50 protein-coding genes and 1 pseudogene (1 of these 51 running past the window's edge) are annotated in these 55,658 nt (G+C 75.0%); 28 read left to right on the top strand and 23 right to left on the bottom strand.

Translation table 11 applies throughout. From position 1 onward, the window contains the following. Window positions 1–1,167 carry the 3' portion of an alkaline phosphatase family protein gene (locus tag ACH4SE_RS34510; protein ID WP_398547524.1) on the top strand. Its footprint begins 345 nt before the window's first position, so 1,167 of the gene's 1,512 nt are visible here — the last part of the coding sequence; its start codon lies beyond the left edge, outside the window; the stop codon is at window positions 1,165–1,167. 57 nt (window positions 1,168–1,224) lie between these two features. Here ACH4SE_RS34510 and ACH4SE_RS34505 read toward each other — a convergent pair whose 3' ends face one another. Further along, on the bottom strand, window positions 1,225–1,926 hold the full coding sequence (locus tag ACH4SE_RS34505; protein WP_398547542.1) for a ScbR family autoregulator-binding transcription factor: 702 nt from the start codon (window positions 1,924–1,926) through the stop codon (window positions 1,225–1,227). 144 nt (window positions 1,927–2,070) lie between these two features. On the opposite strand from ACH4SE_RS34505, the gene ACH4SE_RS34500 reads away from it, so the two are divergent. Both ACH4SE_RS34500 and ACH4SE_RS34495 read left to right on the top strand, forming a co-directional pair. After that, the gene (locus tag ACH4SE_RS34500) at window positions 2,071–2,988 is read left to right on the top strand and encodes a ScbA/BarX family gamma-butyrolactone biosynthesis protein (RefSeq protein ID WP_398547523.1); all 918 of its coding nucleotides are present in this window, start codon (window positions 2,071–2,073) and stop codon (window positions 2,986–2,988) included. 274 nt (window positions 2,989–3,262) lie between these two features. Next, window positions 3,263–4,123, top strand: a complete 861-nt coding sequence (locus ACH4SE_RS34495) for an HAD-IA family hydrolase (protein ID WP_398547522.1) — start codon at window positions 3,263–3,265, stop codon at window positions 4,121–4,123. An 84-nt stretch (window positions 4,124–4,207) separates the two neighbouring features. On the opposite strand, the gene dhaL is transcribed toward ACH4SE_RS34495, so the two are convergent. Next, window positions 4,208–4,903, bottom strand: coding sequence for a dihydroxyacetone kinase subunit DhaL (gene dhaL, locus ACH4SE_RS34490; protein ID WP_398547521.1), 696 nt, complete (start codon window positions 4,901–4,903; stop codon window positions 4,208–4,210). Next, on the bottom strand, window positions 4,900–5,958 hold the full coding sequence (locus tag ACH4SE_RS34485; RefSeq protein WP_398547520.1) for a dihydroxyacetone kinase subunit DhaK: 1,059 nt from the start codon (window positions 5,956–5,958) through the stop codon (window positions 4,900–4,902). Before ACH4SE_RS34485 ends, dhaL begins: the two co-directional genes overlap by 4 nt. A 498-nt stretch (window positions 5,959–6,456) precedes the next feature. On the opposite strand from ACH4SE_RS34485, the pseudogene ACH4SE_RS34480 reads away from it, so the two are divergent. Continuing rightward, window positions 6,457–7,425 (top strand): annotated as a pseudogene (locus ACH4SE_RS34480) (MFS transporter); the annotation flags it as partial. Window positions 7,426–7,556: 131 nt separating this feature from the next. On the opposite strand, the gene ACH4SE_RS34475 reads toward ACH4SE_RS34480, so the two are convergent. Further along, on the bottom strand, window positions 7,557–8,609 hold the full coding sequence (locus ACH4SE_RS34475; RefSeq protein WP_398547519.1) for a helix-turn-helix transcriptional regulator: 1,053 nt from the start codon (window positions 8,607–8,609) through the stop codon (window positions 7,557–7,559). 72 nt (window positions 8,610–8,681) lie between these two features. Beyond that, on the bottom strand, window positions 8,682–9,536 hold the full coding sequence (locus ACH4SE_RS34470) for an NmrA family NAD(P)-binding protein (protein WP_398547518.1): 855 nt from the start codon (window positions 9,534–9,536) through the stop codon (window positions 8,682–8,684). A gap of 242 nt (window positions 9,537–9,778) precedes the next feature. Between ACH4SE_RS34470 and ACH4SE_RS34465 the strand changes: the two genes are divergently transcribed. The 5 genes from ACH4SE_RS34465 (at window position 9,779) to ACH4SE_RS34445 (ending at window position 13,685) form a co-directional block, all read left to right on the top strand. Beyond that, window positions 9,779–10,705: an ABC transporter substrate-binding protein gene (locus ACH4SE_RS34465; protein ID WP_398547517.1), complete on the top strand. Its 927-nt coding sequence runs from the start codon at window positions 9,779–9,781 to the stop codon at window positions 10,703–10,705. Between the two features lie 71 nt (window positions 10,706–10,776). Then, on the top strand, window positions 10,777–11,664 hold the full coding sequence (locus tag ACH4SE_RS34460; protein WP_398547516.1) for an amino acid ABC transporter permease: 888 nt from the start codon (window positions 10,777–10,779) through the stop codon (window positions 11,662–11,664). Then, window positions 11,661–12,455: an amino acid ABC transporter ATP-binding protein gene (locus tag ACH4SE_RS34455; protein WP_398547515.1), complete on the top strand. Its 795-nt coding sequence runs from the start codon at window positions 11,661–11,663 to the stop codon at window positions 12,453–12,455. The genes ACH4SE_RS34460 and ACH4SE_RS34455 overlap by 4 nt, the downstream gene beginning before the upstream one ends. A gap of 238 nt (window positions 12,456–12,693) precedes the next feature. Further along, on the top strand, window positions 12,694–13,239 hold the full coding sequence (locus tag ACH4SE_RS34450) for an RNA polymerase sigma factor (protein ID WP_398547514.1): 546 nt from the start codon (window positions 12,694–12,696) through the stop codon (window positions 13,237–13,239). Beyond that, window positions 13,236–13,685 carry a hypothetical protein gene (locus ACH4SE_RS34445; protein ID WP_398547513.1) on the top strand — a complete coding sequence of 150 codons (450 nt, stop codon included), beginning with the start codon at window positions 13,236–13,238 and terminating at the stop codon, window positions 13,683–13,685. The genes ACH4SE_RS34450 and ACH4SE_RS34445 overlap by 4 nt, the downstream gene beginning before the upstream one ends. Here ACH4SE_RS34445 and ACH4SE_RS34440 read toward each other — a convergent pair. After that, window positions 13,682–14,599 (bottom strand): alpha/beta fold hydrolase, encoded by a 918-nt coding sequence (locus tag ACH4SE_RS34440; RefSeq protein ID WP_398547512.1) that lies wholly within the window; start codon window positions 14,597–14,599, stop codon window positions 13,682–13,684. The two genes, ACH4SE_RS34445 and ACH4SE_RS34440, sit on opposite strands and share 4 nt — an antisense overlap. Before the next feature lie 246 nt (window positions 14,600–14,845). After that, window positions 14,846–15,649, bottom strand: a complete 804-nt coding sequence (locus ACH4SE_RS34435) for an IclR family transcriptional regulator (RefSeq protein WP_398547511.1) — start codon at window positions 15,647–15,649, stop codon at window positions 14,846–14,848. A gap of 396 nt (window positions 15,650–16,045) precedes the next feature. Here ACH4SE_RS34435 and ACH4SE_RS34430 point away from each other — a divergent pair, with 396 nt between their 5' ends. The 7 genes from ACH4SE_RS34430 to ACH4SE_RS34400 are packed head-to-tail and all read left to right on the top strand — an operon-like array spanning window position 16,046 to window position 23,038. Beyond that, entirely contained in the window at window positions 16,046–17,071 is a 1,026-nt protein-coding gene (locus ACH4SE_RS34430) for an ABC transporter substrate-binding protein (protein WP_398547510.1), read from the top strand. Between the two features lie 41 nt (window positions 17,072–17,112). Continuing rightward, window positions 17,113–18,141 (top strand): NrtA/SsuA/CpmA family ABC transporter substrate-binding protein, encoded by a 1,029-nt coding sequence (locus tag ACH4SE_RS34425; RefSeq protein WP_398547509.1) that lies wholly within the window; start codon window positions 17,113–17,115, stop codon window positions 18,139–18,141. Further along, a complete protein-coding gene (locus tag ACH4SE_RS34420) occupies window positions 18,138–19,004 on the top strand; it encodes an ABC transporter permease (RefSeq protein WP_398547508.1) in 867 nt (288 codons plus the stop codon). Before ACH4SE_RS34425 ends, ACH4SE_RS34420 begins: the two co-directional genes overlap by 4 nt. Next, complete coding sequence (locus ACH4SE_RS34415; protein WP_398547507.1) at window positions 19,001–19,885, top strand: ABC transporter ATP-binding protein; 885 nt, start codon at window positions 19,001–19,003, stop codon at window positions 19,883–19,885. Before ACH4SE_RS34420 ends, ACH4SE_RS34415 begins: the two co-directional genes overlap by 4 nt. Then, window positions 19,882–20,790 carry an ABC transporter substrate-binding protein gene (locus tag ACH4SE_RS34410; protein ID WP_398547506.1) on the top strand — a complete coding sequence of 303 codons (909 nt, stop codon included), beginning with the start codon at window positions 19,882–19,884 and terminating at the stop codon, window positions 20,788–20,790. The genes ACH4SE_RS34415 and ACH4SE_RS34410 overlap by 4 nt, the downstream gene beginning before the upstream one ends. 2 nt (window positions 20,791–20,792) lie before the next feature. Further along, on the top strand, window positions 20,793–21,878 hold the full coding sequence (locus ACH4SE_RS34405) for an LLM class flavin-dependent oxidoreductase (RefSeq protein WP_398547505.1): 1,086 nt from the start codon (window positions 20,793–20,795) through the stop codon (window positions 21,876–21,878). Next, window positions 21,875–23,038: a M20 family metallopeptidase gene (locus tag ACH4SE_RS34400; protein ID WP_398547504.1), complete on the top strand. Its 1,164-nt coding sequence runs from the start codon at window positions 21,875–21,877 to the stop codon at window positions 23,036–23,038. Before ACH4SE_RS34405 ends, ACH4SE_RS34400 begins: the two co-directional genes overlap by 4 nt. A gap of 255 nt (window positions 23,039–23,293) precedes the next feature. Here the strand turns inward: ACH4SE_RS34400 and ACH4SE_RS34395 are convergent, their stop codons facing one another. Beyond that, a complete protein-coding gene (locus ACH4SE_RS34395; RefSeq protein ID WP_398547503.1) occupies window positions 23,294–23,758 on the bottom strand; it encodes an STAS domain-containing protein in 465 nt (154 codons plus the stop codon). Window positions 23,759–23,968: 210 nt separating this feature from the next. Between ACH4SE_RS34395 and ACH4SE_RS34390 the strand changes: the two genes are divergently transcribed. Beyond that, window positions 23,969–24,304 (top strand): helix-turn-helix transcriptional regulator, encoded by a 336-nt coding sequence (locus ACH4SE_RS34390; RefSeq protein ID WP_398547502.1) that lies wholly within the window; start codon window positions 23,969–23,971, stop codon window positions 24,302–24,304. 115 nt (window positions 24,305–24,419) lie between these two features. Here the strand turns inward: ACH4SE_RS34390 and ACH4SE_RS34385 are convergent, their stop codons facing one another. Further along, a complete protein-coding gene (locus tag ACH4SE_RS34385) occupies window positions 24,420–25,172 on the bottom strand; it encodes a type 1 glutamine amidotransferase (RefSeq protein WP_398547501.1) in 753 nt (250 codons plus the stop codon). Window positions 25,173–25,524: 352 nt separating this feature from the next. Between ACH4SE_RS34385 and ACH4SE_RS34380 the strand changes: the two genes are divergently transcribed. Both ACH4SE_RS34380 and ACH4SE_RS34375 read left to right on the top strand, forming a co-directional pair. Continuing rightward, window positions 25,525–26,676, top strand: coding sequence for a sensor histidine kinase (locus tag ACH4SE_RS34380; protein ID WP_398547500.1), 1,152 nt, complete (start codon window positions 25,525–25,527; stop codon window positions 26,674–26,676). Beyond that, a complete protein-coding gene (locus ACH4SE_RS34375; protein WP_398547499.1) occupies window positions 26,673–27,329 on the top strand; it encodes a response regulator in 657 nt (218 codons plus the stop codon). Before ACH4SE_RS34380 ends, ACH4SE_RS34375 begins: the two co-directional genes overlap by 4 nt. A 189-nt stretch (window positions 27,330–27,518) precedes the next feature. On the opposite strand, the gene ACH4SE_RS34370 is transcribed toward ACH4SE_RS34375, so the two are convergent. Beyond that, window positions 27,519–28,115, bottom strand: a complete 597-nt coding sequence (locus ACH4SE_RS34370; protein ID WP_398547498.1) for a ferredoxin — start codon at window positions 28,113–28,115, stop codon at window positions 27,519–27,521. 338 nt (window positions 28,116–28,453) lie between these two features. On the opposite strand from ACH4SE_RS34370, the gene ACH4SE_RS34365 reads away from it, so the two are divergent. Both ACH4SE_RS34365 and ACH4SE_RS34360 read left to right on the top strand, forming a co-directional pair. Then, window positions 28,454–29,362 (top strand): fructosamine kinase family protein, encoded by a 909-nt coding sequence (locus ACH4SE_RS34365; RefSeq protein WP_398547497.1) that lies wholly within the window; start codon window positions 28,454–28,456, stop codon window positions 29,360–29,362. A 32-nt stretch (window positions 29,363–29,394) separates the two neighbouring features. Then, window positions 29,395–30,018, top strand: coding sequence for a hypothetical protein (locus ACH4SE_RS34360; protein ID WP_398547496.1), 624 nt, complete (start codon window positions 29,395–29,397; stop codon window positions 30,016–30,018). A 25-nt stretch (window positions 30,019–30,043) separates the two neighbouring features. Here ACH4SE_RS34360 and htpX read toward each other — a convergent pair whose 3' ends face one another. Next, complete coding sequence (gene htpX, locus ACH4SE_RS34355; RefSeq protein WP_398547495.1) at window positions 30,044–30,946, bottom strand: zinc metalloprotease HtpX; 903 nt, start codon at window positions 30,944–30,946, stop codon at window positions 30,044–30,046. 469 nt (window positions 30,947–31,415) lie between these two features. On the opposite strand from htpX, the gene ACH4SE_RS34350 reads away from it, so the two are divergent. After that, window positions 31,416–32,627 carry an MFS transporter gene (locus ACH4SE_RS34350; RefSeq protein WP_398547494.1) on the top strand — a complete coding sequence of 404 codons (1,212 nt, stop codon included), beginning with the start codon at window positions 31,416–31,418 and terminating at the stop codon, window positions 32,625–32,627. Between the two features lie 85 nt (window positions 32,628–32,712). Here ACH4SE_RS34350 and proP read toward each other — a convergent pair whose 3' ends face one another. Both proP and ACH4SE_RS34340 read right to left on the bottom strand, forming a co-directional pair. Continuing rightward, window positions 32,713–34,221 carry a glycine betaine/L-proline transporter ProP gene (gene proP, locus ACH4SE_RS34345; RefSeq protein ID WP_398547541.1) on the bottom strand — a complete coding sequence of 503 codons (1,509 nt, stop codon included), beginning with the start codon at window positions 34,219–34,221 and terminating at the stop codon, window positions 32,713–32,715. 167 nt (window positions 34,222–34,388) lie between these two features. Then, window positions 34,389–34,763: an SH3 domain-containing protein gene (locus ACH4SE_RS34340; RefSeq protein ID WP_398547493.1), complete on the bottom strand. Its 375-nt coding sequence runs from the start codon at window positions 34,761–34,763 to the stop codon at window positions 34,389–34,391. Window positions 34,764–34,988: 225 nt separating this feature from the next. Between ACH4SE_RS34340 and ACH4SE_RS34335 the strand changes: the two genes are divergently transcribed. The 6 genes from ACH4SE_RS34335 (at window position 34,989) to ACH4SE_RS34310 (ending at window position 40,516) form a co-directional block, all read left to right on the top strand. Further along, complete coding sequence (locus ACH4SE_RS34335) at window positions 34,989–35,513, top strand: PadR family transcriptional regulator (protein ID WP_398547492.1); 525 nt, start codon at window positions 34,989–34,991, stop codon at window positions 35,511–35,513. Beyond that, window positions 35,510–36,199 (top strand): ABC transporter ATP-binding protein, encoded by a 690-nt coding sequence (locus ACH4SE_RS34330; protein WP_398547491.1) that lies wholly within the window; start codon window positions 35,510–35,512, stop codon window positions 36,197–36,199. Before ACH4SE_RS34335 ends, ACH4SE_RS34330 begins: the two co-directional genes overlap by 4 nt. Then, on the top strand, window positions 36,196–38,436 hold the full coding sequence (locus ACH4SE_RS34325) for an FtsX-like permease family protein (RefSeq protein WP_398547490.1): 2,241 nt from the start codon (window positions 36,196–36,198) through the stop codon (window positions 38,434–38,436). Before ACH4SE_RS34330 ends, ACH4SE_RS34325 begins: the two co-directional genes overlap by 4 nt. Window positions 38,437–38,948: 512 nt before the next feature. Then, complete coding sequence (locus ACH4SE_RS34320) at window positions 38,949–39,662, top strand: hypothetical protein (protein ID WP_398547489.1); 714 nt, start codon at window positions 38,949–38,951, stop codon at window positions 39,660–39,662. Window positions 39,663–39,777: 115 nt separating this feature from the next. Then, the gene (locus tag ACH4SE_RS34315) at window positions 39,778–40,248 is read left to right on the top strand and encodes a hypothetical protein (RefSeq protein ID WP_398547488.1); all 471 of its coding nucleotides are present in this window, start codon (window positions 39,778–39,780) and stop codon (window positions 40,246–40,248) included. Between the two features lie 58 nt (window positions 40,249–40,306). Continuing rightward, window positions 40,307–40,516: a hypothetical protein gene (locus ACH4SE_RS34310; protein WP_398547487.1), complete on the top strand. Its 210-nt coding sequence runs from the start codon at window positions 40,307–40,309 to the stop codon at window positions 40,514–40,516. Between the two features lie 5 nt (window positions 40,517–40,521). Here ACH4SE_RS34310 and ACH4SE_RS34305 read toward each other — a convergent pair whose 3' ends face one another. The 10 genes from ACH4SE_RS34305 to ACH4SE_RS34260 form a co-directional block, all read right to left on the bottom strand. Further along, window positions 40,522–40,929 (bottom strand): hypothetical protein, encoded by a 408-nt coding sequence (locus ACH4SE_RS34305; RefSeq protein WP_398547486.1) that lies wholly within the window; start codon window positions 40,927–40,929, stop codon window positions 40,522–40,524. 104 nt (window positions 40,930–41,033) lie between these two features. Continuing rightward, window positions 41,034–43,787, bottom strand: a complete 2,754-nt coding sequence (locus tag ACH4SE_RS34300) for an alkaline phosphatase family protein (protein ID WP_398547485.1) — start codon at window positions 43,785–43,787, stop codon at window positions 41,034–41,036. An 11-nt stretch (window positions 43,788–43,798) separates the two neighbouring features. Continuing rightward, the gene (locus ACH4SE_RS34295; RefSeq protein ID WP_398547484.1) at window positions 43,799–45,160 is read right to left on the bottom strand and encodes an ABC transporter permease; all 1,362 of its coding nucleotides are present in this window, start codon (window positions 45,158–45,160) and stop codon (window positions 43,799–43,801) included. Continuing rightward, window positions 45,157–46,131 (bottom strand): ABC transporter ATP-binding protein, encoded by a 975-nt coding sequence (locus tag ACH4SE_RS34290; RefSeq protein WP_398547483.1) that lies wholly within the window; start codon window positions 46,129–46,131, stop codon window positions 45,157–45,159. Before ACH4SE_RS34290 ends, ACH4SE_RS34295 begins: the two co-directional genes overlap by 4 nt. Before the next feature lie 349 nt (window positions 46,132–46,480). Continuing rightward, a complete protein-coding gene (locus tag ACH4SE_RS34285) occupies window positions 46,481–47,206 on the bottom strand; it encodes an LPXTG cell wall anchor domain-containing protein (RefSeq protein ID WP_398547482.1) in 726 nt (241 codons plus the stop codon). Window positions 47,207–47,342: 136 nt separating this feature from the next. Further along, a complete protein-coding gene (locus ACH4SE_RS34280; RefSeq protein ID WP_398547481.1) occupies window positions 47,343–48,608 on the bottom strand; it encodes a cytochrome P450 in 1,266 nt (421 codons plus the stop codon). Window positions 48,609–48,895: 287 nt separating this feature from the next. After that, on the bottom strand, window positions 48,896–50,476 hold the full coding sequence (locus ACH4SE_RS34275; protein WP_398547480.1) for an alpha-L-arabinofuranosidase B: 1,581 nt from the start codon (window positions 50,474–50,476) through the stop codon (window positions 48,896–48,898). A gap of 183 nt (window positions 50,477–50,659) precedes the next feature. Further along, window positions 50,660–51,733 (bottom strand): ABC transporter permease, encoded by a 1,074-nt coding sequence (locus ACH4SE_RS34270; protein ID WP_398547479.1) that lies wholly within the window; start codon window positions 51,731–51,733, stop codon window positions 50,660–50,662. Continuing rightward, on the bottom strand, window positions 51,730–53,337 hold the full coding sequence (locus ACH4SE_RS34265) for a sugar ABC transporter ATP-binding protein (protein WP_398547478.1): 1,608 nt from the start codon (window positions 53,335–53,337) through the stop codon (window positions 51,730–51,732). Before ACH4SE_RS34265 ends, ACH4SE_RS34270 begins: the two co-directional genes overlap by 4 nt. Next, window positions 53,337–54,515: a substrate-binding domain-containing protein gene (locus tag ACH4SE_RS34260; RefSeq protein ID WP_398547477.1), complete on the bottom strand. Its 1,179-nt coding sequence runs from the start codon at window positions 54,513–54,515 to the stop codon at window positions 53,337–53,339. Before ACH4SE_RS34260 ends, ACH4SE_RS34265 begins: the two co-directional genes overlap by 1 nt. Window positions 54,516–55,658: the final 1,143 nt, after the last annotated feature.

Genomic DNA, 55,658 nt, shown 5'->3' with positions numbered 1-55,658 from the left:
CACATGGACTCCCGGACCACGGCGGCGCTGGCCGTGCCGTCGCTCAGCCACGCCTGGCAGGCGCAGCACAACGCCTGGAACGGCGGCGCGATGGACAGCTGGCTGCCCGCGCACCGCGCCGCGGACGGCAACGCCAAGGGCCCGTACACGATGGGCTACCTGACGCGCGACGACATCCCCTTCCACTACGCGCTGGCCGACGCCTTCACCGTGTGCGACGCCTACCACTCCTCGGTCATGGGCCCGACGCACCCCAACCGCTACATGCACATGACCGGGACGATCGACCCGGACGGCCTGGCGGGCGGTCCCGCGCTGGACAACAACGCGGCGAAGGGCACGTACTCCTGGACCACCTACCCGGAGCGGCTGGAGGCGGCCGGGGTGAGCTGGCGGATCTACCACGAGCCGTCCTCCGGCCCCGGCGGCGGCCCCACCGGGCTCGCGCCGATCGCCAACATGGCGCAGTACCAGGCGGCGAAGCCCGGCGACCCGCTCTACGACAAGGCGATCGCCGAGAGCGCCTTCGGGCAGTTCGAGTACGACGCGATGAACGGCACGCTGCCCACGGTGAGCTGGCTGCTGCCGCCGTCGCTCTACGACGAGCACCCCGCCCGTACCCCCGCGGCGGGCGCGAACTGGCTGGCCGGCAAGATCGACGCGATCGCGGCCAACCCGGAGACCTGGGCCAGGACCGTCTTCATCCTCAACTACGACGAGAACGACGGGCTGTTCGACCACGTCGTGCCGCCGACCCCGCCGGCCGGCACCGCGGGCGAGTTCGTCGCCGGGACCTCGCCGACCGGGGTGCACGGCAACAACCTGCCGGTCGGGCTCGGCTTCCGGGTGCCGTGCGTCATCGTCTCCCCCTGGACGGTGGGCGGCTGGGTCGCCACCGAGACCTTCGACCACACCTCGGTGCTGCGCTTCCTGGAGCGGCTGACGGGGGTGACCGAGCCCAACATCAGCCAGTGGCGGCGCCGCGTCACCGGCGACCTGACCTCGGCGCTGCGCATGGACGGGCCGCGCCGCCCGGCTCCCGCCCTGCCGCAGACGGGAGCCCGCTACAGCCTCGCCCAGTACGAGACGGCCAAGCTGCCCCTGCCGTCCGTACCGGCCCAGCAGAGGGCGCCGCGCCAGGAGCGCGGCCACCGTCCCCGCACCTGACCGGCCGTCACCGGCCCGGCACGCGCCGGGCCGGCGCCCATGGGGCCGTGGGCGGTGTCAGACCGGCTCGGGGACGGGCTCCGGGGATGGCGGCCCGGCGGCTCCGGCGAACTCCGCGGATCCGCCGGGCCCGGCGGGCTCGGCCGCGCGCACACGGGCGAGCAGCGCGGCGGGCGCGGGTTCGGCCTGGAGTGCCGGGAGGAGCACCTCCCACATGCCCTGCAGCCGCTCCTCGATGCGGGCCCGCCCGTCGACGGCCTCGGAGACGGTGTGCAGGCCGAAGAAGGCGTACACCACGGTCAGTGCGGCGGTGTCCGGCGCGATGCCGGGCGCCAGTTCGCCCGACTCCCGCGCCTCGCGCAGCAGCCCGGTGACGGTCTCGGTCCAGGCGGCGAAGGGGCCGGGGACGGGCGCCTCGATGGCCCGGCGCTCCATCCACAGCCGGGACCCGGCCCGTACGACGACGTCGTCACGGAAGGCGCGGGCGACGGCGAAGCTCAGCGACACCAGTTTGTCCAGGGCCGGCGCGGGCGAGGCGCGGACCTCGGCGATCATCGCGGGCCAGGTGTCGAGCGTCGCGGTGACGACCGCGAGGGCGAGTTTCTCCTTGTTGCTGAAGTGGAAGTAGATGGCGCCGCTGGTGCGGCCGGACTGCGCGCTGATGTCGCTGATGCTCGTGCCGGCGTATCCGCGTTCCTCGAAAAGCCGCGCCGCGGCTTCCACCAGGTACCTGCGCGTCGCCTCGGCCCGTTCCTGCACGTCCACTCCGCAATTTCCGCCCGCCGCGCGGTGGCGGCGTGTCGCCAATGGATGGCAGCAATCTAGCGCGTGATCGACTTCTTCCCGACACATGCGCGAAGCAATGCGGGTGCGAATTCTTCGGGCGCGGGTTTTTCTTGTCATATGAAGAATCTGGCCGGTCCTTCGTCCCGTTCGGACCGCGCCCCGGATCTGACCTGGTCCCGCCCCGTTCCCCGGGAGCTGGTGCACCGCAGGGCAGTCGCCGAGGTGCTGCTGACGGATGTCAGGGAGGGTCCGGCCGGCGGCTTCCGCGCCGCGGCCTGCTGGCCGTATCCCCACACCACCTTCCCCGCCGACGGCACCGGCCGGCACAGTCCGCTGCTCGTCGTCGAGACGCTGCGCCAGCTGGGCATCTACCTGCCGCTGCGGTGGTTCGGCGTGCCACCCGCCACCCGCATGATCATCGACGACCTGCGCTTCGCGCTGGACCCCGAGCACGAGCCGGCCGCACTCGCCGGGCACACCGAGATCAGCTGCGCGATACGCGTGACCGACCCCCGGCAGCGCCGGGACGGCTCGCTCGCCGCGCTGCGGCTCGCGGTCGCCTTCCGGGCCGGCGGGCGGGTGTTCGCACGGGCCGGCGGCGGTGCGCGGTTCCTGCCCGAGGAGAAGTACGCGGCCGTGCGCGGCGACCGGCTCGGCGCCCCGCAGCCGCCACCGGGGGCCGGCACGCGGCCGGCCCCGGCGCTCCTCGGCGTGGCGCGCCCGGCCGACGTGGTGGTGGCACGCGGGGCCGGCGGGCTCACGGTGGACCCGGCGGATCCGGCCCATCCCTTCTTCTTCGACCACCCCAGCGACCACGTGCCCGGCATGGTGCTGCTGGAGGCGGCGCGGCAGAGCGCCGCGGAGGCGACCGGCGGCCGGATGCTGCGGCCCGTCAGCGCGGTCATGGCCGCGGTGCGCTTCACCGAATACGCCCCGGCGCCGCGGATCGACGCCGTCGCCCACCACCGCACGTGCGCTTTCAGGATCCGGCAGGGCGGCGCGGTGACGGCATACGGAGTTCTCGGTTTCCGGTGATATGAACTGCACGCAAGGGGGCGCGCGGCGTGTGCGACACGATTCTTCACACCGGAGAATTGCTTGACCACCCCAGGTGACCGTCCATAACGTAACGATCGTTATGTTCCTGGTGACGCCCGGTGGCGCGGGCGATCACCGGGTATCCCGTCGCGCGCCTTTTCCGCATCTCGCTGACGCGTTGTGCGCGGGGCCGCACCTCCCCGCCCGGGCAGGCGGGCCGAATCCCCTTCCTGCCCGTGTGCCCGGGCATTCCCGAACGGAATTCTCGCCAATGAACGACCACCGCATTTCCGTTTCCCCGCCGTCCGCGCCGGAGTCCGCCGCCACGTCGACGGCACCGGCGCCCGTCCCGTCGCCCGCCAAGGACGCGACACCGGCCGCGCGCACCGCGCCGACCACCCACACGGCCGTGCCCGACCTGCCCCCGCCCGCGCGTTCCGCGGCCCGTGCCGCCCTGCTGGCCTGGACGCCGGACGCGGTCGTCTTCGACTGCGACGGCACGCTCATGGACACCGAGCGCAACTGGCAGGACGCCCGCGAACTGACCCTGGCCGACCACGGGCTGCGGGCCGCACCGGGCTTCGCCGAGCGCGCCAAGGGCGTGCACTACACCGAGTGCGGCCAGCTCATGGCCGAGGAGGCCGGCCGGCCGGAGCTGGCCGACGAACTGACCGGCGCACTGCTGGACCACTTCCGCGCGCTGGTCGCCACGAACGCCGCGACCATGCCGGGTGCGGCGGAACTGGTCCGCCGCATGGCGGCGTTCGCACCGCTCGCCGTCGCGAGCAACTGCCCGGCCGACGTCGTCGAGACCTGCCTGTCCGCCGCCGGGCTGCTGTCGTTCTTCGACCATCTGGTGGTGCCCGGCAGCGCGGTGCGCCCCAAACCCGCGCCGGACGTCTACCTCACGGCCGCCCGGCTGTGCGGGGCGGCACCGGAACGCTGCCTGGCCGTCGAGGACTCCGCGTGCGGGATCGAGGCGGCGCGCAGCGCCGGGCTGCGCGTGCTCGGCGTGGGCCCCAGGCCGGGCAACCGGGTCGCCGCGGACGTCGACCTGTGGGTCGACCGGCTCGACGACCGGGACATCAACGGGTGGGCGGAGCGCCGGGCGGCGCGGACGCATCCGCACTGAGCCGCACGGCGGGCGCGTCCGCACCGGGCCGGACCGCGGGCGCGCCCGTTCCGTGCCGGACCTCACCGCCGTCCCGGCCGCGGCTCAGGGAAGCAGCGGCGCGAGGACGGTGACCGGGCCGGCGGCCGCGGTGAACAGCAGGGCGACACCGACCGCCCCAGGGTCGGGCACGCCGGCCGCGCGGTCACCGAGGTAGCTCGCGCGGCCGCGCCGGGCCGTCATCCGGGCGGTGCCGTGCACCCCGCGCCACGCCGCGCCCGCGGCCTCGCCGAGGGCCTTTGCCGGTTCGGTGCCGGCGGCCGCGGCGAGTGCCGCGGCGGCCGGGGCGAGGGCGTCGACCAGCGTCTTGTCGCCGACCTCCGCCTCGCCCACCCGCTGGATCGCGGCGAGCCCGTCGCGCACCCCGGCCGCGAGCGCGGCGGTGGGTGCGACGGCTGCCCCGTCCCGTACGGCCGCGGCCATCTCCTGGAAGAGCAGCCCGAACAGCGGGCCGCTCGTGCCGCCGACCTCGTCCAGGAAGGCGCTCGCCGCGGCCCCGAGTGGCGGCACGGGACCGGATCCCGGCGCCTGCCGGGCGTCCAGCAGGCGTACGGCGGCCTGCAGGCCCGCAACCAGGTTGGTGCCGAAGTCGCCGTCGCCGACCTGCTGGTCGAGGGCGGTCAGCTCGTCCTCGGTCGCCGCGGCCGTCGCCGCGAAGGCGCGTACCCACCGCTCGGTGAAGGCGGCGAAGGCGACGGGGCCGGGGCCGGTGTGCTCGGGTCGCATGGTCGTGTCGCTCATGGTGCCTCTCCCGTGGTCTGCGGCACCTCGCCCAGCCGGTCGGGGGGCGGCGCCGGGGTGGCGGGCCAGGCCGGCGCGGCGGCCGGCGCGTCGTAGAGCCGCAGCAGCTCGTCGTTGGCGTCCAGGAGCGTGACGGAGAAGCCGCGCATGTCCAGCGCCGTGACAAAGTCGCCGACGAGGACCCTCACGGTGTCCGCACCGCGCTTGTCCAGCAGGCGCGCGACCTCGCGCAGCACCGCGTACAGCTCCAGTCTGGTGACGCCGCCGAGGCCGTTGACCAGCACGATCAGCCGCGACCTGCCGCCCAGTCCGAGCGCGTCGGCGAGCGAGGCGACCATCTCCTCGGCCAGGTCGCGCAGCGAGCGGGCGGGGAGCGTGCGGGCGGCGCGCTCGCCGTGGATGCCGACGCCGTACTCCAGCGTCCCCGGCCGCAGCTCGAAGGCGGGCGCACCGGTCACCGGCGAGGTGTGCGGCGCCGACGCGACGGCGAGGCTCCGGCAGCGGGCCACGACCTCGGCGCCGAGGGCTTCGAGATCGGCCAGTCCGCAGCCGGTGTCCGCGGCGGCGCCGAGGATCTTCTCCACCAGCACGGCGGCGCCGGTGCCGCGCCGCCCGGTGGCGGAGTCCGCGGACTGCGAGGCGACGTCGTCGTCGATCAGCACCCGGCCGCAGCGGATGCCCTCGTGGGCGAGCCGCTCGGCGGCGATGCCGAAGTTGATCCGGTCACCGGTGTAGTTCTTGACCAGCAGCAGCACCCCGTCCTCGCGGGCGACCGAGCGGGCCGCTGCGAAGACCTGGCGGTTGTGCGGCGAGGCGAAGACCCGTCCCGGGCAGGCGGCGTCCAGCATTCCGGCGCCGACGTATCCGGTGTGCAGTGGCTCGTGCCCGGAGCCGCCCCCGGAGACCAGTCCGACGCGGCGTGCCGGGGCGGTCCGCAGCGCACACAGATAGCCGTCCCGCTCGTCCCAGCGGACGGTGTCCGCGTGGGCGAGGGCGAAACCGGCCAGCGCGTCGTCCACCATGTCGGGGAGGGCATTGGCGAAGTACAGGCTCATGGCGCGACCTCCTGTCCCCACCTCATCGTCAGGGCTGACCCGGCGACCGGCAACCGGGTGCCGTCTCCCCCGGCCCGCCCCGGGGCCCCCGGCCCGCCCGGCGCCCGCCCGGGGCGCGGGCGCCTCACCCGGACGGCGTAAGGGCGCGCGACCCGGCGCGCAGGCCCCGGGAACGCGTACGGAGGGCCGGGCCGGCTCCCCCGGGTCGTCCGGGTGGCGCAGCGCGGGCCGGGGTGCCGCCCGCGGGCCGGACGCGGAACGTGGCCGGGTGGCTGCGTACGGCGTCCACCGGCCGGCCGGCCGCGCAGTCCGCGGGCGGCCGCCGGCCCCGCACCTGCCGGGGGCCGGGCGACGGGCCGGCGCGAACGCCCCGCGGGCGGACGGCGTTTCCGCGCGGCGGCCCCTTGCCGGCCGGGTCCCGGGGGCGACGGGCCCGCGGTCCGCACGACGTCGACTCCACTGACAGAAGGTGTCAGCGAACCTCCGGACAGTGGTGCCATGCTCCTCGCTCACCACTCCCGCCGGGCCGAACGGCTGCTCGTGCCCGCCGCCTTCGCCACCGCCCTCGGCAACAACGTCCAGCTGATCGTCGGAGCCCTGCTCATGATCCGCGAGCAGCGGACCATGATGGCCGTGGGCTGGCTCTTCATCGCCGTCGCCGGGCCGCAGGCGCTGCTGTCGCCCTCCTTCGGACGGCTCGCCGACCGTTTCGACCGCCGCGTCCTGTGGATCGGCTGCGACGCCGCCGGCGCGGCGCTGGCCCTCGCGCTGCCGCTGTGGCTGGTGTGCGGCGGCTCCCCCGGGCCCGGCATCTACGGTGCCAACCTGGCACTCGCCGTCGTCGGCGCCCTCTTCCTCCCCGCCAGCTCCGCGCTGATCAAGGAGCGGATCCCGGCGGACCGGCTGCGGCGGTTCAACGCCCGCTACGAGATGGGCACCCAGGCGGGGATGCTGCTGTCGGCGACGCTGGGCGGGCTGTCGGTCCAGGCCTTCGGCGCCGTGCCGCTGCTGGTGTTCAACGCCGCGACCTTCGCCGTCTCCGCGCTCTGCGTCGCCGCGGTGGGGCGCCGCCCGGACCCGGTTCCGGTGCCCGCCACCACGGTGGGTCCCGCACCGGCGGCCCCGCGCGGACCGCTGCGGATGCGCCGCTTCATCCTGCTCTACGCCCAGGGGAGCGTGGTCGTCACGGTCTTCAACGCCCTGATGCCCACCGCCCTCATCGGTGAACTCCACCGCGGCGCGGGCACGTTCGGCGCCGTGGACGCCCTCGGATCGCTGGGCTTCCTGGCAGCTGCCGGCGCCTACCGGATGGTCAGCAGACGCAGTCCCGACCTGCGCATCGCCGTCGTGGGCTTCCTGGTCTGCGACGCCGGCCTGGTACTGCAGAGCCAGTTCGGGCTCACCGGCTACCTGGTGGCGGTGCCGCTGGGCGCGTTCTTCTTCGGGCAGGCCCGGATCGCCTCCCGGACCATGCTGATGGCCTCGGCCGACGACGCCACGGTGGGCAGGGTCTTCGGGCTGGCGAACGGGGGCGGGCTGGCGGCCACGGTCGCCGTGATGCTCCTGGTCGCCTCGGTCACCGACCGCACCGACACGCGCTACGGCTTCGCGGTGCTCGCCGCCCTCGGGCTGCTGGCGACGCTGTCCGCCGGGCTGCTGCTGCGGTCGCCGGCCGCCGGGACGTACCGGCCGAGCACGGCCGCGGCCGCCTCCGCGACCGCGCGGCGCAGCTCCCCGGGGGCCAGCACCTCGACGTCCGGCCCGAGGGACAGCAGTACCGGCACCGCCGACCCGACCGATTCCAGGGGAATCGTCGCCGTCACCCAGCCGTCGCCCGGGTCCGGCGGCCCCGCCGAGGCCTCGACGGCGCGGACGAGGGCCGCGTCCAGGCGGTCCGGCAGGGCCGACAGCAGGGCGGGGCTGATGCGGACGCGGGCCTGAAGCCGGAGCCTTCGGGCGTCGTAGGAGCTGAGGTACTCCTGCCAGTGGGCGGCGAGGTCGAAGCCGGCGGGGCGTTCGAAGCCCTCGTCCGTGACGTCCAGGCGGAGGACCGACGACACCCGGTAGGTGCGTACGGTGCCGTCCACCGCCGCGACGAGGTACCAGACGCCCGCCTTGAGGACGAGCCCGTAGGGGTCGAGCACGCGCTCGACCTCCTGCGGCTCCGCCCAGCGGCGGTACCGCACACGGATCCGCCGCTGGTTCCACACGGCGCCCGCGAGCACCGCGAGTTCGGGCGGCGAGTCCTGCTCCCGGTACCAGCCGAGGGCGTCGAGGTGGAAGCGCTCGCGGATCCGTCCGGCCCGGTCCCGCACCGGGACGGGCAGCGCCGCGCTCAGCTTCAGCTGCGCCGCCGCGAGCACCTCGCCCAGCCCCAGGTCGTCGGCGGCGCCCGGCATTCCGGCGAAAAACAGCGAGCCGGCCTCGTCGGCGTGCAGCCCCGTCAGCCGGGTGCGGTAGCCGCCCAGCAGCTCGTAGCCGCCGTGGTGGCCGGCATCGCCGTAGACCGGGATGCCCGCGCCGCTCAGCGACTCGATGTCCCGGTAGACGGTCCGCACCGAGACGTCCAGCTCGGCGGCCAGCTCACCCGCGGTCAGCCGCCCGCGGTTCTGCAGCAGGAGGACGAGGGACAGGAGCCGGGCCGCACGCATGGACCGATCATCCCAGGCCCGACGGCGGGCCCGGTCCGCGCCGTGGTCGCCGGGCCCTGCGGGGCGCGGCGGTCACCGCCCCGCGCGCAGCCACGCCTCGAAGGTCAGCAGCTCCGGCCACCGCCGGCGCAGGCCGCCGAGGTCCGCCCGGTAGCCGGCGCCGTTCAGCCAGGTGTAGAAGTCCACGAGGTAGGGGGCCGCCGCCCGCAGCTCCTCCACCGGGGTGCGGGCGACACGGGCGGGGACGCCGTCGACGGCGGTGAACGCCTCGCCGACCTGGCGGACCGTCAGCTCGTCCCCGGCGATCTCCAGCGTCGCGCCGGCGAACTCGTCGGGGCTGCGGAAGCAGTCGGCGGCGATCCGGGCGATGTCCGCGACGGCGATCATCTGGAGCGGCCTGTCCGCGTCCAGCGCGACCGCGCCGGCGCGCTCACCGCCCTGAACCTCCCCCATCAGGTACGACCAGTTCTCCATGAAGAACACCGGGCGCAGGACGGTGGCGGGGACGCCGCTCGCGCCGATGTACGCCTCGACCTCGGCCATCGCTTCGAAGTGCGGGACGCCCGACCCGCGGCCGACCGGAGCGGCCGAGCTGTACACCAGATGGGCGACGCCCGCGGCCGCCGCCGCGTCCACGACGGCGCGGCCCCGGCGCAGGTTGACGTCGGCCCGCGGGTCGGGGAGGTCCCCGGGCTGCGGGGCGAACACGCCGTGCACGCCCCGCGCGGCCGCGGCGAGCGACCCCGGGTCGTCCAGGTCGCCCACGGCCAGCTCGGCGCCGAGCGCCCCGAGCGCCTTCGCCGCGGGCCGGTCGGCGTCCCGGACGAACGCGCGTACGGCGCGGCCGGTTGCGAGCAGCCGGCGGACCACCGCGCCGCCCTGCTTTCCGGTCGCGCCGGTGACCAGAACCGTGTTCCTGGCGGGCATGCCGAGACCTCCGAAGCCGTCCTGAGAAGAGGTGGCCAGTCTCGTCCGGCGGTGATCGATGAGTCCAACACATGCTCGTCATCCCATCGATCACCGTCGTCGATCGATCCGCGGTGCCCGGCGGTCGCGCCGGCGACCCCGCCCGGCGACGCGGCGAAACACCGCGGACACAATCGTCCGCCATGCGGACAACGGGCGGAATCGCGTGGACAGCCGAGCCGTCGTGGTGCCAGGGTCCGGCCATGAGTCCCGTGAAACCGCCGCCCCCGAGCCGTCCGGCCCTCGCCGCCGCGGTCCTGCTCCTGAGCACGGCCCTGACCGCGGCCGTCGCCGGCTGCTCCCCGCAGGACGACTCCTCCGCCTCCGGCGCGCCGTCCCCCGCGAGCGGCACGTCCGCCACGAGCGCGGCAACGGCCTCCTGCACCGCCGCGACGCTGCCGACCCGCACCGCGGGCAGGATCACGGTGGGCACCGACAACCCGGCGTACGAGCCGTGGTTCTCCGACGACAAGCCCGCCAACGGCAAGGGCTACGAGTCGGCGGTCGCCTACGCCGTCGCCCGGCAGCTCGGGTTCGGCCCCGGCCAGGTGGTGTGGCAGACGGTGCCGTTCAACTCCGCCTTCTCCCCCGGCGTGAAGAACTTCGACTTCGACATCAACCAGGTGTCCATCAGCGACGAGCGGAAGAAGACGGTGGACTTCTCCCCCGGCTACTACGACGTCCGGCAGGCCGTCGTCGCCCGCAAGGGCTCCCCGATCGCGGGCGCCACCACCCTGGCGGACCTCAGGCAGGCCAAGCTCGGCGCCCAGGTGGGGACGACCAGCCTCGACACCATCACCGGGGTCGTGAAGCCGGCCAGGCAGCCGGCGGTCTTCCAGCGCAACGACCTCGCCGTGGCCGCACTGAAGAACGGCCAGGTGGACGGGATCGTGGTGGACCTTCCGACCGCCTTCTACATCACCGGCGCGCAGGTGCAGGACGCGAAGGTCGTCGGGCAGTTCGGCTCGTCCGGGGGCCCCGCGGAGCAGTTCGGGCTGGTCCTGGACAAGGGCAGCAGGCTCACGCCGTGCGTGTCGGCGGCCGTGACACAGCTGCGCGCGGACGGCACGCTCGCGGCGCTGGAGAAGCAGTGGCTGTCCGACGCCGTCGACGCGCCGGTGCTGAAGTGACGGCGCCGGAGCCGCTGACGTGAAGGCGCTGACGTGACGGACCGCAGGGGACGGTGCTTGGCGGTGACGCGATGACGGTGCGGGACGAGGCCGCGCCCCCGGCGCCGGACGGCGCGTACCGGCCCTCCGCGCGGCGGCTCGCCCGCGAGCGGTACAGGCGGGCAGCCACCCGCCGGGCCTTCGCGGTGGCCGCGGTCAGCTCGCTGGCGACCGCGGCCGTCCTGGGCGTGCTCGTCGTGGAGTCGCCGGGCTGGCAGCGCACCCGGCAGACGTTCTTCGACGCCCGCCACGCCCGGGCCGCGCTGCCCGAGGTGCTGGACGGGCTGTGGCTGAACCTGCGGCTGCTGGCGGTGTGCGGCGCCGTCGTGCTGGTCGCGGGGCTGCTGATCGCGGTGCTCCGCACACTGCGCGGCCCGGTCTACTTCCCCGTGCGCGCGCTCGCCACCGCGTACGTGGACTTCTTCCGCGGGTTGCCGCTGATCATCTGCATCCTGATGTGCGTCTTCGGCATCCCCGCGCTGCGGCTGACCGGTGTCACCAACGACCCGGTGCTGCTCGGCGGATTCGCCCTGTGCCTGACGTACACCGCGTACGTGGCCGAGGTGTTCCGGGCGGGCATCGAGTCCGTCCATCCCAGCCAGCGCGCCGCCGCCCGCTCGCTCGGCCTGAGCCGTGCGCAGACGATGCGGTACGTGGTGCTGCCGCAGGCCGTGCGCCGGGTGGTGCCGCCGCTGCTCAACGACCTGGTCTCGCTGCAGAAGGACACCGGCCTGGTGTCGATCGGCGGTGCGGTGGACGCCGTGTACGCCGCGCAGATCATGGCCAGCCGGGACTTCAACTACACCCCGTACGTCATCGCCGGGCTGGTCTTCGTGGCGGTCACCGTCCCCATGACGCGGTTCACGGACTGGGTGGCGGCCCGGATGAACGGGCGCCAGGCGCAGGGAGGGAGCGCATGACCGCCGGAGCGCTGACCAAGGACGCCGCCGGGCCGCCGCCGACGGGCGAGCCGGTGCTGCGGCTCGAAGCGGTCCGCAAGACGTACGGCCCCGCGGTCGTCCTGCGCGACGTCACGCTGGAGGTGCCCGCGCACAGCGTCACCGCGCTGATCGGCGCCTCCGGCTCGGGCAAGTCGACCCTGCTGCGCTGCGCGAACCTGCTGGAGGAGGTGGACGACGGGGCGGTCTTCCTGGACGGCGAGGAGATCACCGACCCCCGCACCGACCAGGACGCGGTACGCCGCCGGATCGGGGTCGTCTTCCAGGCCTACAACCTTTTCCCGCACATGACGGTGCTCGACAACATCACGCTCGCGCCGCGCCGGGTGCACGGGGTGCCGCGCCACCGGGCGGAGGCCGAGGCGCGCGACCTGCTCGAACGGCTCGGGCTCGCCGCCCGCGCGGGCGAGTACCCCGACCGGCTCAGCGGCGGCCAGCAGCAGCGCGTGGCGATCGCCCGCGCGGTCGCCACCAGACCGCGCCTGCTGCTGCTCGACGAGATCACCGCGGCGCTCGACCCCGAACTCGTGGGCGAGGTCCTCGCCGTCATCAGGGACCTCAAGGACGAGGGCATGACGATGGTCATCGCCACCCACGAGATGGCGTTCGCCCGCGACGTCGCCGACCAGGTGTGTTTCCTGGACGCCGGGGTGGTCCTGGAGCACGGCCCCCCTGAGCAGGTGTTCGGCGCACCGGCCGAGCAGCGCACACGCGACTTCCTGCGCCGGCTGACGGAGGCGGGGCGCCTGTGACCGCGCCGCCTGCGATCCCCGCGGGAGGGGCTCCGCCCCGCCCGTGAGGAGCCGGGCCCCCGGGTGCGGCCGTGGCCGCCGCCCGGAGCACCCGGGAGCCGTCTCCGTCAACCTCCCCGGTCGGTTCGCACCGCGCCCGGAGGGATCGAGCCGTCCGGTGAGCACCGCGGGGATCCGCCGGACGGCTCCCCGCCCCCGTCCGGGTGCCCCCGGTCCGCCGGCGGTAGGGTACGCGGTGATGGACGGCTCAGCAGCGCAGGACCGGCCGCCGTGGGAGGCCCTGGCCCCGCTGGTGCGGGCGGCGCGGTCGGGTGACGCCCTCGCGATGGACTCGCTGCTGACAGCCGTGACGCCGTACGTGACCCGGCTGTGCCGGCCGATCGCGCTGTCGCAGTGGGAGGACGCCGTCCAGGAGGCGCTCACGGCGGTCTTCGTCGGGTTGCGGGGAGTGCGTGATCCGCAGGCGTTCTACGGATGGGTGCGCACCGTCACCGTGCGCGAGGCGGTGCGGGTCGCCCGGCGCGCCGGGCGGGAGCGCCCCTTCGACCCCGCCGACGCCGCGCGCCTGACCGGGCTCGCCGGCACCGGGGACGGCGAACTCCCGGCGCAGGTACGGGACGTGCTGGCGCGGCTGCCCGTGCACCACCGCGCGGTGCTCGTGCTGCGCGAGCTGGAGGGCTTCGACGAGCGGACGGCGGCCGGGTTGCTCGGCGTCGCGCCGGGCACGGCCAAGTCCCGGCTGCACCGGGCCCGTTCCGCTTTCCGGAAGGCGTGGCAGCAATGAGCGTTGACGCGGTGACCCGGCTGCGGCTGCTGGCCGCGGGCCTGCACACCACCTTCTACGCGGAGGAGTACCTCGACCTGCCGTTCGAGACGGTGTGGGCGGTCGCCTCGGATCTCGCGGGCGAGCTGCCGCACCTCGTGCCCCTGCTGCGCGACTTCCGCGTCGAGCCCGGGGACGCCGGGCGCAAGCCGGCCGTCGCGGTGGGACCGCTGGGGCTGCGCAGCGCCTTCGAGGTGCGGCTGGCCCCCGGCTGGTGCCTGATGCAGTCGCGCCTCGTGGTGGGGGGCATGGCCGCCGTACCGGAAGGCGGCGGTACGCGCTTCGCCGTGCTCGGCGCGGCGCGTCCCGCCGCCCTGAGGCCGCTCCAGCGGGCGTACGCCCTCGTGGCCGGCCGCGGACGTCCCTTCATCCGGAAGGCCGCGCTGCGGGCGGCCGCGCGCGCCTAGACCTCGGCGCCCGGTCCGAACAGCTCCCTCATCGCCGCGGCGACCGCTCCCGGGGCCTCCTGGGGCAGGAAGTGGCCGGCGCCCGGCACGATGCGCACGGTGAGGTCGTCCGCACGGCTCCCGCCGCCGGTCAGCATCGACGGCGGGAACACGTTGTCCCGTTCGCCGCCGAGCAGCACGGTCGGGACGGTCAGCGGCCGCCGGCGCCACGTGCCGCGCAGCAGGGCCGGGATCTCGCGCAGCACGTACTGCCAGAACATCGCCTGCCCGGCATGGGCGGCGGCCTGGGCCGCGGCGGCGTACTCCGCGAGCTCGCCGGCCTGCCAGACGGCCGGGTCGGCGACCTGGTGACGCAGCAGGAAGCGGGCGAACGCCGGCCGGCGGCGCAGCACGGCCCGGCCGAGCACCGGGTACTCGACGACGGCGGTGTACCACTGGCGCCACACGTTCGGCAGGACGGCCCGCTGCCCGGTCCACGGATGCGGCACGTTGAGCGCCAGGTACCCGCTGACCCGCCCGGGTGCCCGCTGGCACAGCCGGAAGCCCACGTGGGCGCCCCAGTCGTGCCCGACCAGGCCCACCCGGCCGAGGCCCAGCGCGTCCAGCAGCGCGAGCATGTCGCCGCACAGGCCGTCGATGTCGTAGCCGCGCGCGGTCTGCTGCGACCAGCCGAAGCCCCGCAGGTCAGGGCAGATCAGCCGCAGTCCGGGGGCCGGCAGGGCGGCGACCCGGTGCCAGGCGAACCAGTGCTGCGGGAAGCCGTGCAGCAGCAGGACCGGCGCACCGGATCCGTACTCCGCGACGTGCAGCCGGCTGCCGCGCACCTGGAGCCAGCTGTGCCTGGCGCCCTCGGCCTCCGGCAGCGGCCTGCCGGCGACGGCCGGGGCCGCGCTCGTGTGGGTGCTCGGTGTCATGGGAAAGCCTCTCGCCTCCGGCGGGTCCCCGCGGGCCCGCTCCGGCATGCCAGGAGGCGGGGCCGGGCGGAAACGTTCCCCGGGCCGCGGAAACCGGGAGGGGGACGGCAGCGCCCTGTGCCCGGCCGTCATCCGCCGGAGAGCATCCGGCCTCTCTTCGGGCATGCCGGCCTCCCCGGCGCACCCGGTGCCTCCCGGCGCGGCCCGCCTCACCCGGTGAGCGGTGCGCGGTGCGTGGTCGCAGAACTATCCGGCGTCCGGGCCCTGGTGGCGCTGCGACGGGGGAAGCAACAGGACCTCCAGGGCGCGGGCGCAGGCGGCGGCGCGCGCCACGAACCAGGCGAGCCGGTCGTCGGTGATGACGTCGGGGGTGGAGCGTACGGCGAGGGCCGCGTGGGCGTGGCCGGACGCGTCGAGGACCGGCACCGCGGCGGTCCGCACCCCGTCGGCCGACTCGCCGTCGTTCAGGGCGTATCCGGCGGCGCGGACGCGGTCCAGTTCGGCGCGCAGGTCGGCGGGGGCGGTGATGGTGCGGTCGGTGTGCGCGTGCAGCGGCAGCAGCGTGTCGAGCGCCGGGTCGCCCGGACGGGCCCACGCCAGCAGCACCTTGCCGAGCGCCGTGGAGTGCAGCGGGCGGCGCAGGCCGAGTCCGGCGGCGGCGTGCACGGAGCCGCCGGCGAGGATCACCGCGTGGGCGCCGCTGCGGATGGCGAGGTCGGCGGTGGTGCCGGTGGCCCGTGCCAGCGCGTCCAGTTCGGGACCGGCCCGGTGCATGCCCCGCTGGTGCAGCGAGAGCCGGCCCAGCTCGGCGACGGACGGGCCGAGCCGGTAGCGCGCGCTGTGCTCGTCCTGCTCCAGGAAGCCGGCCGCCACCAGGGTGCGGGCCAGCCGGTGCGCGGTGGACACCGACAGCTCCATGCGCCGGGCGAGCTGAGAGGCGCTCAGCTCGCCGGCGTTGTCGCGGAAGCAGTGCAGGAGGCGCAGCGCGCGGGTCACCGACTGGGCTCCCGGCGGCGCGCCGGCGACGTGGGTGCGCGCGTCCGTCGTCATGCGCCAAGCATGCGCAGCCTGCCACGATCTGGCAAATGTTGCCGGAAGATTGCGCCGTGTTCCGCCGTGTGAACACTGCCCGGCAAACCCCATGCCACATGGTGGGAAAGATTGCTTCGGGCCGAACGGATGTGCCAGCCTCCGTTGCAGACCGCACGCCGCACACCGCACCGGAGGGGAGAGCACCCGTGACGACGACGCCGGGCCTGCTCAGCCCGTTCCGCCCGCTGCTGGCCGCGCGGCTGTACCTGGACCTCGGCAGGTCCCGCGGCACCGCCTGTCGCTGACGGCCCGCCGCACACCGCCCTCGTACGCCTTCTCGTGTGGTGGTGAACCGTGCGCCCGTGCGCCGGATCCGCCCACGCCCCCACCTCAGCCATGCCGCTTGGAGCACCCATGTCCGTTCCGGACGAGATCTGGTTCACCCGCTGCCCCGTCCCGACCGCCACCGGCGTCGCGGCCGACCGCGGCACCCTGGCCGCGGAGTTCGCTCCCGACGGCATCGCGGTGCGCTCGCTCGCCGACGCCCCGCGCGACGCGGGCCCGGACGGGCTGCCGCTCAGTCACTTCACCCACGAGCTGACCGCGCTCTTCCGTGAGGGCGGCAACGTCCCCGCACTGTGGGCCCGTTCGCGCGGCGAGGCCACCCGGCTGATCGCGCTGACGTGGATCGAGGAGCGGCAGTCGATCCTCGTCCGGCACGGCAGCGGGCTGCGGTCGCCGGAGCAGCTGCGCGGCAGGCGGCTCGCCGTCCCGCGGCACGACATCGCCATCGACTTCTGGCGCGCCATGGCGCTGCACGGCCACGCCGGCGCGCTCGGCCTGGCGGGCCTCACCCTGGACGACGCCGAGATCGTCGAGGTCCCCGGCGTCCGGCAGGGCCAGTGGGAGGGCGAGCTGACCGCGCTGCGGGACGGGCGGGTCGACGCGGTCTACGTCAAGGGCGCGGTCGCCGTCGAGACCGCCCGCCGGTACGGGGCCGAGGTCGCGATCGACCTGGACGCCGAACCGGACCGCAGGTCCCGGGTCAACAACGGGACCCCCCGCCCCATCACCGTCCACCAGCGGCTGCTGGACGAGCACCCCGACCTGGTGGTGCGCTTCCTCGCCGTGCTGCTCGACGCGGCCGACTGGGCCGCGGACCACCCCGCGGACGTGGCCCGCATCCTCGGCGCCGAGACGGGGGCGGGCCCCGAGGGCGTCGCCGCCGCCTACCGCGGCGGCACCGCCGCCGGCCTGCACCTCGACCTGAGCCCCGAGCGGCTGGCGCTGCTCGCCCGGCAGGAGCGCTTCCTGCACGGGCACGGCTTCCTGCCCGCCCCGGTGGACGTCGCCGCCTGGGCGGACCACGAGCCCCTGCGGCTGGCCCGCGAGCTGCGGGCCGCCCGCGCCGCGGCCCCCTCCCCCGCTCCCACCCCCTGAACCCCGCGCCGAACCCGGCCGGACACCCCCTGGAGACCCACGTGAACGCCCGTCAGCTGACCCTCGCCACCACGTCCCTGCTCGCCGCCCTGAGCCTTGCCGCCTGCTCCTCCTCGTCCGGGGACGCCGCGCGGGCCGACACCGCCGGCTCCGGCGGCGGCACGACCGTCACCGTCCGCATCCCCGACGGCGGAAACTCCGGGGTGCTCGCGCTGGCCCGCAAGGACGGCTCGCTCGACAAGGCGCTGGCCAAGGTGCACGCCAAGGTGGCGTGGACCGGGACGGCCGGGGCGTTCGCCCCCGCCGCGCAGGAACTCGACGCCGGCGCGCTGGACGTCGCCGAGGGCTCGATCACCTCCGCGATCGCCGCCCTGGCCCAGTCGCCCGGCTTCAGGCTCTTCGCCGCCGTGGACCCCGACCAGCTGGGCGAGGGCATCCTGGTGAAGAAGGACTCCGGCATCAACAGCGTCAGCGACCTCGTCGGCCGGAAGGTCGCGGTGTGGCACGGCGGCACCAGCGAGTACCTGCTGCTCAAGGCGCTGGAGCAGCAGCACGTACCGGTGGACGAGGTCGAGCGGGTCTACCTCCAGCCCAACCAGATCGGCCCCGTCTTCAACTCCGGCCAGGTGGACGCCTGGTCCACCTGGGCCACGTACTCGGTTCCCGCCATCGCCAACTCCGGCGCCCGCTTCCTGACCACCGGCGGCCAGGTCGGCTCGGAGAACTACGCGGTCTGGGCCGTCCGCAACGGCTTCGCGAAGGACCACCCCGAGGTCGTCAAGGCGCTCTACGGCTACCTGCACGACGCCGGTCTCAAGCAGCAGCAGGACCCGGAGGCGTACCTCAACGTCAAGACGGACTCCGGCCCGGAGGCGGTCAGCCCCGCGCAGAAGGCCGTCGAGCTGCCCGTCGACAAGGCGCTCGGCACCGCGCAGCCCATCGGTCCCACGCAGCTCGCGCACTTCGCGACCGTGGCGCGGTTCTTCGCCGAGCAGAAGATCACCAAGGGGGTCCTCGACGTCACGCCGTACGTCATCGACATCACCGCGCCCGCGGCGGCGGCGAAATGAGCGCCGTCCCCGCCGCCGGCGACCTGCCGCTCGGCACCTCCGCCGACCCGGCGGCGCCCGGGCTCGTCGCCCCGCGCCCGCGCACACCCCGCCCGCGGCCGCGCGCGCTGAGCGCGGGGCTGCGGCTCCTCGGCCCGCTGGCCCTGCTGCTGGCCTGGTACACCACGTCCGCGACCGGGACCCTCAGCTCCTCGCTGCTCGCCTCGCCGGGCCAGGTGCTGTCGGCCCTCCGGGAGCTGTGGACCAGCGGGCAGCTCGGCGACGCGCTGTCGGTGTCCCTCACCAGGGCCGGGCTCGGCCTCGCCTTCGGCGCGTCGGCCGGGCTGCTGCTCGGCGTGGTCACCGGCTTCTCCCGGCTGGGCGAGGAACTCCTCGACTCCTCCCTCCAGCTGCTGCGCACGATCCCCTTCCTGTCCCTGGTGCCGCTGTTCATGGTCTGGTTCGGCATCGGCGAGACCGCCCGCGTCGTGCTCATCGCGGTGGCGACCAGCTTCCCGATGTACGTCTCCGCGGCGGGCGGGGTCCGCAACACCGACCGCAAGCTGGTGGAGGCGATGCGCAGCTTCGGCATGGGGCGGGCGGCCCTGGTCCGCGAGGTGGTGCTGCCCGGCGCGCTGCCCGCACTGCTGTCGGGCCTGCGGCTGTCGATGACGCTCAGCGTCATCGCGCTGATCGCCGCGGAGGAGATCAACTCGACCGCGGGCATCGGCTACCTGATGTCCACCGCCCAGGAGTACTCGCGCACCGACATCCTCACCGTCTGCATCCTCGTGTACGCCCTCATCGGGCTGCTCGCCGACGGTGTCGCCCGCGTCCTGGAGCGGCTGCTGATGCCGTGGCGCACCCAGGGGGCGGCCCGATGAGCGGAACCCTCGCCGGCCGCACCACCGTCCACCACCGGCAGCAGCGGCCGGACGGCGGCCGCGCCGCCGTCCGCGTCCGCGGGCTGCGCCGCACCTTCGGCGACCGGAGCGTGCTCGACGGGCTCGATCTCGACATCGCCCAGGGGGAGTTCCTGGCGCTGCTGGGCGCCAGCGGAACGGGCAAGACCACCCTGCTGCGCATCCTGGGCGCGCTGGACCGGCACGACGCCGGCACCGTGCTCGTCCCGCAGTCCCGCACCGTGGTCTTCCAGGAGCCGCGCCTGGTCCCGTCCAAGAGGGTGCTCGCCAACGTCACCGTCGCGCTGCCGCGCGGCCCGCACACCCGGGAGACCGGGCGGCGCGCCCTGGCCGAGGTGGGCCTGGAGCGGCACGCCGACGCCTGGCCCGGCACCCTGTCCGGCGGCGAGGCGCAGCGCGTGGCGCTCGCCCGCGCCCTCATCCGGGAGCCCGAACTGCTGCTGCTCGACGAGCCGTTCGCGGCCCTCGACGCCCTGACCCGGCTGAAGATGCACGACCTGGTCGGCGAGCTGTGCCGCCGCCACCGGCCCGCCGTGCTGCTCGTCACCCACGACGTCGACGAGGCGATCCGGCTCGCCGACCGGGTGGCCGTCCTGCGGGACGGACGGCTCGCCGTCGACGAGCGGATCGGCATCGGCCACCCGCGCGACAGCGCCGACCCGGCCTTCGCCGGGCTGCGCACCCGGCTGCTCACCGAACTCGGCGTCCGCAGGAGCCCGGAGGAGACCGCGGGCGCCGTGCCCGCACCGGCCGACCCGCACTCCACGACCGTCCCCGCCACGACCCCCGCCACCCCGGCCACCCCGGCCACCCCGGCCACCAGCAAGGAGCCCCGCGCATGACCGTCAACATCGGCGTCCACCCCGCGAACCCGTCGCTCTACCACCTGTCCCGGCTCGGCCTGCTCGAAGAGCTGCTCGCCGCGCACGGTGAGACCGCCGCCTGGCACAGGATCGGCGGTCTGGACACCGCCGCGGCCCTCGCCGGCGGCACCATCGACTTCGGCGGCACCGGCTCCACGCCGCCGCTGTCCGCGCAGGCCGCCGGGCACGACCTGGTGTACGCGGCCGTCTCGGCGCCGCGGCCCGGCCACGGTGCGCTGCTGGTCCGCGCCGACGGCGGCATCGGCTCGCTCGCCGACCTCAGGGGACGCACCGTCCACCTGGCCGTCGGCTCCTGGCAGACCCATTTCGTGGCCAAGGCCCTCGCCGGGCAGGGTCTGTCGTACGGCGCCGACATCACCGCCGAACGCTCGGCGCCGGACTCCTACCAGGCGCTCCTGGACGGCCGAATCGACGCCTGGGTCGGGCAGGGCGCGGAGCTGGCCGCCGCGCGCCGCGAGGGCCGGGTCCGCACCCTGGCCGAGGCCGGCGACCTGATCGCCGACCGCTCCGTCTTCTTCACCCGCCGCGACGTCGCCGACAGCCGGCCCGAGCTGGTCGGGCTGGTCGTCCGCGCGCTCCAGGCGGCCGACGCCTGGGCCGCGGGACACCTGGACGAGGCCGCCGCGATCGCCGCGGAGGACCAGGGCGGCACCGCGGCCGACTGGCGCGAGGCGCTGTCCGCGCTGCCGTGGCGGCTCGAACCGGTCTCCGACGCGTTCGTCGCCGAGCAGCAGGAGGCGGCCGACATCCTCGCCGCGGCCGGCTTCCTGCCCCGCCCGATCACCGTCGCCGACGCCCGGCACGCAGGCCTCGACGCCACTGCCGCGCAGGCCCTCCTGACCGCCGCCTCCCCGGAGAAGTGACCATGCCCGGCCCCGAGATCCTCTGGTACATCATCCCGCGCGAGGGCGCCTACCCCTGGGAGCCCGAAGGGCGCCGCAGCGTGGACCTCGCCTACCTCCAGCAGCTCGGCGTCGCCGTCGACCGGCTCGGCTACGACGGGGCGCTGTTCGCCACCGACCTGTACGACGTGTGGCCGCTGGCCTCGGCGGTCGCCGCGGTGACACGGCCGGGCTTCAGGCCGCTGCTCGCCGTGCACCCCGGGCTGATCTCCCCCACCGTGCTGGCCAAGACGGCGCTGACCTTCAGCCACCTCTTCGGCCCCGACCGGCTGCGCTTCAACGTCGTCAACGGCTCCACCGAGGCGCTGCGCCAGGCCGGGCTGCACCTGGAGCACGACGAGCGCTACGAGCTCAGCGGAGAGTACTGGGACATCGTCAAGCGGCTCACCGCCGGCGAGGTCTTCGACCACAAGGGCCGCTTCTACGAGCTGGCCCGGGCGGGCGCGGGCCTGCGCGAGCTGGCCCCGATCCAGGGCGGCACGCACACCCCGCTGTGGTTCGGCGGCTCGTCCCCGGCCGGCATCGAGATGGCCGCGCGGCACGTCGACGTCTACCTCACCTGGGGCGAGCCGCCGCACCTGCTGGAGGAGAAGCTGAAGCGCGTACGCGAGCGCGCCGCCCACCACGGCCGGGAGCTGCGCCTGGGGCTGCGGCTGCACCTCATCGTCCGGGACACCGAGGACGAGGCGTGGGCCGCGGCGGACCGGCTGCTCGACGTCACCAGCCAGGCCACCTACGCCCGGATGCTGGGCGACCCGGAGGGCAAGGACGGCGAGGGCTGGGCACGGCAGTTCCGCCAGCACGGCGGGCGGGTGCCCGCACGCGCGCGGGAGCTGGAGGAGCATCCCAACCTGTGGCCGGGCATGAGCCTGTTCCGGCCCGGCCCCGGCACCGCCGTCGTCGGGAGCACCGCGCAGGTGGTGGCCCGGCTGCGGGAGTTCCAGGACCTCGGGGTGGACACGTTCATCCTCTCCGGCAACCCGCTGCTGGAGGAGTCCTACCGGGTCGCGGAGACCGTGCTGCCGGCGCTGCGCGGCACCGCACGGTGACGACCCTGACGGCGCACGCCCGTTCGCTGGGCCTGCACCGCCTGCGGCGCGCGCTGCACGAGCACCCGGAGACCGGCCTGCACCTTCCGCGTACCCAGCGGGCGGTGCTCGCCGCGCTCGGCGGCCTCGGACTGGAGCTGCACACCGGCACGGCGCTCACCTCCGTGGTGGGCGTCGTGTCCGGGACGCGCCCCGGCCCCACGGTGCTGCTGCGCGCCGACCTGGACGCGCTGGACTTCCCGGACGGCCCGCGGCACGCCTGCGGCCACGACCAGCACGCCGCGATGCTGGTCGGCGCCGCGCAGTTGCTCGCCGCCCGGCGGGACCGGTTCGCCGGCGACGTGCTGCTGATGTTCCAGCCCGGCGAGGAGGGCCACGACGGGGCCCGGCTGATGCTGGCCGAGGGGCTGCTGGAGACCACGGGCAGCCGCCCCGTCGCGGCGTACGCCCTGCACTGCGCCGCCGACGTGCCCGCCGGCCGGTTCGGCAGCACCGCGGGGCCCGCCCTCGCCGCGAGCGGCACACTTGCCGTGACCCTGCACGGCGCCGGCGGGCACGGTGCCTGGCCGCACCGCACGCGGGACCCGATCCCGGCGCTCGCCGAACTCGTCACCGCGCTCGGCGCGCTGCCGGCCCGCAGGTTCGACCCCTTCGACCCGGTGGTGCTCACGGTCGGCACCGTGCACGCCGGCACCCGTCCCGCGATCGTCCCGGACCGGGGCCGGCTGGAGGCGACGCTGCGCGCGCTGTCCGACGCCACCCTGGACCGGCTCGCCGCCGCCGCGCAGCACACGGCGCGTGCGGTGGCCGGCGCCCACGGTCTGGAGGCCCGGGTCGACTACACCCCGGGCTACCCCGCGACGGTCAACGACCCCGCCGAGTGCGCACGCGTCCGGGCGGCCGTCGACGGGCTGTTCGGTCCCGGACGGTTCGTGCCCGGCACCCACCCCGCGCTCGTCTCGGACGACATCGGACGGATCCTCGCCGAGGTGCCCGGCGTGATGACGAGCCTCGGCGCCTGCCCGCCGGACCGCGACCCGGCCACCGCCCCGGGCAACCACGCCCCGGACGCGGTGTTCGACGACGCGGTGCTGCCGGACGGGGCCGCGCTGCTCGCCGCGCTCGCGCTGCGCAGACTCGCGCCGGAGGGCCCGCCCTGACGGCACGCGGCAGGGCCGGGCACGCGTCGCGCGTTCCCGGGCCCTGCCGCGAGGTGCCGCCGACGCCCGGCGGCGGGCCCGTCGCCGCCGGGGACGAGCGTGCGGCGGCGCGAGGGGAGTCGGGGGGACGGCGGCGTCAGGCTCGTAGAGAGAGGCATGGAGCATGTGCCGGAACGCCGGGGGGTGACGGGGGCCGCGGGACCGTCCGCACCGCGCCGGCCCCCGCCCGGCCGGCGGCCGGTGGTGTGCGGGGCGTCAGGCCGGCCGGGAGGCGGGCCAGGGAGCGGCGGCCGGTGCGCACGCCGGGGGCGCCCCGCGGGGGAAGGCGTCGCGGCAGTGCGTGAGGTCGAGGACCCTGGCGACCACGGGGGACGTCGCGGCCACGGTCAGCTCGGCGCCGGTGGCCTGGGCCAAGGCGCGCACCCTCAGCAGGACGTTCAGACCGGCGCAGTCGAAGAAGCCGACTCCGGACAGGTCGACGTCGACGCCCTGCGGGGTCGCCGCCACGCACTCGACGAGCGCCTGGTGGAGGGTCTCCGCGCAGTCGAGGTCGATCTCGCCGCAGACCGTCACCCGGGTGCGGCCGAGGACTTCGGCCATCCGGACCGTCAGACCGGACCGCAGATGCCTGACCACCCGTGGAAGCGGCGAGGCCGGTCGTCCCGGACCGGACTTGCCGTGCTGCGCGTCGTCGCGCCGGTGCTGCCCCGCGCCTGCCATCGGGCATGACCTCCGCTGGTCTGCGTTGTCCCCGTCTCCATGTGCCTGCGTCCCGCCCGCCGCTGACGGCGGCCGGCGGTGCTCCGCGAATCCTCAGGGCCGCGTCCCGGCGACACCAGACTGTGCCGCGACAGCTATCCCTGTCAAGTAATGCGCGAAATGTGGTTCGTGTTTTACCTGACCTGAATCCGATGTCGTATGATGACGTGCATGGATGACGCCGCCCGCCCTCGCACCGGATGGACCTTCCTGACCAACCACGCGCGCGTCCTGGCCACGATCGCGCGCGATCCCGCGGTCCGCGTCCGGGACATCGCCGCGCAGTGCATGCTGACCGAACGAGCCGTCCAGAAGATCATCTCGGAGCTGGAGTCGGACGGCTACCTCAGCCACACGCGCGTCGGCCGCACGAACATCTACGAGATCCCCACCGGCACCTCGCTGCGCCACCCCGCGGACGCGGGACCCACCGTCGAGGCGCTGCTGTCCCTCTTCTCCCTGGACTCGGCGGCCCAGCCCCGGACGGAGAACGCGGCGGCATCGTGAGCGCCCGCCCCCCGCGGCCCTCGCCCTGACCGCTCGCCGCCGGCCTCCGCGGCAGGAAGCCCCTCGCGCGCCGCGCCCGCAGGCCCGAAGGCCCGAACGGAAGCGCCCGGCGCGGTCACCGGGCCGCACCGGCGGCCCCGCGCACCCTGCCCTCCCGCACCCGGGCGGCGAACCGCAGCGCCACCGTCCGCCACACCCCGGCGGCGTCCCGGTCGTCCAGGAGCGCCGCGCGGTACAGCTCGTACCGGTCCAGTCCGTGGCGCTCCAGCCGGGCCGCGGGCCACCGGAGGATGTTCCGCGGATCGGCCTCGGGGTGGAACTGCACGCCCCACGCCACTCGCCCGACACGGAACGCCTGGTAGGGGCAGCGCTCGCTGCCCGCCAGCCAGCGGGCCCGTCCGGGCAGCCGCACGATCGCGTCCACGTGGTTCTCCACCGCCCTCAGCCGCTGCGGCAGCCCGCCGAACAGGACGTCGTCCGCGGCCTCCTCGCGCAGTGTCAGCTCCGTGCTGCCGACCTCCGGCTGCCCGTGCTCCCCCGCCACCGCGCCGCCCGCGACCTGGGCGAGCATCTGGCCGCCGAGGCAGATGCCGAACACCGGCACCTCCCGCTCCAGTGCCTGCGCCATCAGGGCCCGGGTGCCCGCCAGCCAGGGGGCCCGCCGGTCGTCGTCGGGGAGGTAGCCGCCGCCGAGCACGACCAGCGCCGCGTGCTCCAGCCGCCCCGGAAGGGCCTCTCCCGCGTGCGCCCGCACCACGTCCATGCCCACACCGCCCTCGGCGAGCCAGCCGGCCCACCGCCCGGGCCCGCCGTGCGGACCGCTCTGCACCACCAGCGCCGTTGCCCCAGCAGTCATGACTCGGATCATCCTTTCGCCCGGTCCCCGCCCGCGGCGCAGGCGTCCGGCCGCGGGCGTGCGGTCCACTGTGCCCCAGGATCCCCGCCGCCTCCTCCGGCGGCCCAGGGCGGCGGCGGTCGCGGGCCCGCCGCTCATCAGCTTCCCGGCTCCCGGCGAGACCTCCGCACCCCGCGCGCCGGGGACCGCGGCCCTCCGGCGGGGACCCGGCGTGTGCCCCCGGGACGCGGCGGGTCCCACGACGCGGCGTACCCCTCCCGGACCCGCGGCGGGCCGGGCGGTCCCGGCCCGCCCGGGCACTGCAACTTGCGCGGTACCGCGCACGGCTGACGTCCGGCCGGCCGATCCGGCATACCCTGCTGCGATGCGGATCCGCCCCCTCGCCGTCGACGCGCTGATCGCGGCGGCGCTGGCGAGCGTGGCCGTGCTGCTCGGGCAGGACGCCGTGCACCAGGGGCACGGCCCGCTCGGCGCGGCCGCCTACACGCTGGTGGTCCTCGTCCACCTGCCGCTGGTCCTCCGCAGCCGGGCGCCCGTCGCCGTCTGCTGCCTCGTGCACGCGAGCTGGCTGGTGTACATCACCGCCGGCTACTGGCCGGTGGTGTGCAGCTTCGGTCCCATGCTCGCCGTCTACACCGTCGCCTCCCTGCGTCCGCCGCGCACCGCCGTCCCCTGCGCGGCCCTGATGGGCGCGACCTGGGTCTGCGCGGGCGCCGTGAGCCACACCGACGGCTGGCCGGCCGTCGTGGGACAGGCCCTCATCTACCCGGCGGTGCTCTGGCGCTTCGGCGAGACCGCCCGCCGCTCGGCCGAACTGACCCGGCAGCTGCGCCGCGAGCAGGACGAGCGGGCGCGGCGCGAGGTGGCCGAGGAGCGGGGCCGCATCGCCCGCGAGCTGCACGACGTGGTCGCCCACCACATATCCGTGATCTCCGTCCAGACCGGCCTGGCCCGCTTCGTCTTCGCGTCCGACCCGCGGACCGCGCGCGGCGCCCTCGACACCATCGACGCGTCGGCGAAGGAGGCCCTCGACGAGCTGCGCCGCATGCTCACGGTGCTGCGCTCCGACGACGAGGGCGCCCCGGCCGGCCCGATGCCGGGCCTGGCCCGCCTGGAGCAGATGGCCCGGCGCCTGCGCACCGGCGGGGTCCCGGTGGCCCTGACCGTCGAGGGCACCCCGCGCCCGCTCACCCCGGGCGTGGAGCTGTGCGCCTACCGGGTGGTGCAGGAGGCGCTCACCAACGTGGTGAAGCACGCGCCCGGCGCGAGCGCCGAGATACGGCTCGCGTACGAGGCGCACCAGGTGACGGTTTCGGTCACGGACGACGGGCAGGGGGTGATTCAGGACAGAGTAGGGACCGGGGGCGGGCACGGCTTGCTCGGCATGCGGGAGCGGGCCAAGCTTTACGGCGGGCGGATCACCGCCGGCCCGCAGGAGCAGGGCGGCTTCGCCGTGCGGCTGACCCTTCCCACCGCCGCACGGACGGCCGCGCAGGGGGACGACACCACCACATGATCACCGTGCTCGTCGTGGACGACCAGTTCCTCATCCGGGCCGGTCTGGTCGGGCTGCTGCGCGCCGCGCCCGGCATGGAGGTGGTGGGTGAGGCAAGCGACGGCGCCGAGGCCGTGGCGCTCGCCGCCGAGACGAACCCCCGGGTGATCCTGATGGACGTGCGGATGCCCGGCCTCAACGGCATCGACGCCACCGAGCGCATCCTCGCCCGTGCCGCCGACCCGGCGCCCCGCGTCCTCATGCTGACCACCTTCGACCTCGACGAGTACGTCTACGGCGCGCTGCGCGTCGGCGCGTCCGGCTTCCTCCTCAAGGACGCCGGCCCGGAACGGCTGTTCGCCGCCATCAACGCGGTCGCCAGCGGCGACGCCCTCTTCGCCCCGACCGTCACCCGCCGGCTGGTCGAGGCGTACGCCCGCCAGATCGCCAGGGAACGGCCCCCGGACCTCGACGCGCTGACGACCCGTGAACTCGAGGTCCTGAAACTGACCGCACGCGGCCTGTCCAACGCGGAGATCGCGGAACGCCTCTACATCAGCGAGGCCACCGTGAAGACCCATCTCAACCGCACGATGGCCAAACTGGACCTGGGCAGCAGGGCGCAGGCCGTCGTGGTCGCGTACGAGTCGGGGCTCGTCGTCCCCGGCCGGTAGGCATCCGCCCTGTCGGGCCGCGCATCCCCGCCGGCCGTTGAGCTCCTCCCTGAGCCGGGCGCACGACCGGCCCGCCGCCGACGGCGGGCGCATCCTCGTCGTCCCGCGCACCACCGGGGCCCGGGGAGCCGCTCCCGGGCACGACGGGGACCGGGGCGCGGCCGCGCGGCCCGTGCGTTCCGGCCGTGGTCACAGGGCCGGCAGCGCCTCGCCGACACGCGGCTCGCGGTGCTCCGCCAGCCAGAACAGATAGCCCCTCAGGTAGTCCTCCAGGCCGTTCTCCAGATAGTGGGCGTAGCTGTCCAGACCGTGCGGCTCGTTCCGGTCGTCACAGCGCTCCCGCTCGATCCACTGCCTGACCGCGTCCCGTCCGCTCCACCACTGCCGCACGCTCTCGGTCGTCCAGTGCTCGTCCCCGTCCCAGGCGTACCCGCCGAGTGGCTCGTCGTTCGCCATCCGCACCAGTGCGGCCACCTCGCGCGGGTTCACCGGCTGGCGGTGGACGAACTCGTGGTGCCGGTCGCTGGAGAGAACGTGTTCGGGCAGGTAGAAGGGGCCGTTGAGCCCGTCGTCGGTCTCGCCGGCGTAGAAGGGGCCGGGCACGTTGAGCCAGCTGCGTTCCTCCCAGCGCCCTGTGCCCATCGTGTCGGTGTACCGCCGGGCGGTGGGCAGGGGATCCCAGTACGCCAGCTCCTGCCACGGCCCTTCCACCGGATACGCCGCAAGCCGCGCCCGGAAGTTCTCCGCCCACTGCCGCAGGCTCCCCGCCCTCTGCTGCTCCACCATGGCCCCCTCGCGCCGGACCGCTCGCCGTCGCCCCACCGTAGACCCGGCGCACCGCGGCGCCTGCACGAACCGGGCGTCGTGGCCCAGCTTGCGCACTCTCCACCACCTTCGGCGACGTCGGCCGGCGCCCGCACCGTGTCCCACTCCCCCGCCTCGGCGGCAGGCAGCCGTGCGGCGGCGAGACGTTGCGGGAGGCGTTTTCCTCCCTTCCGGCTCCCGCGCGTGCCGGACCGCCCGTGCCGTGGAACCAGGGCGACCGCGCCGGCCACGGGGTCCTCCCGGGCCGGTGGGCGGGAAGGCCGTTGCCACGGAGCCGGGCCGCGGGAATGATCACCCCCGTGACCGATACCACCGACACCCCCGCCACCACCGATACGGCCTCCTTCCTGCTCCAGCGCCTGCACGCCGCCGGAATGTCCGACGTCGCCTCCGTCGAGCCGGTCTCCGGCGGACTCGCGGCGGTCGCGGGGCTCGCGCGGCGGGGGGACGGGACGGTGGTGTTCGTCAAGGCGTTCGCGGAGGCGGACGCGGAGGACGCCTTCGAGACGGAGGCCGAGGGCCTCGGCGTGCTGCGTGCGGCGGGGATGGTCACGCCGGAGGCGGTGCTCGCGACGCCGGATCTGCTGGTGCTGTCGGTGCTGCGGCCGCGGCCGGCGGACGGTGCCTTCTGGGAGCGGTTCGCCGACACGCTCGCGCATCTGCACACCGGTACGCGGCAGCCGCGCTTCGGATGGCACCGGGACAACTGGCTGGGGCGGCGGCGGCAGGTGAACACCTGGGAGGACGACGGGTTCACGTTCTTCGCACAGCACCGGCTGCTGCGCTGGCTCGCCGAGCCGCGCGTGCGCGAGGCGCTGGACGCCGCGGACCGCGCGGCGCTGGAGCGGCTGTGCGACCGCCTGCCGGAACTGCTGCCGGGCGGCCCCGCGTGCCTGACGCACGGGGACCTGTGGGCGCAGAACGTCATGGCCGCTCCGGACGGGAGCCCCGCGCTGATCGACCCCGCGGTGTCGTACACGTGGGCCGAGGTCGACCTCGCCCACCTGTGGACGACGGCGCCACCGCCCGAGGCGGACGTGTTCTTCGACCGCTACGCCGAACTGACCGGGCTGGACCGCGGCTGGCGCGACCGCATGCCCGTCCTCCAGCTGCGCCAGCACCTCGCCGTCATCGCGCAGTTCGACCCCGACTGGGGGGCCGCCGACCTCGTACGCGCCACGCTCGCCCCCTTCCGGCGGCGGGCGTAGTGGGCGGATCGCCCACCGGGCGGACCGGCCCCGTGGTCCGCACCGGCCCCTCCCCCGCGCCGGGCGCCCCGCCCCCGGCCGGCGGGGAGCGCGCGGAGATGCTCGTGCGGCTCAACCTGGCCGTGCGCCGTCCTGCGGCGTACGGCGGGCTCACGGCGGTGGCGCGCCTTCTCGACGCACTCGCGCAGGCCGGGCCGGAGGGCGGGGACGCGGTGTGGATCCCGGACACCACCGCGCGGCTCGCGTCTTCGGGGTTCCTGCGGGAGGCCTTCCCCCGGCCGCAGGTGCATGTCGTGGCGTCGCAGTACGGGGAGGACGCGCACCGCCGGGGGTGGCTGCGGCTCGACCGGACGCTGACGGCGGGCGAGCACGCCGTCCTCGCCGGGAAGGCCGTCGGGTGGGCGGACAGCGACCGTACGCTGCACGAGGTCACCGGGGAGTTCGGGCCGCCGTCCGCCGTCTTCGGGCCCGGGGACCCGGATCTGCCCAAGACGCTGGGCTACGCCACCGCAGACCGTGCGGCGCCCTTCGTCGCCTTCCACTTCGGCGCCGCGCGAGCGGGAGCGGACGGGGCGGCGCTGCTGGCGGTCCGGGTCCATGACGGCTTCGTCGACGGGTGGACCGTCACGCCGTGGGGAGAGGGCCTGCTCGTCTGAGGAGCGCGGGCGTTCCGGCGGGGCCTCACCCGTGCAGCCCCAGCTCGGTGGAGAGGCGGCCCAGTGCGTCCAGTCGGCGCTGGAGGCTGGGGTGGGTGGAGAGGACGGTCGCGAACGGCGAGTCCGCGCGGAGAGCGGGGGTGAAGAAGAAGGCGTTGAAGGACCGGGCCGTGCGCAGGTCCTCCGTGGGGATGCGGGCGATGTCGCCGCTGACCTTGACCAGCGCGGACGCCAGCTCCGAGGGGCGGCCGGTGAGCAGCGCGGCGGAGCGGTCGGCGGCCAGCTCGCGGTAGCGGGAGAGGGCCCGGGTCAGCAGGAAGCCGAGCAGGTACGCGGCGGCGGACACGCCCATGACGAGGGCGAGGAGCGCGGCGGTGTTCTGGTCCTGGCGGCGGCCGCCGAAGAGCTCCGAGTAGAAGGCGAACCGCACCAGCAGGCCCGCGAGCACACCGATGAAGGACGCGATCGTGATGACGGCGACGTCCTTGTGCGCGACGTGCGACAGCTCGTGGGCGAGCACCCCCTCCAGTTCCCCGGCCTCGAGCCGCCGCAGCAGGCCCCTGGTCACGCACAGCACCGCGTGGTCGGCGTTGCGTCCGGTGGCGAAGGCGTTGGGCAGGTCGGTGCCGGACACGGCGACCACCGGTTTGGGCATGTCGGCGAGCGCGCACAGCCGGTCGACGGCCCCGTGCAGCGCAGGCTCCTCGGCGGGCGTGACCGCGCGGGCGTGCATGGCGAACAGCGCGATCCGGTCGGAGAACCAGTACTGGGCCGCGAGCAGCGCCGCGACCACGAGCACCACCAGCACGACCGACTTCAGCAGCGCGACCAGGGCGGCGACGAACGCCACGTACACCAGCCCGAGCAGGAAGAGGACGACCACCATCCGTACGGTCAGTTGCCGGTCGGGTGCGAAGCGAGAACGCATGACACCACCGCCTTCCTGCCGGTCCCCCGCCCTCGGCGCGGCGACCGGTCTGCCCGCGTTCCTCCTCCTTCCAGCATGCCGCTTCCCCGTCCGGCGCGTGCGCCCCGCACGGGAGTCCCCTGCGGGGCCCGTCCGGCTGCTCCGCGGCGCCGACCCGCCGTCAGCCGTCCGTCGCGGACGGACGCGGGGGCCCGGAGCTGCGCCGTCCGCGAGGCAGCGCGGCGCCCCGCCCCCCGCCGGGGGGCAGGCGGTTGACTTCGGCCGCCGCATGCTCTTCGATGCTGACCGGCCCCGCTTCCGGGGCCGGAGAAGCGATCACAGGACTTCTGCCCGGTGAGGGAGTCGGTGCGGGGCGCGTGTCCCCTCTCCGCGCCACAACTGGACGGCTCCAGGCGGTCGTCCACGGGTCGGTACGCACGGGCACCGGCGGCCCGGGGGCCGCCCCGCCGGGCGGCGAGAGGGAATCGCCGTGTCGACGGCGAACTACCGTGCCCTGCTGCGTACCCCCGGGGCCGCGGCGTTCTTCCTGCCCGCACTGCTGGGACGTGTCGGCGGCGCCATGACCGGACTCGGCATCGTCTGGCTCGTGCACGACCGGACCGGCTCCTTCGCCGCCGCCGGGGTGGTGAGCGGCGGCTTCGCGGTGGCCGAGGCGGTGGGGGCGCCCCAGCTGGCCCGGCTCGCCGACCGGTTCGGGCAGGCGAGGGTGCTGCCGCCCGCCCTGCTCGGGCACGCCGCCGCGGTGGCCGCGCTCGTGGGCCTGGCCGCCGCGGACGCCCCGCGCCCGCTGCTCGCACTGGGCGGCGCCGCGGTGGGGGCGAGCGTGCCGCAACTCCCGGCGATGTCCGCGGCGCGCTGGGCGACCCTGCTGCGCGGGGGCCGGGCCGCGGAGCTGCCCGCGGCCTTCGCGCTGGAGTCGGTCGGCAACGCGGTGTCCTACCTCGTGGGCCCGGCGCTGGTCAGCGCCCTTGCGGCAGCCGGGCATCCGGCGGCCGGCAGCGCGCTGGCCACGTCCCTGACGGTCGGCGGCGGGCTGCTGCTCACCGCCCGGCGCGGCAGCGCTCCCCCGCACACGTCCGACCGCGCCGCGCACGCCCGCGCGGGCCGGACGCTGCTGAGCGGCGGCCTCCTCGTCCTGCTCGGCCTCAGTCTCGGCATCGGCGTCTGGTTCGGCGCCGTGCAGGTGTCGGTCGCCGCCTTCGCGGTCGAGCACGGCGTCCCGGGCGCGGCGGCCCCGCTCTTCGCGGTCTCCAGCGGCAGCGGCCTGCTGGCCGGCTGGCTGTACGGGCTGCGCCGGTGGCGGGCCGCGCCGCCCGTACAGCTGCTCGTGGCCACCGGTGTGCTGACACTTGGCGGGGTGCTGCTGCTCACCGCCGGCTCGCCCGTCGCGCTCGGGCTCGCCGTGCTGGTGACGGGCGCCGCCGTGCCACCGCTGCTGGCCCTCTTCTCCCTGCTGGCGGAGGGGACCGTCGACCCGCTCGTGCTGACGCAGGCCTTCTCCTGGCTCGGCTCCGCGAGTGCCGCGGGCTCGGCCGCGGCGGCGGCGGTCTCCGGCTGGGCGGTCGACGCCCTCGGCGCCCGCGGGGGCTTCGCCGTCGCCGCGGCCGCCGCGACGGCGACGGCGGCGCTGAGCGCCGCGGGCCTGCGGGTGCTGGGCGCCGCGGTACGGGACGGGGCGTGAGTGCCGGCCGGGGGCACGCGGCCGCCCGGCGCCGGCCGGTTGCGCGCGGTTTCCCCGGGTCCCCCGGAGGTCACCGCCCCCACCGCTACCGCCGCGAGCGGCGCGGCCCGCGGATGCGCAGCCAGACGTCGCGGGCGTGCCGGCCGGCCGCCGTGCGGCTGCGGGCGACGAGGCGCCGGGCCTGGCCGTGCGTCTCGACCATCGCGCGCGAGCCGGACAGCGGTTTGCCCGCCGTCTCGCGCAGGTGGAGCGCCGACACCCAGCCGACCACTCCCGCGGCCATCAGGTAGTACGCGGGCACCATCGCGTCACCCGTCGCCTCCACCAGCGCCGAGGCGACCAGGGGGGTGGTGCCGCCGAAGAGCGAGACGGAGATGTTGAAGGCGATCGACAGGGCCCCGTAGCGGATGCGGGTCGGGAAGAGCGCGGGGAGCGTGGCCGCCGAGGTGCCCGCGAAGGAGGCGAGCAGCAGGCCCAGGATCGCGCAGCCGACAGCGGGGAGCGCGATGCCGCCCTGCCGGATGAGGAGGAACGCGGGCGCGGAGAGGACGACGAGTGCGACGCTGCCGGCCATGAAGACGGGCCGCCGCCCCCACCGGTCGGACGTGCGGCCCACCGCCGTGATCGTGAGCACCACCAGCAGCATGGTGGCGAGCACGAGCAGCTGCGCGGTGGTGTCGCCGAAGCCGAGCGTGGAGGTCATGTAGGTCGGCAGGTAGGACGTCACCATGTAGTTCGTGACGTTGTAGAGAAGCACCAGGCCGATGCAGATCATGATGGCCTGCCAGTGGCCGGTGAAGATGTCCCTGAGCCGGCCGCGCCCGGACTGCCGGGCCTCGTCGACCGGGCTGCGCCCGCCCGGTACGGAGTGGGCCGCCTGCTCGACCTCCGCCTTGAAGGCGGGGGTGTCCTCCAGCTTGAGCCGCATGTAGAGACCGGTCACGCCGAGCGGCCCGGCCACCAGGAAGGGGATGCGCCAGGCCCAGGCCCGCAGGTCGTCGGCGCCGAGGGTGACGGTCAGCACGGTGACCAGGCCGGAGCCGGCCGAGTAGCCGATGAAGGTGCCGAAGTCGAGCCAGCTGCCGAGGAAGCCGCGGCGCCGGTCGGGCGCGTACTCGGCGATGTACGTGGTCGCGCCGGCGTACTCGCCGCCGGTGGAGAAGCCCTGCACGAGCCGGCACACCAGGAGCAGCACCGGCGCGAGCAGGCCCACGGCCGCGTACGTCGGCAGCAGGCCGACCGCGAGGGTGCTCACCGCCATCATGATCATGGTGATCGCCAGCACCCGCTGCCGGCCGATCCGGTCGCCGAGCGGGCCGAAGACCAGGCCGCCGAGCGGGCGGACGACGAAGGCGGCGGCGAAGGTCGCGAAGGTCGAGATGACCTGGGTGCCGGGCGAGCTGGAGGGGAAGAAGACCTTGCCGAGGGTGTCGGCGAGGTAGGCGTAGACACCGAAGTCGAACCACTCCATGGTGTTGCCGAGCGCGGCCGCCGTCACGGCGAGCCGCACCTTCGGCAGGTCGGCGACGGCGACGTCCCCGGGACCCAGCGACTGCTTCCGGCGCCGCAGGAGGGTGCGGTAGAGCCGGTCCACCCGTTCGCTCGATCGCCGCCCCGCGCCCCCCGAGCGGCCCGGTCCTCTGCCCGCCGTCACTTCCGGTCCTCCTCCGCCGCTTCCGTTGACACGCCGACCGCGCACGGCGGCCGTACGGGGACGTACGGCCGCCGTGCGCGGCGGTCACGCGGGGCTCCCGGGCGGGGTCAGCACCAGGGCACGGCGCCGAGGTTGACGACGTAGCGGGCGGCGAGCCAGCCGGTGCGGTCGTACAGCTTGTACCAGCGCGGATTGCCGTCGACGTTCTGGCCGTCGACCTTGCACGAGAGGTGGACGACGGCGCCGGGCGGGTAGCTGCCGAGGACCGCCGAGTCGGTGGTCGCCGCGGCCCGGATGCGCAGCGGCACGCTGGAGACGACCTGCCCGTCGACGGAGCCGCTCCGCGCGGTGGCCGGCGCGGCCTGGCTCGGCGGGCCCGCGGCGGACGCGCCCGCGGGCACGGCGCCGAGCAGGCTCAGGGCGGCGGCCCCGGCGGTGAGGGCGAGGGTGGTCAACGGCTTCGGCGTGGCGAACGGCAGCATGACGGCCTTCCTGCTCGGGGACGCCGCCGGGCGCCCCCGGCGGTTCGCGGAACGATTCCCTGGCCGCCGACTCTCCTCCCCGCGCACCCCCGCGCAACCGAGCCCTGCCGCGAAGCCCCTCCGTCGGCGCACACGCCGCAACCCGATCGGCGCACGGGGAACCCCTCGTGACGCCCGCCGCCACCCTCGTTGACCGAGTGTGCACACTCAGTGTATACACGGAGTGTGAACGTACCGATGACGCTTCTCGGGCTCCTGGAACGGCAGTCGAGCCACGGATACGACCTCAAGCGGGACTACGACACGTACTTCAGCCCCGGCAAGCCGCTGCTGCTGGGGCAGGTGTACTCGACGCTCGGGCGGCTGGCCCGGGACGGGAAGGTGGTGGTGGGGGCCGCGGAGCCGGGGGCGGGGCCGGAGCGCAAGCGGTACGTGATCACCGATCAGGGGGCCACGGAGGTCGAGACATGGCTCGGCGAGCCGGTGGAGACCGAGCAGCACCTGCAGACGGAACTGTTCACCAAGGTCGTGCTCGCGCTGATGCTGGAGCGCGACGCGTCGGCGTACCTGGACGTGCAGCGGGCCGCGCACGTGCGGAGGATGCGCGAGCTGACGGAGGTCAAGCGGAACGGGCCGCTGGTGGACAAACTGCTCGCGGACCACAGCATGTTCCGGCTGGAGGCCGACCTGCGGTGGATCGACGTCACGCAGGCCCGGCTGTCCGCGCTCGCGCAGGAGGTGCTGGGATGAGCGCCGGTTTCGTCGAGGCGCGCGGGGTCGAGCTGGCCTTCGGGCAGACGCCCGCGCTGCGCGGGGCGGACCTCGCGGTGGCGCGCGGGGAGATCGTGGCGATCATGGGGCCGAGCGGCTCGGGCAAGTCGACGCTGCTGCACTGCCTGGCCGGGATCCTCGTCCCGGACGGCGGCGAGGTGCTCTTCGACGGCCGCCGGGTGGACCGGATGCGCGAACCGGAGCGCAGCGAGCTGCGCCGCGACCGCTTCGGCTTCCTCTTCCAGTTCGGCCAGCTCGTCCCGGAGCTGACGGCGGAGGAGAACGTCGCGATGCCGCTGCTGCTGAGCGGGAAGCGGCGCGGGCCGGCGCTCGCGGAGGCGCGCGGCTGGTTCGCGCGCCTCGGCCTGGAGGGGCTGGAGCGGCGCCGCTCCGGGGAGCTGTCGGGCGGTCAGGCCCAGCGCGTCGCGCTGGCCCGCGCGATGGCGGGCAGCCCGGACGTGCTGTTCGCCGACGAGCCGACCGGAGCGCTGGACTCGCTCACCGGGGAGCAGGTCATGGAGCTGCTGGTCGGCACCGTCCGGGAGAACGGCACCACGGCGGTCATCGTCACGCACGAGGCCCGGGTCGCCGCGTGCGCCGACCGCGAGGTCATGGTGCGCGACGGCCGCGTCACCACCCCGGCGCTCGGCGGGAGCCGGACGTGATACGGCTGGGCCTGCGGATGGCCCTCGGAACGGGCCGGGACGCCCTGCTGCGGCTGCTCGTCATCGCGGCCGCCGTCGCGCTCGGCGTCGGCATGCTGCTCGCCACCCTCGCCGCCCTCAACGCGACCGGCACGCAGAACGCCCGCAACGCGTGGCTCAACACCGGCCGGGTGGCGGCCCCGGCCCAGCCGGGCGCCGACCCGCTGTGGTGGCGGGTCGAGGCGGACCACTTCCAGGGCAGGCTGGTGGGCCGGGTCGACGTGGCCGCGACCGGGCCGCACTCCCCCGTACCGCCGGGCATGACGCACCTGCCGGGGCCGGGCGAGTTCTACGCCTCGCCCGCGATGGCGGAGCTGCTGCGGGACACCCCGGCCGCGCAGCTCGCCGACCGCTACCCGGGCAGGCTCGCCGGAACGGTCGGCAAGGAGGCGCTGCCCGGCCCGGACTCGCTCGTCGTCGTCATCGGCCGCCGCCCGGCCGAGCTCGCCGGGCAGCGCGACGCGACCGAAGTGAGGGCCATCACCTCGCTCTCGCCGAGCAGTTGCAGCGGACCGAGCTGCGTGGTGGGCACCAACGACAACGGGATGAAGCTGATCCTCTCGGTCGTCGCCGCGGCCATGATCTTCCCGGTGCTGGTGCTCATCGGCACCGCCACCCGGCTGTCCGCCGCCGCCCGCGAGCAGCGGTTCGCGGCGATGCGGCTGGTCGGGGCGACACCCCGGCAGATCGCGGTGGTCGCGACGGTCGAGTCGACGGTGGCGGCGGCCGCGGGGGTCGCCGCGGGCTTCGGCCTGTACGCGCTGCTGCGCCCGCTGCTGGTGCGGATCGACTTCACGGGCACGCCCTTCTTCCTGTCCGACCTGTCGCTGTCCGCCGCCGACGTCGTGGCCGTCGCGGCGGGGGTGCCGCTCGCGGCGGCGGTGTCGGCCCGGCTCGCGCTGCGCCGGGTGCGGATCTCGCCGCTCGGCGTCACCCGCCGGGCCACGCCGCGCCCGCCGCGCGCCTACCGGCTCGTCCCGCTGGTGGCGGGGCTGGTGGAGCTGGCGTGCTTCATCGGCCACCGCCCGCCGACCAGCACCGGGCAGGTGCGGGCCTTCCTGCCCGGCATCCTGCTGGTCCTGGGCGGGCTGGTGGCGGCCGGGCCGTGGCTGACGATGGCGGGCGCCCGGCTGATGGCCGCGCGCGCCCGGCGCGCGGCCGGACTGGTCGCCGGGCGGCGGCTGTCCGACGACCCCAAGGCCGGCTTCCGGGCGGTCAGCGGACTGGTCCTCGCGCTGTGCGTGACGACGACCGCGGTCGGGGTGATCGACGCGATCGTGCACGAGCGCGGGCTGCCGGGCATCGGCAGGGCCGTACGCGACACCGTCGCCGGCGACCACCGGGCGTTCGTCCACGACCGCTCGGTCGGCACCGTCCCCACCCCGCCGGACAGCCTGCTCGCGGCGCTGCGCGCGGTGCCCGGGGTCGGGGGCGTCCTCGTCGTGCACGCCGATCCGACGGGCGGCAGACGCAGCGCCCCCTACAGCGGCGGCGTCGTGGACTGCGCGCAGCTGGCCGCCACCCCGGTGTACGGAGCCTGCCCGGAGGGAGCCCGGACGGCGTCCTTCAACGCCGATGTCGACAGCTACGGCCTGTTCAGGAACCGGCCGTGGCCGTCGCGCTGGCCGGCCGCCGCGACCACGCCGGACGAGCTGCGGCGCATGCCGGTGATGCAGATCGCCGTCACCACCGACGGCTCGCAGGCCGCCGTCGAGACCGTGCGGACGCTGCTGGCCCGCGCCTACCCGGCGGACACCCCGCCCTACACCGTCGCCGAGGAGCGCAGCGAGCAGTCGGCGAAGCTCGACGGCTACCGGCAGCTGGCGGACATCGTCATCGCGGTGAGCTTCCCGGTGGCCGGGTGCAGCCTCGCGGTCGCGGTGGCGGGCGGGCTCGGCGACCGCAAACGGCCCTTCAGCCTGCTGCGGCTCACCGGGGTGCGGCTGCGGACGCTGCGCCAGGTCGTGCTGCTGGAGAGCGCGGTGCCGATGCTGGCGGTCGCGGTGGTGGCGATCGGCACCGGGTTCCTGGCCGCCCAGCTCTTCCTGAAGGCGCAGCTGGGCTACTCGCTCCAGCCGCCGGGCGGGGAGTACTACGCCATGGTCGCCGGCGGGATCGCCGCCGCGCTCGCCGCGATCGGCGCGACGCTGCCGCTGCTGGCGCGCGTCACGGGGCCGGAGAACGCGCGCAACGAGTGACGGGGGTGCCGCGCGGGAACCGGATCGCGCCATCCGCCGCCCGGCGGGTGGCGCGATCGCGTCCCCGGGCGCGCACGGCACCTCCGGGGCCGTGCTGGGCGGCCGTGCGGGCAGACCGGCCCGCCGGGTGACCGACGTTGTCAGGGTGCCGTCCTGGGGTGTTGCCGACCATTGTGGTGTAGACCAATTCCCGGCAGCCGCACCGAAGTCGGGACGCGCGGCAAGCCGGCGACCAGGAACGACAGGTAAAGGTCCAGACCTTATTGGTCCAGACCCTTGCGCCGGCTTGCGGCGGCTGCCACCGTACTGGGCAACCCCGCTCGGGTGCCGTGCGGAGGAACGGCCGGCCACCGCCGGCGCCCCTCCGCGCCCGCAGGCGTCCGAGCGCCGTACGCGTCGACGAGGCAACAGCGGCCGGTGCAGCGCACCGTGCCGCCGTGCCCCCACCGGCCCGCGGTGCCCGCCGCGGGCCGCACGCCTGCTCGTTCGCGATCGAAGGGATCGACCTCACCATGCGCGCAAAGTTCACCGGGTTCGGCGTCGCCGCCGGCCTCGGCACCGTGGCCCTGCTCGCCGGACTCGCCACCTTCGCCGGTGGCGGTACGGCCTCGGCCGACCCCGACACCACCACCGCCGTCAGTTCCGGCCCGGCCGTCTGGACGCAGGCCACCGCGACCGGCCGGCCCTCCGACTACAGCTCCTCCCTGGAGCGCTGCGCCAACGGCGCCGACCACCCGCTCAGCGGCGCCAACCCCGTTCTCAGCGAGCCGCTGACCACGCAGTTCAGCAGCAACGTCGGACTGTCCGAACACGTCACCTTCTCCGGCAGCCAGTGGTACGGGAACTGGAACTTCGTCTTCACCAACACCTCCTCGCAGACGCTGTCCACCGACTGCGCGGTGCTGGTCTTCCGGGCCCCGTCCGGCTCCGACGACCACAGCTACTCCGCCACCCAGGCGTACGGCCACCCGCAGCAGGACTACCTGGAGGTGCCGCGCGGCGACGGGACGTCGTTCTACGTCGCCCGGCTCGGTTTCCACGACGTCACGCTCGCGGAGCGCCAGATCGCCCCCGGCCAGTCCTTCACGTACACCTTCGGCGGGGTCCCGTCCCCGGCGATCAGCAACGACCGGATCCGCGACTCGCTGAGGTTCACGGCCGACCTGGACCTCAAGGCCAACGAGGCGCTGATCGAGCACTACGGCACCGCCCGCCTCACCAACTGACGGCCGGGGGCTGTTCCGGCAGCCCCCGGCCGGACCCGGGGACGGGCGCCCGGTGCGTGTGGCGCCCGCCCCCGGCTCCCGGCTTCCCGTCCCACGAAAGGAGGGGTGCGCGGTGGTGCGCGTACCGAAACGGTGGGCGGCCCTCGGCGTGGCCGCCGCGGCGGTGGCCGCCGTGGCGGCCGTACGGCCCGGCGCGACGCACGGCGGCAGCGACGCGGACGCCGTCGCCGCGCAGCACGCCTACGCCGTCGCCCGGCAGGAGTTCGGCCGGCTGTCCGGCGGCGACTGGCCGGGCGCCTGGCAGTTGTGGACCCCCGACGCCCAGCGGGCCGTCCCGCAGGCCGAGTTCGTCCGGGCCGGCGCGCGGTGCCGTCCCGCACTGGGCGTCCCGTACGTCCTCGGCGGCGGCTCCCGCACCGGCACGGACACCTTCCGCGTCAGCTGGACCCACGGGGGCACGAGCGGCAGCAGCACCCTCCGCCTCACCGCCGGGCAGTGGCGTTTCGCGCCCGACCCGCAGACCCTGGCCGGCTACCGCCCCGGCGCCGGAAGCGCCGCCCGCCGGCGCGGCGCGCCGTGCCCCTGAGCGGCGGCCGCCGCGGGGCGCGCCCCCGGACGGCGCGGCGGACGGCGGACGGCTCGGCATGCGCGCCCGCCGCGGCCGTCGGGCCGCCCGTGCGGGCCGGGGCGCACCCCGGCCGGGCGCGGGCGTCACCGCCGGCGCGCTCGGCGACGCCGTCCGGCAGGCCGTGGCGGAGCCCGGCTACGCCGCGCGGGCGGCCGAAGTCGGCCGACGGATCGGCGCGGAGGACGCCGTCACGCCCGTCCGCGAAGCCCTGGCCCGGCTGGCCTGACCGCCTCAGCCGGCGAGCGGCAGGAAGCCGCCGCGGGCGGATCCCGCGGCCGTCAGCGCCGCGAGGTCCGGTTCGGCGGGCAACTGCGGCAGCGACAGCACCAGGACGCCGCCGGCGGCTTCGGCGTCGGCGCACCAGCCGTCCATGCCGGCGCCCCCGTCCCCGTGGCCTTCCCGGTACGCGGAGTCGTCCGCCGAGGGCAGTACGGGCGCGGCCGCCGCGGGGATCACGAGCCCGTGCTCGCCCGGCCCGTCGACGACGCACATCGTCAGCCGCGGCAGCACGCTCCATCCCGCGGGCCGCGGTATCTCCCGCCCCACCACCGGGAGGGCGCCGTGCACGGACGCGCCGGCCAGCAGCAGCACGGGCGTCCTCCCGCGGACGAAGAGCGTGTTCTCAGGTGTCAGCAGCATCCCCGCATGGTGGCATCCCGCACCGCCGTCCGGCGGGCCCGGGCAGCCGAAGGGCCCCCGCCCGGCGCGGTGCGCGCCGGGCGGGGGCCGTCTCCGGTGGAGCGTCAGTCGTCGTTCTCCGTGGACGGGATGAACGCGCCGGGCACGTCCTGCGGGGCGAAGATCCTGCTCTCGCCCGGGTACGGCTTCTTCCAGTCGTGCGTCTGGTACCACGTGAAGTGGTTCATCTGCGCGGGGTTGGCGTAGTCGGGTACGGCGGTCGGGCCGGTCAGCCGCTGCTTGGACTTCCAGCTGTCCCACTTGGCGGCCGTGGCCTTCTCGGCGGCCGGGACGACGGCGGAGGGCGCGGGCGCCGCGGCCGGGTCCTGGGCGGCCGGGGTGTCCGCACCGCAGGAGGGCTGGGTGGCCAGGCCGGCGGTCAGCGAGGTGCGGTTGGGCAGCGCCGTGAAGGGCGTGTAGTCAGGCGTCGAGGTGAAGGCACCGGTCATCGGCGTGGCCGCGGTGTCCTTCTGGTTCATCGGCTGGACGCCGAGGATCTGCTCGATCGTGCGGATCAGGGTGATCTGCGAGTAGTAGTGGCTGTCGACCGCGCCGTGCTGCGCCCAGGGGCTGATGATCTGGACCGGGGCGCGGTGGCCGTCGACGTGGTCCAGGCCCGCCTGCGAGTCGTCCTCGACGACGAAGATCGCCGAGTTCTTCCAGTACGTGCTGTGCGAGATGGTGTCGACCATCCGGCCGACCGCGAGGTCGTTGTCGGCGACCTGCGCGGCGGCGTTCGCCGGGCCGCCGGTGTGGTCGCTGGACAGCCAGAACATGTTCAGGTTCGCCGGGCCGTTCGCGGCGAAGTCCTGCTCCCACAGCTGCTCGCGGTAGATGTCCGGCACCGAGGTGTCGAACTTCGGGAAGCCGTGCACCGACACGTCGTTGAGCGACGGGATCGGCGACGAGGAGTCCAGCGGGTACTGGGTCGGCGCGCCCGTGGCGTCCATCGACTTGGCGTCGCAGTACAGGTTCTGCCAGGTGGCCGCGGCCGGCTTGGTCAGGAACTGCTGGAACTCGCCGAAGTCGCGGACGGTGTTGCCGGCCGCCTGCGCGCCGGTCCACAGGAAGCCGCTCTTCTGGTGGCCGAGCGCGTCGTCCTCGGTGTCGTAACTGCGCAGGTACTCACCGGCGGAGGACTCGGTGTACTCCGGGTTGTCGGCCTGCATGAGCCAGTTGTGGCCCTCGGCGGAGTTCGTACCGATGTCGTAGGTGTTGTCGTACAGCCCGAACTGCTGGGTGAGGGCGTGCTGGTTGGGCGTGACGTTCTCGCCGAACTCCGCGAGCGCCGGGTCGCCGTTGCCCTCCGGGATGTCCCCGAAGAGCTGGTCGTACGTCCGGTTCTCCTTGACGATCAGGAAGACGTGCTGGATCGTCGACGGGTCGCCGAGGCGGGCCGGGACGGCCACGGGCTTCCTGCCCTTGTGGTTGCCGGGGGCGTTCTTGACGTTGTCCCCGGTCCAGCCGTTCTGCGTGAAGACCTTCGACGTCTCGGACCGGATCACCTTGTCGCTCGGCAGCGTGAAGGTGGTCAGGCTGGACGTGGTGTCGTGGGTCGCGTGGCCGGCCGCGGTGGTGGGGCGGCGGGCGTCGATGCCGCGGGTGTTGGACACCACGATCTTGTTGCCGACCGTCGCGATCTCGGCCGGGAAGTAGTCCGTCGGGAGCAGGCCGACGTAGCTGACCGGCTCCTGCGCGGAGGTGAAGCGGTAGACGGCGACCGCGTTCGCGCGACCCAGCGTCACCAGCAGGTGGCCGTCGTCCGTCAGCGTCACCGCGTCGGGCTCGTAGCCGACACCGGCCTGCGGCCACGGCTGGGTGGCGATGGTCTGCACGACCTTGCCGCGCACGGTGTCGATGACCGACACGCCGTTGGTGGCGGTGTTGGTCACGAACAGCGTCGTGCCGTGGGCGTGGAGCGCGGTCGGGTGCAGGCCGACGTCGATGCTGCCGACGGCGGCGGCCGGGTCGGCCACGTCGATGACGCTCACGGTGCCGGTCGTGGTGGCGCCGGTCACCGGGCTGGCCGGGACCTGCGTGCCGTAGGAGTTGATGGTGCTCTCGCCCGGCTCGGCGGTGCGGCCGCCCTCGTTGCTCACGTAGAGCTTGCCGCCGACGAGGGCCAGGCCGCGCGGCGCGTTGCCGGTCGCCCAGCTCCGGGTGATCGCGCCGGTGGCGGCGTCGATGGCGACGACGCGGTTCTGGCCGTTGACCGCCGAATAGACGGTGGAGCCGTCCGCGGAGAAGACCGCGGCGGCGGCCAGCGCGTGCTTGCTGCCGTTCGCCGGGATCGGGACGGCGACGGGGCTGGACAGCGTGCCGTCGTCGTTCACCGTGAAGCGGGTGTAGCCGTCCGTCTGGCCGAGCCACAGCTGCTTGCCGTCGGGCGAGTACGTCGGGCCCTCCTGCCCGACGTCGTTGCCCTTGATCCGCAGGTTCGCGGACGCGGAGTTGCCGACGAGCTGCTGGACCTTGCCCGCCTTGAGGTCCACGACCGCCAGCGCCACACCGCCGTCGGTGACCGACGCGGCGAGGTGGGTGCCGTCCGGGCTGACCGTGGACGACATGATCTTGCCGTTGTTGATGACGAGCCGGTCGCCGTACGGGGCGAGGTACTGGTCGCTGGAGACGACGGTGCCGTCCTTGGTGTCCTGCCCGACCTGCTGGGTGCCGAACCCGCTGGTCGTGGCGAACGCCGTTCCCGTGGCGGCGACCGCGAGCGCGGTGACTCCCGCCGTCACCAGGGGCACGCGTTGGCCGACGTGTTTCGAGAGGAATCCCACCCTCTCGACACGCCTGCGGTTGCGCGTTACCTGCATGGGTTTGCCTTTCAGGAGGTGTGGAGCAGATCGACGTTGCCGTCGAACTGCCAGAGCGGGTTCGGTGCGTCACCCTGATGGGTGCGCACCAGGAAGTAGCCGTTCACTTCCTTCGGTCCGTCGCCGTCGGCGACGTACCGCCCGTCCGCGGTGACGTCGAGCTGGTAGATGGCCTGACCAGGGGCTTCGACGCCAGGGAGATGCCAGGTCACGACGCAGCGCCAGTCGTTGCCCGGCCCGTCGGCCGAGACCTGCCCGCCGCCCCGGTTGCAGGCCGCGGTGACCCGCAGCTGCGCTTCCGTGACGGCGGGCCGGTTCAGCTCGGAGGTCTGGATCCGGTAGAGGTGGGCGAAGGCGGTCGCGACCGAGCGCTGGATCTTGTGCTGGTCGATGCCCGAGCCGGTGGAGGGGGTCGCCACGGCGACGGCGCCCACCGTGACACCGCACAGCACCGCGAGCGGCACGAGCCCGCCGGTGACGGCGCGCCGCGCGGACGCGTCGTCGGTGGGGTTGGTGAAGTCGCGGCGCAGGAACAGCCGGTAGGCCAGCAGGGTGCCGGCCACCGCCCAGGCCAGCGACACCGCGACGGCGACGATCAGCGGGGTGAGCTGGGCGGGGCTCGTGAACAGGCCGTTCCAGGCGATGAACGCGTAGCCGGGCAGCGCCGTCCGCACCGCGACCGGCAGCGGCAGCATCTGTGCGAGCTGCATCGCGAGGGCGGCGAGCGCGGGCAGCAGCAGCCCCATCGGGGAGCGGCCGAGCCCGATGGAGCCGATCAGGCCGATCGCGGCGAGCGCGAGGGTCGGGGCGAGCACGCACGCCCAGGCCAGCAGGACGCGCCCGGCGGCGCCGGAGGGCGTGAGCAGATGGCCGTCGAGTCCGACCAGAGCGTGGTTGCCCTCGGCGATCAGGCCGCCGGCGATGCCGGACGCGCACAGCCCGGCGACCATCAGCACGATGACCGTGAGGCTGGCGAGCGCCTTGGCGGCGAAGATGCGCCGCGGTGAGCGCACGGCGACGAGCAGGTGCCGCCAGGTGCCGAGCCGGTCCTCGGAGGCGAAGACGTCGCCGGCGACGACGGCGGTGAGCAGCGGCAGCGCCCAGGTGCCGGAGAAGCCGAGGACGACGAGCGAGCCGGCCCACCCGGTGGCGTGCATCCAGCGGCCGAACAGGGTGTCGGTGGGCAGCGTGCTCTGCCGGCCCACCGCGACGACGAAGAGCGCGGGCACGATCCAGCAGACCGGCACCAGCAGCCGGATGCGCCACTGGGAGGCCAGTTTGACCAGTTCGAAGCGGTAGCCGCGGGTGACCGGTACGCGGCGCGGCGCGGCCGCCTGCCTGCCGGGAGCGGGGGCCGGGGCGGTCGCGGTCATCGGACGGCCTCCTTCTCTTCCTTCGCGGCGTCCCTGTCGTCCTGCGTCCCGGTCAGCGCCAGGAAGGCCGCCTCCAGGGGAGAGACGACGGGGGCGAGTTCGCGGACGGCGACGCCCGCGGACACCACCGCGGCGACCAGTTCGTCCAGGGCGGGGACCGGCGCGCGGACCACCAGCGCCTCGGCGCCACGCCATTCCACGGACTCCTCGACGACGCGGACCCCGGCGACGGCGGCGGCCGCCTCCCGGGTGGCCCGGGCGTCGGAGGTGAGCAGCCGGTAGTCCAGTTCGCGGCTCTCGGCGGCGAGTTTTCTCATGGGACCGGAGAAGACGACCCGGCCGGTGGCGAGGATGGTGACCTCGGAGCACAGCGCCTCCAGGTCGTCCATCCGGTGGCTGGAGACGACGACGCTCGTGCCGGCCTCCGCCAGCCGGGTGAGCACGCCGTGCACGTGCTTCTTGCCCGCCGGGTCCAGGCCGTTGGACGGCTCGTCGAGGACCAGCAGCCGCGGCTGGGTCAGCAGGGCCGCGGCGAGCCCGAGGCGCTGCCGCATGCCGAGGGAGAAGCCGCGGACCCGGTCGTCGGCGACGTCGGTGAGGCCGACCTGGTCGAGCGCGCCGCCGATGGCGGAGCCGCCGCTGCCGGTGCCCGCGCCGCGCAGTGCGGCGAGGGCGGCGAGGTTCTGCCGGGCGGTGAGCGAGGGGTAGAGGCCCGGCCCGTCCACGAAGCCGGCGACGCCGTCGGGGGTGGCGAGCGCCCGCCCGACGGGGGTGCGCAGGATCTCCAGCCGGCCGCTGTCGGCGACGGACAGTCCCAGTAGGAGGCCGAGCAGCGTCGTCTTGCCGGCCCCGTTCGGTCCCACCAGGCCGTGGATCTGCCCCTGCGCCACGTCCAGGTCGACGCCGTCGAGAGCGACGACCTCCCCGAAGCACTTGGTGATCCCGCGGGCCCGGACTGCGGTTGCGTCCATGAGTCCCTTTCTTCCGAAGCCTCAAGGGACCCTAGGGAGGCAACAAGAACACCTGCACCGGCCGGAAGCTGAACGCTTGGGGAACGCGAGGTGACGGTGTGCCATCGCACCCGCCGGCGGGGCGCTTTCCGTTGCACGTCAGGAACCTGACGCAACATCACCGGAACGCGGAATTCCGGTACGGGCGCCGTGCGGCCCGCGGCGGCTCCCCCCGGGGCCGGCCGGTGCGCCGCGACGCCCCCGCGGGGGTGCGGCGGCATGCGCGCGAAAAGCACGCAGCGGTGCCCGCCCCGGTCCGGGGCGGGCACCGCTGCGTGCGGGTGGTGCTGTCGCGCGGCGTGCGCGCGGGTCAGTGCTGGCGGCTGCCGCGGCGGCGGAAGAGCACCGCGCCGCCGACGGCCAGCAGGACCGCGGCGAGGGCCGACAGGCCGATGACCGACGCGCCGGTCTCGGCGAGGCTGCCGGAGTCGCCGGTGCTCTCACCGGACGGCGAGGCGGACGCGGAGGCGCTCGCGGAGGGCGTGCCGGTGGTCGCGCCGGTCGTCGCGGTGCCGGCGGTCGTCCCGCCGGTCGTCGCGGCGCCGCCGGTGGTCGCCCCACCGCTCGTCCCGCCGGTGGTGAGGGTGCCGCCGTCGGTGGTCCCGCCGGCGGTCGTGCCGCCGGCCGCCGAACCGGAGTCGGTGCACGCGACCCAGAAGACCTTCTGCTTGGCCTTGCCGTGCTCGCCCTCGAAGGTCCAGAGCAGCTTGTAGTGGCCGTTCGGCAGGGTCATGTCGCCGGTGCGGCCGTGGCCGGTGGCGTCCAGCGTGATGGTGCCGTCGGCCTCGACCTTGTCCTTGCCGGTCGGCGGCTGGTCGACGATCTGCCAGGAGACCTTCTGGCCGCCGTCCTGCTTGAAGGCGTCCAGGTAGAACGTGCAGACGTGCGGGTTGTTGCTGGTGTCCTCGCCGCCGGTCTTGGCGTCGTGGATCTTGACGGTGCCGTTGTCACCGGGCGCCGCGAGAGCGGCGGGGGCGAACACCACGGTAGCCGCCGCGGCGGCTACCGCGACAGCGACCGAAGGAAGGGCGCGCATAAGGCCTACCAACCTGAAGGGATCGAAAACAGGAGCGTGGGGGGAGAGCACACACATTCGTGTCAAGGTTGCCCTCGCGTCAAGTCGTCGTACATATCGGTCACGTATCGCCCCGGCGGCCCGCCCACGGCCTTGCTCAGGCGGCGGGCGCCCCTGGCGTGACGAGGACGGGGAAGGTGCCGTGACCGCGCAGGACGACACGGTCGCGGCGGGTCGGCGGGGTGGGACCGGGGGCGAGGTCCGGGAAGCGGGACAGCAGGAGGGGGAAGGCGACGGCGGCCTCCAGCCGGGCCAGCCCGTTGCCGATGCAGACGTGCGCGCCGGCGCCGAAGCTGAGCGGGCGGATCGCGGTGCGGGCCGGGTCGAAGCGGCCGGGGTCCGCGTAGCGCGCGGGGTCGCGGTTGGCGGCACCGATCAGCAGCACGAGCTGGGCGCCGCGCGGCAGCGCAACGCCCGCCAGCTCCTGGCCGTCCGCGTGCACGATACGGGTGGTGAGCTGGACGGGCGACTCGTAGCGCAGCACCTCCTCGACGAAGGAGCCGACCGCGATCCGCCCGGAGCGCAGGCCCGCCGCCGCCTCGGGGTGGTCGAAGAGCAGCCGCAGACCGTTGCCGAGCAGGTCGGTGGTGGTCTCGAAACCGGCGACGAGCAGCAGCGTGAGGTTGGCGAGCAGTTCGCCCTCGGACAGCCGGCCGTCGTCGGAGTCGCGGGCGGCCAGCAGGGCGCCGACGAGGTCCTCCGACTCCCGCGGGTGGGCCCGGCGTTCGGCGACGAGGTCGCGGAAGTAGCCGGCGAGCCGGACGGCCGCGGCGTCCGCGGGCAGCAGGGCCGCCGGGTCGGCGACGAACTCCAGCGCGATCGTGAGGTCGGCGGCGAGGGTACGGAAGAGGTGCCGGTCGGCGGCGGGCACGCCGAGCATCTCGCAGATGACGGTGAGCGGCAGCGGTGAGGCGAAGGCGGTCATGAAGTCGACGGGCGCGCCGTCCGCGCCCGACGCGGCGAGGCCGTCGAGGAGTTCGCCGACGACCGCCGCGACCATCGGCTCGTAGGCGGCGACGCGTCGCGGGGTGAAGACGGAGTTCATGAGCGCGCGCATGCGGGTGTGCTCGGGCGGGTCGTTCTCCAGCACGGAGCGGGCCAGCAGGCTGATCGCGTCGTGGGCGTCGCGGTCCTCGGGGGAGGCCTGCGCGCCGGTGACGCCGAAGGCGGGGTTGCGCAGTGCCCTGTTGACGGCGTCGTAGCCGCACACGAGGTAGAGGCCGCCGCCGACGTCGAGGACCGGCCCCGCCTCGAGCGCCCGGGCGTAGAGCGGGTAGGGGTCCTCCCGGCCGCCGGGGGCGAGCATCTCCAGGGCGAGGGCCGCCGGGTCGGGGGTCTGCGCCTGCTGCGGGGCGGCGGTCATCGGCGGTTGCTCCTCGGCATCCGTACGGCACGCGCGACATGGCACGCGAGAGCTTCGGGGACGAGTATCCCGAACCGGAGGTGTATCGCACAACCGTGAGGCGCGGCCGGTTCACGGCACGGCCTCGCGGCGGACGTACCGGGCGCCCCGCGCGCCCCCGTACCCCGACGAACGCCGTGCCCCCCGGACCGTCCGGGCGCGGCCCCGACCCCGGAACCGCGTCCGTGCCGACGGGCCGTCCCCCCGCACGGGCGGCGGGGGGACGGCCCTGTCGTACGGCGAAGGGCTCAGGGGGCCCAGGGCGAGGCGACGGCCCAGCTCGCGTCGTCGGCGTAGGAGGTGCTGGAGTCCCAGGCGTTGGAGCCGCCGTTGGACGCCAGGTAGACCGAGTAGTTGTAGTGGCGGATGTAGTGGTCGGGGTAGTTGACGGACGGGAAGGACAGGCCCTGCCCGTTCAGGCCGCTCTGCGCGCAGAAGGTGGCGTCCTGCTTGAACAGGTCGCTGCCGTCGCTGGACTGGATCTGGAACTTGAAGTTCTGGTGCCGCAGGTACTGGCCGGACTTGTTGGCGGACTCGAAGGACACGCACGCGCTGTTGGCCAGGCCCGCGCGGACGATCCAGGTCGCGTCGCCCTTGTCGGTGGCCGAACTCGACGACGTGACACCCGCGATGACGACGTTGGCGTCGCTGTCGTCGTGCTTGAGGTAGTCGCCGGTGCAGCACGAGGTGGTGGCGCGCAGCGAGGTCTTGCTGCCGACGGTCAGGCCGCCGGTGCCGCCCGTGGAGCCCGCGGTGTAGCCCACGGAGTTGATGTTGGACTGGACGGCGTTCTCGGTGGCGTCCGAGGGGTAGCCCGACGTCATGACGCCCTCGTAGAAGGTGCCCTGGGCGCCGACGCTGTTGTCACCGCCGATGCCGAGGATGATCGCGCCCTGCTTCTTCATCGGGTTGTAGCCCGACACGTTGGGACGCACCCCGCTGTAGAAGGTGGACAGGCCGCCGGACTGGGCGTTGCCGCCGCGGATCGCCCACTGGTTGTGGGTGCCCTTGATGATCGCGGTGGTGAAGCGGTAGTTGACGGTGGGGTCACCGGAGTTGAGGTGCTGGTTGACCCCGGAGAAGAGGCCGTTCTCCAGGTCGGCCATGATCCAGGGCCCGTTGCCGGAGCCGTAGCCCCACACCTTGATGTTGCCGAAGTAGATGGCCTCCATCGTGCCGTTGCCGTCGTCGTGGCTGTCGGTCTCGGCGTTGCCGTAGTCGAAGCAGCAGCCGCCGTTGTAGTGGGTGCCGTCGAGGACCGCGTACATGCCCTCGGGGTTGTCGCCGGTGGCGATCCCGTTGGTGTGGTTGTTGCGGTAGCCGGTGCCGGGGGCGACGAAGACGCCGTAGGCCTTGTGCCCGCCGACCGTGACGGGGGCGGCGGTGGCGCTCGCGAGGTTGTCGTAGCCGCCGGCCGCCGGCCCGTTGAAGCCGCCGGGCGGGGCCTGGGTGAGGTTGTTGCCGCGGCCGGACTGGTCGTAGATGACCGTGATGACGCAACTGGTGCCCGCACAGAAGGAGTCCTGCGCGGCGGCGTTGGCGTAGCCGCCGGCGCTCAGCACGCCGATGTTCAGCGTGGCGTTGTCCGAGGAGCGCCGGACCTGGTAGAGCGAGCCGCTGTACGAGCCGTACAGGGCGCGGGTGGTGCTGTGCGCGGCGACGCACGGGGTGCCGCCCGACTGGTAGATGTCGCAGGGCAGCGAGCCCGCCGCCTGCGAGGCCGGCGAGGTGCCGGCCAGTACGCCGGCGACCAGCGCGGCCGTGGCGCCGAAGGCGAGCGCGATGCTGCGCAGCCGCCCGCGGGCGCGGATCCTTGCGAGTACGGACACGAGGTCCTCCTGTGGGGGGGTGGGGATGGTGCCGGCCGGACGGCCGCCGGTGCGGCCCCGGCACGGTTCCCGGGCGGCCGGGATCGCTCGCGGGTGCGTGCGGGCAGCCCGGAGGGCGGCCCGGCGCCGGTGGGTGCGGCTCCGGACCGGCTCTCCGCCGCGGCATGGGGTCCGCGGCGTCACTCAGCCGCGGCGCGCCACGCTTCTGGCCCGCAGCCGGTCGGCGGTGATCGCCAGCCCGAGGACGCAGCCGAGCACGATGTTGGTGTAGTTGGAGTTGATCTGGAGGGTCGTCAGCCCGTTGTTGATGAGTTCGAGCAGCACCGTGCCCGCGACGATGCCGACGATCCGGCCCTGCCCGCCCACCAGGCTCACCCCGCCGATCACGGCCGCGGCGATGGCCGACAGCTCCCAGCCGACGCCCACGCCGCTCGCGGAGCCGACGCCCATCCGGCCCAGCACCAGGATCCCGGCGAAGGCCGACAGCAGCGAGCTGGTCACGTACATCGAGATGATGCGCCGGTCGCCGCGGATACCGGCGAGCCGGGCGGCCTCCGCGTTGCCGCCGACCGCGTAGACCTGCCGCCCCGTGTAGGTGCGCTCCAGGAAGAACCAGGCCACCAGCGCGACGACCACGAAGAGGATGAGCGGCAGCGGCACCTGGGCCACGTACGTCTGCCCGAGGTCGGAGAACAGCCCGCCGATGCCGGTGATCGAGGTGCCCGAGGTGATCGCGAGCGTGACGCCCTGCGCGACGGTGTACGTCACCAGCGTCACCACGAAGGGCGCCATCTTCAGCCGCGTCACGGCCAGCCCGTGGATCAGCCCGACGGTGCCGCAGATCAGCAGCGTGACGAGGATGGCCAGCACCGGCGGCAGGCCCGCGCGCACGTTGAACCAGGACATCAGGATCACGCTGGTGCCCAGCAGCGCGCCCACCGACAGGTCGATGCCGCCGGTCAGGATGACGAGCGACTCGCCGATCGCGATGAGCCCGTACTGCGCCAGGTCGAAGCCCATGCCCTGGAGGTTGACCGCGCCCGCGAAGGTCGACTTGTCGAGGGCCAGGGCGACGAAGACCACCACGCAGGCCGCGACGACCCCCACCTCCGGCGTCTCGACGAGCCGCCGCAGCAGCGGGGTGCGCCGCTCGGCGGCGGGCGCGCCCGGCCCCGGCTGTGCGGGTACGGCGCCCGCGGCCGCCGCCGCGCTCTCCTTCTTGCGCATGCGGTCCTTCATCGGCGTGCCGTCCTTCATGCGCGTGCCTTCCCTCCGCCGGCCGCGCCGGCTCCCGTACCGCCGCCCGCGGGTCCGGCGCCCGAGCCGGCCGCGGCGGTCATGATCACTTCCTTGCCGAACCGCTCGCGCGGCAGGTCGGCGACGACACGGCCACGCGCCATCACCACGATGCGGTGGCAGATCCAGAGCAGCTCCTCCAGTTCGGAGGAGGCCACGAGCACCGCCAGCCCGTCCTGCGCGGCACTGTCGATGAGGCTGTAGATCTCCGCCTTGGCCCCGACGTCCACCCCGCGCGTCGGCTCGTCGAGCAGCAGCAGCCGCGGCTCGGCGGCGAGCCAGCGGCCGAACACCGCCTTCTGCTGGTTGCCGCCGGACAGCGAGCCGATCTGCTGCTCCTGGGTGCGCAGCCGTACGCCGAGGTCGCGGACGATCCGTGCCGCGTGCTGCTTGTCGGCCCGGGGGCGCAGCAGCCCGTGGCGGCTGATGCGGCGCAGCGTCGCGAGCGTGACGTTCCAGCGCACCGAGTGCGCGGGCAGCAGCGCCTGCACCTTGCGGTCCTCCGGCACCAGCCCGATCCCCGCGGCGACGGAGTCGGCCGGGTGCCGGGGCCGGAAGTCGGCGCCCTCGAAGGCCACCGTCCCGCCGGTACGCGGCTGCGCGCCCATCACGGTGTGCAGCAGCCGGCTGCGGCCCGAGCCCATGAGCCCGGCGACCCCGACGATCTCGCCCGCGTGCACGTCGAGGTCGACCGGGCCGAGGCCGTCCGCGGTCAGCCCGCGGACGCTGAGCGTGGCCACCCGCTCGACGGACGGCGGCGGGGCGAGGTCGGCGCGGGCCAGCTCGGTGCCGACCATCTCGCGGATCATCCGCTCCTCGGTCGCCTCCGCGGGCGTCAGGTCCGCCACCAGCTTGCCGCTGCGCAGCACCACCACCCGGTCGGCGACCGACCGCACCTCGTCGAGGCGGTGCCCGATGAAGAGCACCGCACCGCCGGCCGCCGCGTGCTGCCGGGCCAGTGCCAGCACCCGTTCGGCCTCGACCGGGCCGAGCGAGGACGTCGGCTCGTCGAGGATCAGCACGACGGGGCGGTGGCCCCACGCCTTGGCGATCTCGATCATCTGCCGCACCGGCACCGGGTACCGGCCCACCGGGCGGTCGACGTCCACCCCGCTCACCCCGACCTCGGCGAGCAGCGCCCGCGCCTCCGCGCGGGTGCCGGCGCGGTCGACGACGAACGAGCCGAGGGCGCGGCCGGCCGCCCGCTGCGGACGGCGGCCTAGCAGCAGGTTCTCCGCGACGCTCAGCTGGCCCACGAGCGGGAACTCCTGGGCGACCAGGGCCACGCCCATGTCCCGCGCGTGGTCCGGGCGGCCGGGCTGGAGCGGCCGCCCGGCGATCTCGATCGCGCCGGTCGTCGGGGTGACCGTGCCGGACAGCACGCCCATCAGTGTCGACTTTCCCGCGCCGTTCTCACCGACGACGGCGACGATCTGGCCGCGCGCCAGGTCGAGCCGCGGGATGTCCAGCACCTTCACCGGGCCGTAGGTCTTGCTGACGTCGCGCAGCGAGACGGCGGTGCCGGTCGCGGAGGCCGTCCCGGACTCGGTGGGAGCCGCCGCCATCAGCCGATGCCGAGTTCGGTGAGCTTGGCCTGGTAGTCGCTGAGGTTGGCCTGCGTGACCAGGCCGACGCCGGAGCTCAGCGTCGTGCCGTCGGACTCCAGGTAGGGCTTGACGAGGGCCATCGTGGCGTCCACGCCCAGCACCTTGAGGGCCGTCAGCAGGTAGGCGCCGGTGTAGCCCTGCTGGTAGGGCTGCTGGAGGACGGTCGCCTGGATGACGCCGGACTTGATGAAGTTCAGCGTCTGCGGGTCGCTGTCGTCGGAGATGATCTTGACCTTGCCGGTCTTGCCCGCCGCCTGCACGGCCTGCCCGGCGGACGGCCCGTCGTAGGAGTAGACGCCGTACAGGCCGTTGACGTTCGGGTTGGTCTGGATCGCGGTCTGCGCGTTGGACAGGGCCTTGGAGGCGTCCATGCCGTCGCTGAGCTTCTGCACGACCTTGACGTCCGTGCCCTTGAGGGCGTCCTCGAAGCCCTGGATGCGCTCCACGGCGTTGGACGTCGTCAGCGAGCCGACCAGGACGACGACCTGGCCCTTCCCGCCGAGCGCCTGCTTCATCGCCTCGCCGGCCTTCTGGCCCGCCGTGTAGTTGGGGGTGCCGAGGTAGAGCGCCGCGCCGTCGTCCTTGGGCAGCGGGGAGTCGATGGCGAGGACCGGGATGCCGGCCTTGTTCGCCGAGCTGATCGGCGCCTTGATCGCGGTCGGGTCGATCGCGGACACGCTCAGACCGGTGATGCCCTGGCCGCGCAGCGTCTGGATGATGCTCAGCTGCTGGTCCAGCCGGCCGTTCGCGGGGGCCTGGTAGGTGCCCTTGACGCCGAGGTCCTTCAGGCCCTTGTTGAAGCCGATCTTGCCGGCGTTCCAGTAGTCGACGGCGACGTTCACGACCATCGCCTCGTCCAGCTTCGACAGGTCCTTGCCCTGGAGCGCCTGCTTGAGGGCGGCGTCCAGCTTGGCGAGATTCGTGTCGTTGAAGGTGATGTCGCCCTGGATCGTCACGGCGGGCGCGTCCTTGCCCGTCCCCCCGGCCGAACCGCCGCTGCCGCCCGAGCCGGAGTCCCCCGCGCCGCTCTTGCTGCAGGCCGCCGCGCCCGCCAGCACCGCCAGCACGACGGCGGCGGCCCCGTAACGGCGTACGAGCCCGCGCCGCCTGCCGCCGCTGCGGCCGGCCGCGTCCACCGTGCCCGCCCCGTCGGTCCCGTATGCCGCCCGACCTGCCCGACCACACCGCACTGCACCCATGACAAACATCCCGTCCGGAAAGGCCTCGCAGCCCGTTTGTTGTCTGTTAGCGCTCACATATCGCTTGCGTCGTACGTGTCGTGCACTGGCCCGCACGACCCCATCCCAGGGGTCGGCGCACCCCGTACTCCCACCGGCGGACCCGGCGTCCTCACAGCCAGGAGGCGGTAAGCCCGCCTCTCGGTCCTCATGGGCGCACACGCGCCCCGTGGGGCCCGCCCGCCTCCGCACCTGACGCGGTGTCCGACGTACGGGCGACCCCGCCACCACTCGAATGTTAGCGTTCACTGATTGGGCGTCAAGAGAGTGCGCAGAAAGTTTCGCTGACCGGCCGGCGCGTTCCCGGCGGGGACGGAGGGCGCACCGGAGGCCGGGCGGCAGACCACCGCACCGGGCGTGAACCGCGCCACGCGGCCGGGGACGTGCGGGATCCGCGCAGCCCCGGCGGCCGGGACCGGCGGAGGCGCCGCGGCGACGGCGGAGGCAGGGGAGGCGGAGGCAGGGGCAGATGTGGGGGCGGGGCCGACACCGCCGAGCAGCATCGGGTGCGCGGCCCGCGCCTCTCCGGGACCCGCGAGCCGTGCCGGGCAGGGCCGTCCTCAGGGCGGGGCAGGCCGGTGGAGCCGCGATCGGGTGACCGGCGCCGGCGATGCCCGCGCGGGGCCGTCCTCCCCCGGACGGGGCGCGGGGCGGCGCGGCCGTCCCCGGCAGCGCCACGCCGACGGACGGGGTGTCCGTGACCTCACGAGCCGGGCCGCACGGTACGCCGGGGGACGGGCGGACGCCCGCGGCCCGGCGACGGCGACTGCGGCCCCTCCGCACCGGGGGGGAGGAGGGCCGCTCCGCCAGGGGCGTGCGCCCCCGGAGGGCGCGGGAACCGCGCGCACGGCCGCCGTCCGCCGGTGGTCCGGCGGACGGCGGCGGCCCCTCCGGGCGGTCCCGGGCCTCGCGCCCGCAGGGCGGCACGCGGGCGGTGGGCCGTCCTACAGGCCGCGTGCCAGGCGGTAGTAGGCCTGGTTCCAGCGGATCTCGTTGGCGAACTGCCGCGGGGTGGTAGCGGCGTCGATCAGGAGGAGCTCG

The sequence above is a fragment of the Streptomyces sp. NPDC020983 genome (assembly GCF_044333485.1).
Taxonomy (GTDB): Bacteria; Actinomycetota; Actinomycetes; order Streptomycetales; family Streptomycetaceae; genus Actinacidiphila.
The sequence above is the reverse complement of the archived record's forward strand: the minus strand, read 5'-3'. Positions and strand labels throughout refer to the sequence as shown.

Excerpts from the sequence above, each read along its gene's own strand:
- ACH4SE_RS34500 (WP_398547523.1), top strand. The coding sequence starts at position 2,071 with ATGAAGAATCTGGCCGGTCCTTCGTCCCGTTCGGACCGCGCCCCGGAT.
- ACH4SE_RS34495 (WP_398547522.1), top strand. The coding sequence starts at position 3,263 with ATGAACGACCACCGCATTTCCGTTTCCCCGCCGTCCGCGCCGGAGTCC.
- dhaL (WP_398547521.1), bottom strand. The coding sequence starts at position 4,903 with ATGAGCGACACGACCATGCGACCCGAGCACACCGGCCCCGGCCCCGTC.
- ACH4SE_RS34485 (WP_398547520.1), bottom strand. The coding sequence starts at position 5,958 with ATGAGCCTGTACTTCGCCAATGCCCTCCCCGACATGGTGGACGACGCG.
- ACH4SE_RS34475 (WP_398547519.1), bottom strand. The coding sequence starts at position 8,609 with ATGCGTGCGGCCCGGCTCCTGTCCCTCGTCCTCCTGCTGCAGAACCGC.
- ACH4SE_RS34470 (WP_398547518.1), bottom strand. The coding sequence starts at position 9,536 with ATGCCCGCCAGGAACACGGTTCTGGTCACCGGCGCGACCGGAAAGCAG.
- ACH4SE_RS34465 (WP_398547517.1), top strand. The coding sequence starts at position 9,779 with ATGAGTCCCGTGAAACCGCCGCCCCCGAGCCGTCCGGCCCTCGCCGCC.
- ACH4SE_RS34460 (WP_398547516.1), top strand. The coding sequence starts at position 10,777 with ATGACGGTGCGGGACGAGGCCGCGCCCCCGGCGCCGGACGGCGCGTAC.
- ACH4SE_RS34455 (WP_398547515.1), top strand. The coding sequence starts at position 11,661 with ATGACCGCCGGAGCGCTGACCAAGGACGCCGCCGGGCCGCCGCCGACG.
- ACH4SE_RS34450 (WP_398547514.1), top strand. The coding sequence starts at position 12,694 with ATGGACGGCTCAGCAGCGCAGGACCGGCCGCCGTGGGAGGCCCTGGCC.
- ACH4SE_RS34445 (WP_398547513.1), top strand. The coding sequence starts at position 13,236 with ATGAGCGTTGACGCGGTGACCCGGCTGCGGCTGCTGGCCGCGGGCCTG.
- ACH4SE_RS34440 (WP_398547512.1), bottom strand. The coding sequence starts at position 14,599 with ATGACACCGAGCACCCACACGAGCGCGGCCCCGGCCGTCGCCGGCAGG.
- ACH4SE_RS34435 (WP_398547511.1), bottom strand. The coding sequence starts at position 15,649 with ATGACGACGGACGCGCGCACCCACGTCGCCGGCGCGCCGCCGGGAGCC.
- ACH4SE_RS34430 (WP_398547510.1), top strand. The coding sequence starts at position 16,046 with ATGTCCGTTCCGGACGAGATCTGGTTCACCCGCTGCCCCGTCCCGACC.
- ACH4SE_RS34420 (WP_398547508.1), top strand. The coding sequence starts at position 18,138 with ATGAGCGCCGTCCCCGCCGCCGGCGACCTGCCGCTCGGCACCTCCGCC.
- ACH4SE_RS34415 (WP_398547507.1), top strand. The coding sequence starts at position 19,001 with ATGAGCGGAACCCTCGCCGGCCGCACCACCGTCCACCACCGGCAGCAG.
- ACH4SE_RS34410 (WP_398547506.1), top strand. The coding sequence starts at position 19,882 with ATGACCGTCAACATCGGCGTCCACCCCGCGAACCCGTCGCTCTACCAC.
- ACH4SE_RS34405 (WP_398547505.1), top strand. The coding sequence starts at position 20,793 with ATGCCCGGCCCCGAGATCCTCTGGTACATCATCCCGCGCGAGGGCGCC.
- ACH4SE_RS34395 (WP_398547503.1), bottom strand. The coding sequence starts at position 23,758 with ATGGCAGGCGCGGGGCAGCACCGGCGCGACGACGCGCAGCACGGCAAG.
- ACH4SE_RS34390 (WP_398547502.1), top strand. The coding sequence starts at position 23,969 with ATGGATGACGCCGCCCGCCCTCGCACCGGATGGACCTTCCTGACCAAC.
- ACH4SE_RS34385 (WP_398547501.1), bottom strand. The coding sequence starts at position 25,172 with ATGATCCGAGTCATGACTGCTGGGGCAACGGCGCTGGTGGTGCAGAGC.
- ACH4SE_RS34380 (WP_398547500.1), top strand. The coding sequence starts at position 25,525 with ATGCGGATCCGCCCCCTCGCCGTCGACGCGCTGATCGCGGCGGCGCTG.
- ACH4SE_RS34375 (WP_398547499.1), top strand. The coding sequence starts at position 26,673 with ATGATCACCGTGCTCGTCGTGGACGACCAGTTCCTCATCCGGGCCGGT.
- ACH4SE_RS34370 (WP_398547498.1), bottom strand. The coding sequence starts at position 28,115 with ATGGTGGAGCAGCAGAGGGCGGGGAGCCTGCGGCAGTGGGCGGAGAAC.
- htpX (WP_398547495.1), bottom strand. The coding sequence starts at position 30,946 with ATGCGTTCTCGCTTCGCACCCGACCGGCAACTGACCGTACGGATGGTG.
- ACH4SE_RS34340 (WP_398547493.1), bottom strand. The coding sequence starts at position 34,763 with ATGCTGCCGTTCGCCACGCCGAAGCCGTTGACCACCCTCGCCCTCACC.
- ACH4SE_RS34330 (WP_398547491.1), top strand. The coding sequence starts at position 35,510 with ATGAGCGCCGGTTTCGTCGAGGCGCGCGGGGTCGAGCTGGCCTTCGGG.
- ACH4SE_RS34320 (WP_398547489.1), top strand. The coding sequence starts at position 38,949 with ATGCGCGCAAAGTTCACCGGGTTCGGCGTCGCCGCCGGCCTCGGCACC.
- ACH4SE_RS34310 (WP_398547487.1), top strand. The coding sequence starts at position 40,307 with ATGCGCGCCCGCCGCGGCCGTCGGGCCGCCCGTGCGGGCCGGGGCGCA.
- ACH4SE_RS34305 (WP_398547486.1), bottom strand. The coding sequence starts at position 40,929 with ATGCTGCTGACACCTGAGAACACGCTCTTCGTCCGCGGGAGGACGCCC.
- ACH4SE_RS34300 (WP_398547485.1), bottom strand. The coding sequence starts at position 43,787 with ATGCAGGTAACGCGCAACCGCAGGCGTGTCGAGAGGGTGGGATTCCTC.
- ACH4SE_RS34295 (WP_398547484.1), bottom strand. The coding sequence starts at position 45,160 with ATGACCGCGACCGCCCCGGCCCCCGCTCCCGGCAGGCAGGCGGCCGCG.
- ACH4SE_RS34290 (WP_398547483.1), bottom strand. The coding sequence starts at position 46,131 with ATGGACGCAACCGCAGTCCGGGCCCGCGGGATCACCAAGTGCTTCGGG.
- ACH4SE_RS34285 (WP_398547482.1), bottom strand. The coding sequence starts at position 47,206 with ATGCGCGCCCTTCCTTCGGTCGCTGTCGCGGTAGCCGCCGCGGCGGCT.
- ACH4SE_RS34280 (WP_398547481.1), bottom strand. The coding sequence starts at position 48,608 with ATGACCGCCGCCCCGCAGCAGGCGCAGACCCCCGACCCGGCGGCCCTC.
- ACH4SE_RS34270 (WP_398547479.1), bottom strand. The coding sequence starts at position 51,733 with ATGAAGGACGGCACGCCGATGAAGGACCGCATGCGCAAGAAGGAGAGC.
- ACH4SE_RS34265 (WP_398547478.1), bottom strand. The coding sequence starts at position 53,337 with ATGGCGGCGGCTCCCACCGAGTCCGGGACGGCCTCCGCGACCGGCACC.